This window comes from Bacillus sp. AY2-1, from assembly GCF_008368965.1.
Taxonomy (GTDB): Bacteria; Bacillota; Bacilli; order Bacillales; family Bacillaceae_G; genus Bacillus_A; species Bacillus_A thuringiensis_S.
On sequence record NZ_QPEL01000009.1, the window covers coordinates 1 to 57,671 of the forward strand.

A 57,671-nucleotide genomic window follows, 5' to 3' on the forward strand; every position below is an offset into this window, starting at 1 on the left:
CACTTATTATTATTCCATTATTAATAATATGTGCATTTGCTTTTCATTACTTTTTCCTAAAATCAGACAGTGTATTTTCTAGTACGGGAGATGCATTATCACAATTCAGTTTCTTTACATTCCTTTTACAACACGCATTTAAAGATGGAAATTTATTTTGGTCTTGGGATTATGGCTTAGGTGGAGATTTATTCGGAGAATTTAGTTATTACTATAGTACAGCACCATTTTTCTGGCTTACGCTTCTACTTCCTAAACTAAATTTTGACCAAATCTTTGAGATGAAACTATATATGAGCATTTTAAAAAGTACATTAGCTATGTTATTCATGTATGGTTCTTTACGTTATCACAATAAAACTATTTTTTCTTCTCTCATTTCTGCCATTATATATGGAGGATGTGTAACTTTCATTCGCCATTCTTTATTATGGGATTTCATGGCAGATGCTATAGTGTTTTTACCTTTAGTACTATGGGGATTAGATAAATATATTTTAGAGCGAAAAAAGGGATTATTCCTGTTTGCAACAGCACTTATGCTTGCATCAAATTTCTATTTCGCTTTCATTACTAGTATTTTTATCTATATTTATGCCTTTTTCCAATATTTCGCTACACAGCAGAACAAAACAATTAAAACATTTATAATTTATTATATTAGAATTGCTTTTCTATATGCTTTATCACTAGGTTTATCTGCTGTTTGCTTTATACCATCTGTAAATGGTGTATTTAGTTCCGATCGACTCGCTACAAAATTTACTATACCGTTATTTTTTGAAGATACGTTTTATAAAAACTTAATGGAAAGTATCTTTTTCATTAATAATACAGAGGATTATCAGCTTGCATTCCCTGTTTTCATCCTCTTCCTTATTACTAGCGCGCTTCTAATACGCAATAAACTTGTCACAAATAAATTACTCTTTACTGGGTTTATGTTAGTGCTATATATGCTTCCATATACGTATTCCATATTTAATGGCTTTTCTGCTATGCAATACAGATGGTTTTACTTATTTGCATTTGTGGTTGCGCAAACTGTCGCCTACATTTTAGATTGGATGCTGCTTCACAAAAAGAAGGTCAATTCTTTAATAGGTCCTTTGCTGGCAACAGCACTATTTATTTACGCATTCTATAGAAAAGTAAATATAAACGCACAGCCGCTACAAACGATTGATAAAATTTTAATTTGCACTACTGTATTATCCATTATTACAATATTACTATGGCGCTATTTATCAAAAGTAGCCCTACAATGTTTCATTGTATTAAATGTACTCGTCAATGTAATATTTATTAATTACTTCTATTCAGATTTTGCTCTTAGTAAACACTTTAATCAAGCAGGCGTGACAAAAGAATCATTACATGGACCAGGTCTTGATAATAAGGATGAAATTGAAGCAATTCGTTATATACAAAATCAAGATAAAGATTTTTATCGAATTATCAATCCAAACAATAATTATAAAAATACGCCTATGTTGCAAGGTTATCATGGTACAAGTACTTATCAAAGCTTAGTCAATTATCATATTCATGACTTTATGAAGAATAAGTACAATGTTTTCCAAGGATATGATAGCCCATCTATGTTCTTCCAGTTAGATAAACGATTATTCCTTGAGAACATGCTAGGGGTAAAATATTATGTACTAAGTGACGGTGCTAATAAAACCGAAATTCCTTATGGCTATAAGCATTTACAACAAGTAGGTCCTTACAACATTTATAAAAATGAATTTGCACTACCATTAGGCTATGTATACGAAGCTGGAATAAGTGATGAAGAATTTTCAAAACTTAATTTTGCCGAGAAAGATCAACTTTTATTAGATGCTGTAGTTGTAAATGATGTTGGAAGTCTTCCACTAAAACAATTTAATACAAAACAGCTAGATTCAAAACAAATTAAGATTAATCCAAATAAAATGAAGTGGGAAAATATAGAGAAAGAGAAAGATATACTCACTGTTCATGAAAATGGGCGTATAATAGTACCTATTGATAATAACGATATGTTAGGTGATCTTCTTGTTGAAATTAAAATTAGAAATATAAACAAGGAATCATTTGGGGTTACCGTGAATGACAAATCTATGATAAAAGGTAATGAAGATGGAGCTTATGCTTATCCTTTAGAAAGATTTGTTTACAACTTAGGAAAAGATGCGAAGCCAACCGAGCTAATCATTTCTATTCCTACTCCTGGTCAATATGAGTTGAAAGACTTACAAATCAACAGTACTAACTATCAGACTATCCCGAAAAAAGTAAATACTTTAAAAGAAAATAGTCTACAAAATATTTACTATGAAGGTAACTCCTTAAAAGGTGATATTAATTCTACTAAGGATGGATTGCTATATTTATCGGTACCGTATAGTAAAGGATGGTCAATAAAAGTTGACGGTAAAGAAACAGAATTTACGAAGGCTAATTCCGCCTTTATTGGCGTTCCTATTTCCAAAGGGCAACATATAGTTGAAATGAAATACGTCACACCTTATTTCAAAATGGGTCTCGTTATTTCTATCATTTCATTTATCATTTGCATCTCGCTTCTAGTTCTTGGAGATCCGAAAAGATATTCAAAATTAAAAAATCGTTTTAAAAAAAGTTATTAAAGTAAAGTGAAGTAAAAGTTGAAGATCATTGCTTCACTTTTACTTCATGCCCAGTTTAAAATTACACCTAAGGAGGTCCTAACATGACCCTTTCAATAGTAGTACCATGCTACAATGAAGAAAAGGTGCTTCGAGCCTTTTATTCAGAGACTTCTCTTGAAATTCATAAATTAACTACCGATTATGAATTTGTTTTTGTTAATGATGGTAGTAAAGATGATACATTAAATATTTTACGTGATTTAGCTAGTTCAGATTCATCAGTACACTATATATCGTTTAGTCGAAACTTCGGAAAAGAAGCTGCAATGTTAGCTGGCTTAAAATACGCTACAGGCGATGCAATCGTTATTATGGATGCTGACTTACAACACCCTCCTACGTTAATAAAAGAACTGTTAGAAGGATATAACGATGGCTACGACCAAGTCATTGCAAAAAGGACAAGAACTGGTGATTCACCCGTTCGCTCTTTCGTCTCTCGTCTTTACTATAAGGTGATGAATAAGTTTGTAGATATTGAATTAGTAGATGGTATTGGTGACTTTAGACTTTTAAGTCGAAGAGCAGTGGATTCATTAGTATCCTTAAGTGAGTACAACCGATTTTCAAAGGGCTTATTCTCTTGGATTGGTTATAACGAATTAATTATTGAATATGAAAATGTATTACGTTCTGATGGAGAAAGTAAATGGACCTTCTCGAAATTATTAAATTACGGAATTGATGGTGTAATTTCATTCAATAATAAACCGTTACGCCTATCTATATATCTTGGATTACTAACAACCATTTTTGGACTTTTATATGTAATCACTACGTTCGTTCAAATTATCCTTGGTGGTGTGGAAGTTCCTGGTTACTTTACTCTCATTTCCGCTATACTATTTATTGGCGGTATTCAACTCATATTCCTAGGTGTTATTGGTGAATATATCGGTCGTATTTATTATGAAACAAAACGTAGACCGCATTTTATTGTAGCTGAAAAGAAAGTTAGTGAAGTTAAACAAAAGGCATAACAAAAAAGTTACTTCTGTAGGTAGAAGTAACTTTTTTATATACTAACATTTACACACCCTTTTTTTGCATAGATATAATCATTTCTTTTAGCCCATTATAATACGAAGTTTTTGGTATATCCCCGATATACCTCTCATATTTCTCCCCGCTTAATACAACTGGTTTTTCCGTCAAATATAGCATTTCCATAAATTCTTTCATCTGCTTATCAAACAAACCAATAAACTGGATCATTCCTCTTTTTACAGTTATTACTCGTTTCGTATATCCCGTTAATTCCCGTATGTGTTGAATCATTTCCTCACCTGTAATAACACCATAACCTGGTATGTTCCAATTTTGTCCATAGGCCTCATCATGTAAAGCTAATTCAACCATTGCTTTTGCACCATCTGGTGTAAAAATATATTCACGGGCAATCTTTTTATCTCCAACAAAGCTAGACATTTTATTTGCAAGTATTCCCTTTAATGTATGATGAACAAGTGTGCTTTCTGCATTTGGACCATAAAAGTCTGGGAAATGAGCAATAAACATTCGTACATTAGCTTGTTTTGCCATCTCTTCAAGTTGTAAACGAATCTTCCCTTTCTTTGTGTGTGGTCTTTTTTTAGCCTCTTCTTTTACAAGCCCTTCCCCTTGCCTTCCATACGCATAAATATTATCAACTATCCCTAGTTTGATACCGTAATGTTTCGATACCTCTAATATGTTTATTAATAATTTCTCTTGCTGTTTCTCCCAATCTGAATACGGAATATTTACAACATGAAATATAATATCAACATCTTTAGCAGCATTCATTATATCCTCTTTTACAAATACATCGCCGGCTACAACTTCTACATGTTTGTTCCCAGAAAATAATGCACCTAATCTCTCCTTATTTCTTGCAAAAGCAACCACATGAATCCCTCGGCCACATAATTCGTTTACAATTGCATAACCCATTGAACCAGAAGCACCTAATACTAAAGCCTTTTTCATTATAAATCCCCTCCTAAATTAATTAACCACTGTTCAATTAATATTAAAAAGAAAATCACTTACATAAGAAGCGATTTTGAAATAAACTCTACATGTACCTTAGCCAAACCTTGTAGTTCTTCAAACGTTTGGCCACTTCTGCAATAATGTGCTACAAATCCATGTAATGATAAAAAAACAGACCATATTATCATCGCATTTAATTCCCCATCACATAAAAAAGAAATAACCTTCGCAAATTTTTCATAACTAACATTAGGACTATTTGCCAAACACTCTTTTAATTCGGCATCTTTAATTAAAAACATAATTTCATAATGACTCTGATTTCTTAGACCAAATTCAATAAAACCGAATAAAACTGCTCTTAGTTGCTCTTCTCTCGATAACTTTTGATTACAAATTTCATCTAACTTTTTGTTTAATAATTGAAAATCCTGTTCCACCATTGCGTAAAATAGCTCTGCTTTGTTTTTAAAATGATAATAAATCGAACCATGGCTATATCCAAGTTCTGTTGCAATTTTGCGCATTGAAGTATGTTGATATCCTTGTGCTATAAATAGCTCCCTAGCTACATTCATAATCATTTCTCTTGTTAGTTCTTGTTTAACTGCTTTCCTTGGCGACATATTTCATACCTCACACATATAATTAACCACTGTTCAATTATATTATATATTTTCAGAAAATTAATGCAACCCTTTTTTTGAAAAAATATACATTTTGAAATGATGGCATTATATGAAAGAATTTAGTATCATGATTCAAGGTACTATTTCAAGTTGGACGGAGGATACTATGAGCTTATTAACAGTTGAAAAATTAGGACATACATTTGGCGATCGTACATTATTTAAAGATGTATCTATGCGATTATTAGCAGGTGAGCACGTTGGATTAGTTGGTGCAAACGGTGTTGGTAAATCAACATTTATGAATATCATTACTGGTCAGCTTATTCATGACGAAGGTCGTGTAGAATGGACACCAGGCACACATTACGGTTACTTAGATCAGCATACGGTTTTAACGCCTGGACGTACAATTCGTGACGTACTAGCGGATGCATTTTTACCGTTATTCGAAAAGGAAACAGCTTTAAATGAAGTTACAGAAAAAATGGGAACTGCTACACCAGAAGAACTAGAAGAACTTCTTGAGCAAATGGCAGAAATACAAGATGCACTTGAAGCAGGTGGTTTCTATTTACTAGATATGAAAATTGAAGAGGCTGCACGTGGTCTTGGAATTGATGCTATTGGTTTAGATCGTGATGTTTCAGCACTAAGTGGTGGACAACGTACAAAAGTATTGCTTGCAAAGCTATTACTTGAACAACCAGAAGTGTTATTGCTTGATGAACCTACTAACTATTTAGACGTTGAACATATTCATTGGTTAACAACTTATTTAAAAGAATACCCACATGCATTCTTATTGATTTCTCATGATACGGAATTTATGAACAAATGTGTTGATGTTATTTTCCATCTAGAATTCACAAAAATGACACGCTATACAGCGACATATGAAAAATTCCTAGAACTAGCAGAAATCAATAAAAATCAACATATAAACGCTTATGAAAAGCAGCGCGAGTTTATCAAAAAGCAAGAAGACTTCATTGCAAAGAACAAGGCTCGTTATTCAACGACAGGTCGTGCAAAGAGTCGTCAAAAACAACTTGATCGCATGGAACTTATTGATCGTCCGGAAACAGCAATCAAACCTGAATTCTCATTTAAAGAAAGTCGTGCAAGTAGTCGCTTCGTCTTTGAAGGTGAAAATGTAGAAATCGGATATACACATCCGCTACTACCAAAGTTATCAATGACAATTGAGCGTGGTGAAAAAATTGCTATTGTTGGATGTAATGGTGTTGGTAAATCAACGCTACTAAAAACAATCTTAGGTAAAATTAAACCTTTAAACGGTAAAACAAGTCTTGGTGACTTCTTAGAGCCTGCATACTTTGAGCAAGAAGTTAAAGCTGATAATATAACACCAATTGATGATGTATGGAATACATTCCCTGGCCTAGACCAGCATCAAATTCGTGCGATGTTAGCAAAATGCGGATTAAAAAATGAACATATTTCTCGTCCATTAAGTCAATTAAGTGGTGGAGAACAAGCAAAGGTTCGTTTATGTAAGCTAATGGGTGAAGAAAGTAACTGGCTACTATTTGATGAGCCGACAAACCATCTTGATGTTACAGCAAAAGAAGAACTTAAGAAGGCTATGAAAGCATATAAAGGAACAATTCTCCTTGTATGTCACGAACCGGAATTCTATGAAGATTGGATCACAAAGGTTTGGGATGTAGAAAAATGGTCTCAAAATAGTAAGTAATCTTTAATAAAAAACTCCTTGTGTAGACAAGGAGTTTTTTATTAAGAATTTTTTATATTGTAGTATCCTATAAGGCGTAAGCGAAATTCTTTTAATTCCGGATAAACCTCTAAATTTGCTAACATACCTCTAATTACCGGAATTCTTGGATTAAGCAATCGCATTTCCGCCTCTAAAACATCTAATGTTACTAGCAGCTCATCGTCCTCTAATTGATCAGCTAGAGTACGCTTAAATCCAATAATTTCTTTTAAAAAATGCTCTTTAACCTGTTCCTTAATGAGCTCTGATTTACAAAGAAATTCTCCAAGCTTTTCTTCGTGTAAAATAGGTTCTTCCGAAGATTCTACCAAGCCATCTACTAAATTATCTACTCTTTTTAAAATAAAAGCAGAGACGTAAGATAAATCAATTTCTGTTGCTTGTAAAATAATTAATTCTAAATACCCACGGCATATGCCTTCCACCATAATTACTAAATCCAATAAATATGGCATAATCTTTTCACCATAAATGGACAATAAACTATTTCGATAAAATGCATGAGACTCTAACTTCATCCGCATCATAAATTCTTCCACTTCTTTATTAAACGGAATCGCATTTTCTCTCGCATGCATAATAATAAACTCTTTATGCTTTTGTATATCATTAAACTGACAATGTAATTGTTTTGCAAATTTTTCACGTGGTAACAAAGACTCTTGCTCAATATCCAGCATTTTCTTTTGAATTTTGTCATAATAATATCGAAGTGTCGCTAATAAAAGCTCATCTTTTGATTTAAAATATAAGTAAAAAGCTCCCTTAGATATACCACTAGCTGTCACAATTTCCTGCACTGATGTCGCATTTACACCCTTATTAGCAAATAACTTCATAGCCGATTCTATAATTAAACGCTCTTTTTCTTTCATATCTTCTCTCCTAAATTTAATCTCGCATCTTATTATGGATTTATTATACCATCTCTTTTTATTGACGATTGACCAACTGGTCAGTTATATTATGTATTAGACTGACCAGTTGGTCAATATAATACAAAGGGAGCGCAAACATGAACAAAATCATCAATTTCTCGTTAAAAAATAAGTTCGCAGTTTGGCTACTAACCATTATTGTTACTATTGCGGGAATTTACTCTGGCCTCAATATGAAGCTGGAAACAATTCCTGATATTACAACACCGATTGTGACAGTAACTACGGTCTATCCTGGTGCTACACCAGAAGAAGTAGCCGATAAAGTTTCAAAGCCGATGGAAGAACAACTACAAAATTTAAGTGGTGTTAACGTTGTTAGCTCATCATCTTTTCAAAACGCATCTTCTATTCAAGTAGAATACGATTTTGATAAAAATATGGAAAAAGCAGAAACAGAAATTAAAGAAGCTCTCACAAATGTAAAGCTCCCTGACGGTGTTAAAGACCCTAAGGTTTCACGAGTAAACTTCAATGCTTTTCCTGTTATTTCGTTAAGCGTAGCAAGCAAGAATGAATCTTTAGCTACCTTAACTGAAAATGTAGAGAAAAATATTGTACCGGGCTTAAAAGGACTTGATGGTGTTGCATCTGTTCAAATTGCAGGTCAACAAGTAGATGAAGTACAGCTCGTCTTCAAGAAAGATAAAATGAAAGAACTAGGACTAAGTGAAGATACTGTAAAAAATGTAATTAAAGGATCGGATGTATCTTTACCACTTGGCCTATACACGTTTAAAGACACGGAAAAATCAGTTGTTGTAGATGGCAATATTACAACGATTAAAGCATTAAAAGAACTCAAAATCCCAGCTATACCTTCATCACCTAACGGTCAAGGTAGTCAAAATGCTGGCGCTGGTGCACAAACGCCGCAAATGAATCCAGCTGCTATGAACGGAATTCCAACAGTTACATTAGACGAAATTGCTGAAATTAAAGAAGTTGGGAAAGCAGAATCCATTTCTCGAACAAATGGAAAAGAAGCAATTGGAATTCAAATTGTGAAGGCCTCTGATGCAAATACAGTTGATGTTGTAAATGCAGTAAAAGATAAAGTAAAAGATCTTGAGAAAAAATATAAAGATTTAGAGATCATTTCAACATTCGACCAAGGTGCACCTATTGAAAAGTCAGTTGAAACAATGCTAAGCAAAGCAATTTTCGGTGCTATCTTTGCGATTGTTATTATTATGCTGTTCCTACGAAATATTCGAACAACGTTAATCTCTGTCGTTTCAATACCACTTTCGTTATTAATTGCTGTTTTAGTCATAAAGCAAATGGATATTACGCTTAACATTATGACGCTTGGAGCAATGACAGTTGCTATAGGCCGTGTTGTTGATGACTCAATTGTTGTTATTGAAAATATTTACCGACGTATGTCGTTATCAGAAGAGAAATTGCGCGGAAGAGATTTAATTCGTGAAGCTACGAAAGAAATGTTTATTCCGATTATGTCTTCTACCATTGTGACAATCGCTGTATTCTTACCGCTAGGACTTGTAAAAGGTATGATTGGTGAAATGTTCTTACCATTCGCCTTAACTATTGTCTTCGCTTTATTAGCATCATTACTAGTAGCTGTTACAATCGTACCGATGTTAGCTCACTCTTTATTTAAGAAAGAGAGTATGAGAGAAAAAGAAGTACATCATGAAGAAAAACCAAGTAAATTAGCAAATGGGTATAAACGCATACTTGCATGGGCTTTAAATCACAAAATTATTACATCAAGTATCGCTGTCCTTCTATTAGTTGGTAGTCTCGCACTTGTGCCAGTTATCGGTGTAAGTTTCTTACCTTCTGAAGAAGAAAAAATGATTATCGCAACATACAAACCTGAACCAGGTCAAACATTGGAAGACGTTGAAAAAATTGCAACGAAAGCTGAAAAGCACTTCCAAGATAATAAAGACGTGAAAACAATTCAGTTCTCATTAGGTGGAGAGAACCCAATGAGCCCTGGTCAAACAAATCAAGCTATGTTCTTCGTTCAATATGATAACGACACGAAAAACTTTGAAAAAGAGAAAGAACAAGTCGTTAAAGATTTACAGAAGATGTCTGGCAAAGGCGAATGGAAAAACCAAGACTTCGGAGCAAGTGGCGGTAGTAACGAAATTAAACTATACGTTTACGGAGATAGCTCAGAAGACATTAAGCCTGTCGTAAAAGATATTCAAAATATCATGAAGAAAAATAAAGACTTAAAAGATATAGATTCTAGTATTGCAAAAACATATGCAGAGTACACTTTAGTCGCAGATCAAGAAAAGCTAAGTAAAATGGGCTTAACGGCTGCTCAAATTGGAATGGGACTTTCTAATCAACACGATCGCCCTGTTCTGACAACAATTAAAAAAGACGGTAAAGATATCAATGTATATGTAGAAGCTGAAAAACAAAATTATGAAACAATCGATGACTTAACAAATCGCAAAATTACAACACCACTTGGTAATGAAGTAGCTGTGAAAGATGTTATGACTGTAAAAGAAGGTGAAACATCGAATACAGTAACACACCGAGATGGACGTGTTTATGCAGAGGTTAGTGCCAAATTAATATCTGATGACGTTTCAAAAGCATCTACTGCAGTACAAAAAGAAGTAGATAAAATGGATCTTCCTTCTGGGGTAGATGTTTCTATGGGCGGTGTTACTAAAGATATTCAAGAATCATTCAAGCAACTTGGCCTAGCGATGTTAGCTGCGATTGCCATTGTATACTTCGTTCTTGTCGTTACATTTGGTGGTGCCCTTGCACCATTCGCAATTTTATTCTCGCTACCATTTACAATTATTGGGGCTCTTGTTGCCTTATTAATCTCTGGTGAAACATTAAGTGTATCTGCAATGATTGGTGCACTTATGTTAATCGGTATCGTTGTAACAAACGCAATCGTGCTTATCGACCGCGTTATTCATAAAGAAAATGAAGGACTATCAACACGTGAAGCTTTATTAGAAGCTGGTGCAACACGCGTTCGTCCAATTTTAATGACTGCAATTGCAACAATCGGTGCTCTTATCCCGCTTGCATTAGGATTTGAAGGTAGTGGCTTAATTTCTAAAGGACTTGGCGTAACGGTAATTGGTGGATTAACAAGTTCAACGTTATTAACACTTCTTATTGTTCCAATTGTTTATGAAGTATTAAGCAAATTTAAAAAGAAAAAAACAAAATAACAAAAAAATAACCTCGCTAACTGCGAGGTTATTTTTTATTTCCAAACAAGATTAGGAAATCGCCATAGCCTTCTTTCTCTAATTCCTCTTTTGGAATAAATCGAAGAGCTGCGGAATTAATACAGTAACGAAGGCCATTTGGTCCTGGACCGTCTGGAAATACGTGCCCAAGATGTGAATCTCCCTCTTTACTTCTCACTTCTGTACGTGTCATATTATGACTCACATCCATCTTTTCTTTCACACTTGCTGCCATCACTGGTTTTGTAAAACTAGGCCATCCACATCCACTATCAAATTTATCTAGAGAAGTAAACAACGGCTCACCTGAAACGATGTCTACATAAAGACCTTCCTCTTTATGGTTCCAATACTCATTTCGAAATGGTGGTTCTGTACCATTTTCCTGTGTTACATAAAACTGCATCTCATTGAGTTTTTCTTTTAAATGAACATTATCCTTTGGCCAATGTTGCTTAATAAAAATATCTCGTCCTGAGCCTTTACGATATAACTCATAGCGGAATGTGTTTTTCTTATGATATCCTTGGTGATATTCTTCAGCTGGATAAAATGTAGCTGCTGGTAGTATTTTTGTCGCAATTGGTTTCGAAAAGCGCCCACTCTGCTCAAGCTCTTCTTTTGAAGCTTCTGCTTTTTTATGTTGTTCTTCATTATGATAAAAAATCACCGTTTCATAAGACTGTCCGCGGTCATGGAATTGTCCCCCAATATCGGTCGGATCAATTTGTCTCCAATATATATTTAACAATTCCTCATACGGCATTTTATTTGCATCAAATGTAATTTGTACCGCTTCATAATGTCCTGTTGTTTCCGAGCACACTTCTTTATACGTTGGGTCCTCTTTATGACCGCCTGTATAACCTGAAACAACCTGTATAATTCCCTCCATCTCTTCAAATGGAGAAACCATACACCAAAAACACCCTCCAGCAAATGTAGCCAATTCTACCTTTTCATTTACAGCCATTACTTCACCCCTATTCTATATTCTCCTTACAGTATGTCATAAGAAACATAATGTTATAAAAGAAAAAGCATCGAACATCGATGCTTTTTCTCTACTTCACTTTATTTTGTTCCAACATCCTTCTCCATTTCATCACTTGTCACATCTAAGACATCTAATAAGAAAATGAAAATTGGAATACCGATAATCAGTCCCCATACACCTAAGAAGTGCTCTGAGAAAATTAATACCATAAAAGTATAGAAAATCGGTAAATTTGTTTTTTGCGACATAAACTTCGGATTTAATACGTAACTTTCAAGCGCATGAATAACTGTTACGATAACTAAAATATAAACAACGTACATAATACCGCCAATATTGTAAGCAATCATACAAAGTGGGAATAACGAAATGATAACCCCCGCTACTGGAATTAAGCCAAGCAAGAAAATCATTAACGCTAAACCTAATAATTGTGGGAATCCTAATATCCATAATGCGATAACTGAAAGAACACAGTTAACAACAGCAATTAAAAATTGTGCTTCGATTACCTTTCCAAATGAACGTGCAAATTTCTTTCCGAAGTACTCAATTTCAGTATAGAAAATTGCAAGCCTGCTTTCTTTAAACTTTGCAGTAAAACCAACAATACGAGATTTTTCTAGTAAGAAAAACAAACTCAAAATTAAAGAAAGTAAAACTTGAAGGCCAAATTTACCAACATTCGTAATCGATTTATACAAAATGTCTACGCCTTGTCCTACATATTTAGAAAGCTCCATATGATTGACAGCATTAACTGCATACTTAATTAGTTCACTATCTGGTGGGTTTCTTAAAAATACATTGAATTGGTAAATCAGTTGTGAAATTTGTATCGTCAATACTGGTAAATATTTAAATAGCGTAATAGCAATTCCACCAATTAACATTACATATAGAAATGCTATAATAATTTTTCGATTAATAGGCATGAAATGATCTAATTTGCGGGAAATAAACTTTTGGAATCGATCCATTAAATACGTGAGAATAAACGTAATTAATATTAAATTCAACATACTTTGCAGCCCGTATAACACGAGAGCAAGTATTACTAATACGAGTAACCTCTGAAATCCTTTGCTTTGAAACAGGTTTTTTATTTGCATAATCGACGAATACTCTCTCCTGTCCTATAAACTAAAACGTTAATAAGTAGATTTCTCTCTCTTTTCTACTTTTAATTATTCATTCATATTAAGATTTTTATAAACTCATTATATGCCTACCTTAACAGGTATATAAGTAGCTTACTTCTTATTTTACAATACAATGACCTAATTCAAAACGTATTCTACATAGTATTAATGAAGATTTAAGGAAACTTACATTTTTTTAAATAGGTCTTACCACTACTGTAACATAAAAAGCAAGCTATCAGTAGAAATCTGTCCTACAAATAGCTTGCTTTTCTTATTTTTTAAGTAAGTTTTACTATCCAATGAATGGCATGAACATCGGGATGACAACTACTGTTACAACCCCAACTACCGTTACAGCAATACTTGCCATCGCTGCCTCTACCTCACCCATTTCAATTCCTACTGCAACTCCTAATGCATGGCCCGCTGTTCCAAGTGCTAAACCTTTTGCAATCGGATGCTTAACTCTAAATGTTTTTAAGAATAATGCCCCTAATGCGTATACGATAACTGCGTTGAAAATAACTGCAAACGATGTAATTGCTGGAATACCACCAATACTTTCTGAGATTGGTAACGCAATTGCTGTTGTTGCTGCTTGTGGTAGCATTGAATTCATTACTGCTGTATCTAAACCGATTGCTTTTGCAACAATGAACACGACAATTACTGAGCAAATAGATCCCACCACGATAGCCGATAAAATTTGCCACCAATATTTTTTCAACTTATCCACTTGTTTGTATAGTGGGATAGCGAATGCAATTGTTGCTGGTTCTAAGAAGAAACTAATCATTTTTCCGCCAGTATTATATTCTTCAAAAGTAAAGTTACCTACCTTTAGAAAGACAATCCCTAATACCATCGCTACAAATAATGGTGTAAATAAGAAGAATCCTTTTGAATGCTTGAATAATAACGTTCCGATCCCGTATGCGATTAATGAAACGACGATTCCGAAATATGGAGTCATTGTGCTTGCCATATTCATTACCTCCTAACAATATATAAATGCAATGGTTACGCAACCTTTCCGTGCTTGCGTCCTTTATTTACTACTTTCAATTCTTTTGTATCTTCTGTTTCTTTTTCATCTTTTCCTAAAATAAATTGTGCAAATAATCCTGTTACAGCTAGTAAAATAACTGTTGCTACAACAATTACAGTTAAAATTTGTACAAAATATTGTCCCATTACACCAAGAGAATTAATAACTGAAATACCTGATGGGACGAAAAGGAATCCGATAATACCTGTTAAAGCTGTTCCAAGTGATTCAACTTGCTCCAATTTAATAACTTTTAAACATAATAGACTAAATAAAATAACTAACCCGATTACCGATGAAGGCATCGGAATTGGTAAATGTGTTGCAATAATATTAGAAATTAACATAATAGCTGAGAATATGAATGCTTGTGATAAGAAACTGTATACTTTTTTCGTACTCATTTTGGCCACCTCTTTCGATTTGGTACCTTTATTGTATAAGATGTAAGTAACGAGGTAAGCGTTTACATAACAGAACGTCAAATATACAGAATCAGTTACAAATATAAAAGGATGAAATACAAAAGCTGCTTCTTAAATACGAAGCAGCTTCTTGAGTTCTTTGGCATATGTACGGCTAACAGGTACTTTCGATCCTTCTTTCATGATTAAATTATAAGTAGAATTGAACCATGGCTGAATTTCAGTAATATGATTAATATTTGCAATAAAGCTACGATGGACGCGCATGAAGTTTGCTTGTGGTAACTTCTTCTCTAAAATTACAAGTGTATCATGTGTTACATATGTTTCCCTCATTGTTTTTACTGTTACTTTCCCATCTACAAGCCCTACATATATAATATCTTCAATATTCACAAGTACGATTGATTCTTCAATTGGTAATGCTAATTTATGCATCTCTGCTGTTACATCTGTCCCCTTTATTTCGTGCTTCGTTTCTATTTGCGCTTGTTTTTGTTTTTTATACTTCTTTAATGTTTGCACAATACGCTCTTCATCAAATGGTTTTAAAATGTAGTCTAACGCATCTACTTCAAATGCTCGCAACGCATATTGATCATAGGCAGTAGCAAATACAATTGCAGGTGGATTTTTCATCTTCTTTAATATATTCGCGATTTCAAATCCGTTATCATCGGATAATTGAATATCTAAAAATACAATATCTGGTCTACATTGCATTAGTTCTTCTAATGCGTCTTCCACACAATCAGCCTCACCAACTATCTCAACTTCTTTCGTTCTCTCTAATAAATACTTTAGTTCATCACGTGCTAACATTTCATCGTCAACTACTAATACTTTTAACACCTGGCTCTTCCTCCCCTACTTTTTTTGGAATAATAAAGGTAATCTCCGTCCCTTTATTTAATTCACTTTCGATATGAAGCATGGTTTCTTTCCCAAATAACCCAATAAGACGTTCATTAATATTATATAAAGCTGTTCCAGTCCCTTTCTTTGACGAAACTACCATCTTTCCTAATTGTTCTAAACGTTCTTCCTCAATTCCCTGTCCATTATCTTTTACTTCAAAGTGAACCATACCCTCTTTTTCAAAAACATGCACTTCCACTTCACACACTGGTTGCTTCTTCGGAAAAGCATGTCGCAATGCATTTTCAACCAATAGTTGAAGAACAAATGGTGGTACTAAAGTTGTCTTTAGCTCATCCTCAATATACATCTTTACCTCATACTTATTTGGGAACCTTGCTTGTTCTAGTGATAAGTATGCCTGTACATGGTTTAATTCTTGTTCCAGTGGAATCAATAACTGACGTGCTCCTTGCAAATTACAACGGAAATACACGCTAAGCTGTAATAATAACTTCCTTGCTTTTTCTACATCTGTTCGGCATAAAGCTGATACTGTATTAATCGCATTAAATAAAAAGTGCGGGTTAATTTGCGCTTGTAATGCTTTTATCTCCGCATCTTGAAGTAATTTACTTTGCAACTCAGCTTCTCCTAACTCTAACTGCGTGGAGAATATTTTTGCTAACCCTTCTGCTAATTCTTCTTCAACGCGACTTAACTGGTTAGAATTTTTGAAATACAGTTTTAATGTCCCTATCGTATTTCCATGTGAAGTTAGTGGAATAACAATAGCGGCTTGTAAGGGACAGCCTTCATGTTGGCAATTAATAACCTCACGTGATTTCGCCTTCATTATTTGCCCTGTATGTAAAACTTCTTTTGATAAACCAGTTATTAAACTATGTGAAGGAATATGGTGATCTGATGCTAATCCAACGTGCGCTAATATTTTCTCTGTATCTGTTAAAGATACCGCATCTGTTCCTGTAAAGCGGTGAATAATTTGTGCCACATGCTTACACGATTCTTCTGTTAAGCCTTGACGAAAATACGGTAACGTTTTATCAGCAATACGCAATACTTTATGAGTCTGAAGTGCTTTTGCATTCTCCTCCTGACGCAAAATAGCTTGTATCATAGAAAGTAAAATAAAACTTCCAAAACTATTTACAAGAATCATCGGTATCGCTATTGTTTTCACAACGCTAATTCCATCCTCTATAATTAATAAAATCATAAGCATTTCTAAAGATACGATAAAAACACTTAAAACTGCTGAAAACTTAGGAGTAATTGTACGGTTATATTTTTTGAAAATATATCCGATATAACCAGTTATAATCCCCGCTAAAATAGAAGAGATTGCGCAACTTAGCGCTGTCGTACCACCAAGCATATAACGATGAATACCAGCAATAAACCCTACTCCAATCCCTACGATAGGGCCACCAAGTAAGCCGCTAATACCAACACCCATAATACGCGTATTCGCAATTGTACTTGACGAAGAAACACCTTGTAACCAATTTTCATTCATAATTGTATTTCCCGCTATTTCAATCCCAGTGTAATTGCTTACAATTGTAAATACCGAAAAAATACAAATAAGCTTAAGCTTATCTACATAGCCATCCTGTTTATGAAGGAGGCGCCTGAAAGTTTTAATATGAGAGAGTAAAAATCCTAAAATAACTATAAGTCCGACTCGTTCAATCATCATGAGTACTAAATTTAGCATCTTTGATTCATTCCTTTTTATTTAGTTAGTTTTATTATGGGAAAATAATGAAGCCGACGTCAAGAAGAACGAAATGTTTTTTGAAATATTTCACACATAATAACTTCCTCTTTATTTGACAATCCAATAGAAGAGTGCTAAAAATAAAGTAATATAATACAGTCCTTTAACCCAACCCCGTGAGGTTGAGAAGGAAGTCGGAATACAATATACGTATGTTCTTTTTTGGGGATACGTATGCTTTTTTGGCCTTCTCATCATATCAGGTGAGAAGGCCTTTTGTTATTCTTCCATAGCGACTGTAGAAAATAAGGAGGAGTAATAATGAACGTCACTACTGATGTACAACAAACAACAGAGGAGACGAAAGCGAAAAGGTATAAAACATTATTTGGTTCTGCGCTAGGATATGCAGCAGAAGGTTTAGATATGTTGCTATTATCTTTCGTACTTGTCTATATTTTAAAAGAGTTTCACTTAAGTCCTGTTGAAGGTGGAAACTTAACATTAGCTACCACAATAGGGATGTTAATTGGTTCTTATTTATTTGGATTTATTGCTGATTTATTTGGCCGTATTCGTACAATGGCCTTCACAATCTTACTGTTTTCACTAGCAACCGCACTCATTTATTTCGCAACAGACTACTGGCAATTATTAATTCTTCGCTTTTTAGTTGGAATGGGAGTTGGTGGTGAATTCGGAATCGGAATGGCCATTGTAACAGAAACATGGTCTAAAGAAATGCGCGCTAAAGCGACATCTGTTGTTGCACTTGGATGGCAATTTGGTGTACTGATTGCTTCACTCCTTCCAGCATTTATTGTCCCACACTTTGGATGGAGAGCCGTTTTCTTATTTGGATTAATTCCAGCTTTACTAGCTGTCTATGTCCGTAAAAGTTTAAGTGAACCGAAAATATGGGAGCAAAAACAACGCTACAAAAAGGAACTATTGCAAAAAGAAGCTACAGGTAAATTAACAACTACTGAAGCAGAACAACTAAAACATATAAAAAAATTCCCACTTCGAAAATTATTTGCCAATAAAAAAGTAACAATCACAACAATCGGTCTTATTATTATGTCGTTTATCCAGAACTTCGGATATTACGGCATCTTCACATGGATGCCAACTATTTTAGCAAATAAATATAACTATACATTAGCAAAAGCGAGTGGCTGGATGTTCATTTCTACCATCGGTATGCTAATTGGAATTGCAATCTTTGGTATTCTGGCTGATAAAATTGGTCGTCGTAAAACTTTTGCAATTTATTATATTGGTGGTACAGTATACTGTCTCATTTACTTCTTCTTATTCACAGATTCAACATTATTATTATGGGGAAGTGCATTGCTTGGATTCTTTGCAAATGGAATGATGGGAGGGTTTGGGGCAATTTTAGCTGAAAACTACCCTGCTGAAGCTCGCTCTACCGCAGAAAACTTTATTTTCGGTACAGGACGTGGGTTAGCTGGATTTGGGCCTGTTATTATCGGCTTACTCGCTACAGGCGGCAACCTGCTTGGAGCATTGTCCTTGATTTTTATCATCTACCCAATCGGGTTAATTACAATGCTAATATGTGTACCAGAAACAAAGGGAAAAGTATTAGATTAAACGTAAAAGAGGAAGCATCTTATTTAAGATGCTTCCTCTTTTACATTTTTATTTATTTTGATTTACTAGCCTTCTGAAATAAGAATGCAGTTTTATCTTCTTCTTTTACAATACCTTGTTTTAATGCTAATTCTCCCGCAACTTTAGGCGCTAACCATAGCATTGGGAATAATAAAATTGATACCGGAACTGCCGTCACTACGATAAACGATTGTAGCGCATTAATACTTCCTTCACCCATATATAAAAGAATTGCTGCAACTGCTCCCATAATAAGCGACCAAAAAATTCGCAAACTAATTCTAGGATCTCCGTCTCCAGTCACTGCCATTGAAATGGAATACGCCATTGAATCTCCTGTTGTCACTACAAATAAAATTGTTAATAAAAGAAATGCTGGTCCAATAATATTAGAAAGTGGCAATTGCCCTGTAATTGCAATCATAGCTGCCGGCATACCAGATTCACTTAATGCGTCCGAGATAGAACCAGGATTCATTAACTCATAAAACACACCTGATCCACCTAATATAGTAAACCAAAACGTTGTAATAATAGGTGCGATAATTCCAATTGCAACGATGATTTCTCGAATCGTTCTCCCTCTTGAAATTCGACTCACTAAAATTGCCATCATTGGTCCGTATCCAATAAACCATCCCCAGAAAAAGATTGTCCAAGACCCTAACCAACTTGTATCACCACGGTATGTGCTCATCGGTATAAACTCACTTACATAAAATCCAAACGAAGAAACAAACGAATCAATAATAAATCCACCTGGCCCAAATAGTAATATGAATGCCATTAACAAAATTGCTAATCTAACATTTAAATTACTTATAATTTGAATCCCTTTATCAATACCTGTTACTGCCGATATGGTAGACACGGCCACTACACAAACAATAATTGCCAATTGAGTAGTAAACACATCAGAAATTCCAAATAATTCTTGTAACCCATAACTTGCTTGTAAACCTAAAAATCCAATGGGGCCAATTGTACCTGCAGCTACTGCAATAATTGCAGCTGCATCAATTATCGTTCCAAGCAGGCTCTTTCCTAATTTTTCCCCAAAAATAGGATATAAAAGCGTTCGAGGTTTTAGCGGCATACCTTTATGATAATGTCCATACATCATAACTACCGCACTAATTGTACCTAAAATCGTCCATGCTAAAAATCCCCAATGCATATAACTTTGTGCTAAAGCAGGCATGACTGCTTCTTTCGTTCCAGCAGATATACCATCATGTATTGGTGGCACCGTCATCAAATGGTACATTGGCTCTGCTGCTGCCCAAAAAACGCCACCTCCGGCAAGTAATGTAGACATAATAATAGCAAGCCATTTTGCCGTACTAATCTCAGGTTTTTCTAATCCCCCAAGTTTAACTCTCCCATATTTGGAGAACGCCATACACATCGCAACAATAAATGTACCTAATAATAAAACTTGCCAGAAGGCACCAAAATATTTAATTGAAAAAGCGAAACTGTTATTAATCGCACTCTCTACATAATCCTTGTTCAAAAAAACTGCAATTACAAATAATAAAAGTGAACCACCGCTAATAATAAATACAGGCCAATCAGTTTTTCGACTCTTCATCCTCATTTACACTTCCTCCTTCCTCAGCAATCTAAAAAAACAACTTTATTATGTTTTATTGTTTAAACCCAAAACACAATAATTATATATGCATAACATTTTATCGACTTCCCACATACTTATGTTGTCCCTAAAAATATGCCAAATCCCTTATTAAAAAGAAAAAATCTCTTTCTCTTACATAAAAAAGCAAAACAAAAGACCTTATATTTCTATAAGGTCTTCGAAACAGAAATTTGATTATAACATAAGGAACTCCTTGGTTCAAAAATCCTCTTCCAAAAATAACCGAGAGTAAAGGCTTCCATTTGCTACATAACAGTAATTAAAAAAATTATATTTTGCAGAAAAAACTGCACTAAATATTATTTATGAAAGAAATTTGGCTTCAAAATTTCATTCGGATACGGTTTGTGATAAATATGAGTGGTAGCTGGAGATAATGGTGGAATAAGCCACACCCAATTACCTGTTACAACACGACCACAAGCAGCTTCTTGCTTCTCAAATTGCTGAAATTGTTGTGCAGCAGTATGATGATCAACAATACTAACTCCTTGTTTTTTAAAAGAGTGTAGTACGGCAATATTCAACTCAATTAGCGCCTTATCCTTCCATAACGTACCGTTTCTCGATGTATCTAAATCCATCATCTCCGCAACAGCCGGAAGTAAATTATAACGATCATGATCCGCTAAGTTGCGCGCCCCAATTTCTGTTCCCATATACCATCCATTGAACGGAGCAGCTGTATAAGAAATACCGCCAATTTCTAAGCACATATCCGAGATCATTGGAACCCCATACCATTTTGCTCCAAGTGATGAAATAGGGTATTCTGGGTGTTCAATTGGCACTTCTTTTACTTCTTTCCTCGGAATTTCTTTATATGTAGGCGCCTTCCCGTTTATAGAAAACACAAGTGGCAATACATCGAAATTCGTACCTTCTCCTTGCCAGCCAAGCTCCTGACAAAAGTCCGTAAATGTAGCGGAATGAGAGTCACCGATCACTCCCATTTCTGTTTTATATCCTGCATATCGAATCAATTGGTGATTATAAATTCGTATATTATTTTCCTCACCTTGATATTGCTTAAAAATCGTAATGGTTGGTTTAACTTTCCCGTCGTTCGTTGCATATTTAATATGATGAATTAATGCATTATATACACCCTCTTCATCATTTACTTCGCGCGCATCTAATATGTGCATCTTACTCCAAAATAGTCTTCCAATACATCTATTACTGTTACGCCATGCCATTCGTGAACCATGAACAAGTTCTTCAAATGTATGCTCATATGTCCCTGTCTTCTCTACCTCAATTTGAATTTCTTTTATACGTTCTTCTATCAATTGTTCTTTATGAAGCTCTTTATAACAAATCGTAATAAAATTACTTGCTTCCTCTATTAATTGTTTCGTTTCACTCATAAACAATCTCCTTCTATTTCAACAAAACCCTGATACTTTACAGTATAAGCAAAAAGGATAGGAGTCACAAATGAAAGCGAGAGTGTTACTTTTATTGTAATATTTTTCAGAAAATTAACGAACTTACTATTGACTTCCATAGAAAATGAGTGTATTTTTGACTCAGGTAAAGTTTTTTTACCTAGACCAACTTTTGAATAGAAAGGAGGGAATGTTATGTCTTCATTTCAATTGCCAAAGCTTTCATATGACTATGATGAACTAGAGCCACATATCGATAGCAATACACTTTCCATTCATCATGGAAAGCACCATGCGACATACGTAAACAATTTAAATGCTACTTTAGAAAATTATACTGAATTACATAATAAATCTTTAGAAGAATTGCTATGTAATTTAGATGCTTTACCGAAGGAAATTGTTACAGCTGTACGAAATAACGGTGGTGGTCACTATTGTCATAGTCTTTTTTGGGAAGTGATGAGCCCACGAGGTGGCGGTGAGCCTAATGGAGACGTTGCAAAAGTAATTGATTATTATTTCAATACCTTTGACAACTTAAAAGATCAACTTTCCAAAGCAGCTATTAGTCGTTTTGGAAGTGGCTATGGATGGCTTGTTCTTGACGGTGAGGAACTCTCTGTTATGAGTACACCAAATCAAGATACGCCTTTGCAAGAAGGAAAAATCCCCTTACTCGTAATTGATGTATGGGAACATGCTTATTATTTAAAGTATCAAAATCGGCGCCCCGAGTTTGTTACCAACTGGTGGCATACAGTAAACTGGGACCAAGTAAACGAGAAGTATTTACAAGCAATTCAATCGCAAAAACATTAGTCGTACGTATAAGGTAAATTTGGTAATGTAAAATCAGTATTGTCGAAATCCTCCAGAATCCCCCGGATTGCCACCGGGGGATTTATGATTACTTCATTGTATTTATATAATGTTTTAAAACATTTTTTATTTCTATTTTCAGCTCTCGGAACAAAAATCCAAATTCACGAGCCTTTCCATTATGTAACGTACAGTTAGTTACCTCATTATAAGGAGCTATATTTTCCCCAGCTTCCTGGATAAGTGCTTTTATTCCCGTCTTCTCTTCTATGAAATGAATAATTTCTTCCGTAGAAACTACCCCGTTACTACAGGCGTTAATTGGTCCTTTCACATTTTCCATTCCGCACCAAGCTAGAAACTCTCCTGCCTCTTTTTCATGTATAAATGACAAATTTCCATCTACATGATCCACAACGATAGGGTTTTGGTTCACAACACATTCAACGTAAAATTGTAACCTTTTCGTATAATCATTTTCTCCAATAACAACTGGAAAACGCACTGCAACGACTGGGAATGTTGCATATTGAAATAAAACCGCTTCGGCTAATCGCTTTCCTTCACTATAATTAAAATCATTCCTATCTCCATATGTAATTACATATTCGTATGGATTAAAGTCCTCTTCTAACAAGCTTAATGCAGGTTCATAGACAGCCATTGAAGATGTCATAATATACTTCTTCGTTTTTCCTTTCAAAACTTCACATACCATTTTCGCTGCATTTGAACTATAGCATAAATTATCGTATACAATATCATAACTTTTTCCTTCTAGACGCTCTTCTAGTAGTTTTCCATCTTCTCTATCGACAATTATTCTTTTTACTGCGTTACCAAAAGAATCTTCAGTAACTCCCCTCGTGGCAATTGTTACATCGTGTCCAGCTTGCAAAAGGTACTCTACTAAATGTTTACCAAAAAATCTTGTTCCTCCTAGCACCAACACTTTTTTCAATTTCATCATCCCCATTTTTGCAATTTATAAAATATTACTTCTTTTATTATAAAAGGCTACTATAAAAAAAAGCATGAAATCAGTTTAACGATTCCATGCTTTTATGCAGATAATATATTAACGGACTCTATATTTAAAAATACAATAACAAAAGTACAAAATAGAAATTACTGATACATAAACCCATAGTTCATATACAAATCCCTCTCCCCACACTCCCATAAAATAAAATAGTGAAGGTAAAGTCAATGTTACCCATGATTGTACGAAGGCGATTCGTCCGAGATATTGATTAATATTCTTTTTTTGTGTATTTAGCACAAAGAATAAGTACCAAAGTAATGCCCACATAAACCATGTTAACGCATTAACAACATCATGAAATTGAACAAATGAAACAACCATATAGAATAAGGCTATAATTGCTACCCAAATACAAAACCATCCTAGACCACTACTATCCATTCCCTTTATAAAAGTAACACCTACATATAAATAGGTTAATCCAAATAAGAAAGTAGCCGCATATGAATACACTGTCCAATTGCTTTGGTCAGAAATCATGATCAAATAAAACGGAATAATAATTTGTAGTGCACCCACAAATAAATTAAAAACACCCGCACTTTTCATCTCTGCTTTCCCTAATATAACAAGACTATTTAAAAATAAAGCTGCCCCTGAAAGTAATAATCCTACATAACCCATATATACTCGTGTGAAAATCTTTACCTTTCACACTTTTAACCTCCCCACACTATAAAGTGATACTTATATTATTTTTCTTCCCATTTAAAACTACATACATAATTTTTCATCTGTATAAGTCAGACCTCCTACCTTAAAAAGGAGCGAACTTAAAACGCTTTCAATAATAAATAATCCTATCAAAACATGAACTAGGATTCCTTGATTATAAACGGACTCTAGCGATGATACAAGTGTTGGAATACATTTCAATAATACGCTTTCAATTTCCATAAAAAATGAATAAAATAATACATTCCTCTATCTCATTCTACTACCTTCTAGCATAAGATATTGTAAAATCCTATCATTTTAAGAAAGGTTTGATATTTATGCCTCTTCATTATCCAAATCATTCTGTTTTTCACTCTACAGGTGTATTAACAAGAGAACCTGCAACTATTTCAGCGGTCATAAACATTGTAAATTTAGATGCATATTACGCTCACTATGTAAATATAGAAGTGTGGGATTGGTCTAATTATTCTAATCCTGTAAAGTTACCTGTATTAATTGGTGAAAATGCAGAAGTAGAATTCCCATATGTTTTACAAGGCAATCATCTCGCAGTCTTTTATGCTAATTTAGATGAAACTATTGATTTGTATGAAATACGTATTTCTTATCCCGCTCACTCCAATATTATTGCAAATTGTTTCGGACGAAGTCTCCCACCATATACAAGTCAAGAGGGAAACACAGTATATCACAAACAACTTGTTCGAATTCATTAATTCCTCCTATTATGTAATAGGTGGTGGTCCGTAATACATTCTTTCTTATGAGAAAATTGTATTACGGACCTAAAACGCGATAGTAACCCTTAACAGTTTTTGATTGTTTCAAATCCTCAATTTTGTATAAGGAATAGGCTTGAATCAAAACCTTTAATTTCTTTTAATAAATTTACATATGCTCGCTGAAATTGCTCTTGTGTTGCTGGCTGATCATAAAATAAAACTTTAATCAGTTGGGGTTTTACAGGCAGTTGATCCCTCATCTATATCCTTTCCGATAATTTTCCTTATTTATAACAATACCTTTGTAGCACTTTTCAATCTTTATTCACTTACTACTAGGCTATATTAAATACACTTTCGTTCTAAGACGAGAAATAGAGCGCATACTTAATAATCAATACCTTTACTAATATTGAAAGTATCGATTCCTACACGTGTTGCCAGTCAAATATTCCTATAAAACAGGGAACGTTCTTTTCTAGGTTAGGTAATAAACTTAATAAAAAATGAATATAAAAAATGACCTCTTGCTTTTAAGCAAAGGTCATTTTTTTATTCATCATTAAACTTCTAAATAGCCATTTTTATTATTTGATTGCCATTTCCAAGAATCTGCACACATCTCTTCTAATCCGCGTGTTGCCTCCCAGCCTAATTCACGCTTTGCTTTCGATGCATCAGCAAAACATACTGCCACATCACCTGGGCGACGCTCTGTGATTTTATAAGGAACTTTCTTGCCCGAAACTTTTTCAAATGCTTCAACCATCTCTAGTACACTATAGCCCATGCCTGTGCCCAGGTTATAAGCATCTACTCCTGTTGTACTCATTACTTTCTCAAGCGCCTTTACGTGACCATTTGCTAAGTCCACAACATGGATGTAATCACGGACTCCTGTTCCATCTTTCGTTGGATAGTCATTTCCGAATACACTTAATTCTTTTAACTTACCTACTGCTACTTGCGTTACATATGGCATTAAGTTATTTGGGATTCCATTTGGATCTTCTCCGATACGCCCACTTTCGTGTGCACCAAATGGATTGAAATAGCGAAGTAATGCGATACCCCATTCTGCATCTGCAAATGCTACATCACGCATAATTTGCTCAATCATTAATTTCGTTTGACCATATGGATTTGTTGCACTTAATGGAAACTCCTCCGTAATCGGTGACGTTTCCGGGATACCATATACAGTTGCAGATGAACTAAAGATCATCTTCTTTACATTATGTTTCTGCATTACTTCACATAGCACTAACGTGCTTGTAATGTTGTTATGATAATATGTTAATGGAATCGCTACTGACTCCCCTACAGCTTTAAATCCTGCAAAGTGAATAACTGCTTCAATTACATTTTCTTCAAAAATTGCGTCAAGCGCTTCGCGATTTAAAACATCTTCTTTATAAAACTTAAATTGTTTTCCTGTTATTTCTTTCACTCGATTTATGGATTCTACCGAGCTATTCGAAAGATTATCCACTACTATAACTTCGTAACCGCTATTTAGTAATTCTACACATGTATGACTACCAATATATCCTGCTCCACCTGTTACAAGTATTGCCATAATTATAGTCCTCCATATTTCATTCATTATAAACTTCTCAAAGTATATCACATATTTCTTATCCTATGTTTAACATGCGAACACAGAAACTTACATTTTATCCCATAATAATTTTATAACATATACGATTCTAATCAGGTAATAAAAAAAACGCCACATAATAAAAATTATGTGGCGTTTTTTTATTAAATTACGTAACAATATACACTTAGAAAGTGCGCAAGACTACCTAATAATACAAAAACATGAAAAATTTCATGATGTCCCATATATTTAAACTCTAGCCATTTTGGCTTTGTGCCATAAATAAATCCACCAATTGTATAAAAAATGCCCCCAAGTACTAAGAAAACAATACCTCCTGTACTTAAATTCTCAGCTAACGGTGCAAAGAACAAAACAATTAACCAACCCATCGTAATATAAATTGCTGTCGATAACCATCTTGGACAATTAAACCAAAACATTTTAAACACAATACCACAAATCGCAGTTGCATAGACTAAACAAAATAATAGCAAACCACTTGCTGAATTTAATGTAATTAAGCAAAAGGGTGCATATGTACCTGCAATTAATATAAAAATCATAGAATGATCTAGCTTCCTAAAGAAGTAAATAACACGTTCATTGGCCACAACACTATGATACACAGCTGACGCCGCATAAAGGACCATCATTCCAATACCAAACAAAATAACAGCTGTAATTGCAGCAAATGATGGCATCTTAATAGAAACTTTCACAAGCATAGCTAATAAGGCAATAAATGATAAGATCGCTCCACCTAAGTGAGTAAATGCGTTAACTGGTTCCCTTACATAAGTATTCATAATAACACCCCTCATATAATTACATGTAGTTTTGATAACTACATGTAATTATATACACATTTCTTTTTAAGGTCAACATTTACAATTCATTTGTTTCGTAATACCATATTTAAAGATATATTAAACATTAAGTTCCACTAAGTTATAAAAGTGAGGGATTCTACGTGGAAAATATAAATGAATTACTTGAGACATTACATTTAGAAAAAAATATTAAACTTGAGGATATTCCAAATGTTGACTTATATGTAGACCAAGTTGTCCAACTATTTGAGAATACTTATGCAGATACAACGAGAACTGATGATGAAAAAGTATTAACAAAAACGATGATTAATAATTACGCAAAAGGGAAACTATTCATCCCTATCAAAAATAAAAAGTATTCAAAAGAGCATATGATTTTAATTAGCCTGATTTACCAATTAAAGGGAGCTCTCTCCATTAACGACATAAAAAGTTCATTAGAAAATATAAATGACTCCTTATTAAACGATGATTCATTTGAATTAAATGCGTTATATAAAAATTATCTTGCTCTTACTGCAAGCAATGTCGAAAACTTTAAACAAGACGTAAATAAACGTGTTACAGAAGTAAATAAGATTTCTTCCTTAGAAGGTACAAAGCTAGAAAAATTTCTACTATTAACATCCTTCGTGACTATGAGTAATATGTATAGACGTTTAGCAGAGCAACTAGTTGATGATTTGAAAAAATCATAAATAAAAAACTATCCACCTATTAAAGTGGATAGTTTTTTATTTACTTAATTGCCTCATGAACTTTTAATTGTTTCCCTTTAATCGTTGTAGTCTTCATGACTTTCAAGACAAGTGGTCCTTTTCCATTTAATATTTCAACGTAAGAAACGTTATCTTGTATCGTAATAATGCCTATATCTTCTGCTGTAACACCTTTAATTTTAGCAATTGTACCGACGAAATCTACCGCTCTAATTTTCTTTTTCTTCCCGCCATTAAAGTACAGCTTCATAATGCCTTTGTTTATGTCCGCATTTTTATCTTTCTTAATAATTGGTTTAGCATGTATCTTTTCTTCAAATGCAGCTTTCTCTTTCATAACTTCTTCTTTTGAAGGTCCAATTGCCTTTGGAATTTCAAAACCAATATAATCCTCAATCTCTTCTAAAAATCTATTTTCATATGGTGTTATAAATGTAATAGCTTTTCCACTATTTCCAGCTCGTCCCGTTCTTCCAGTACGATGTACATAGCTTTCTTTTTCAAGTGGAATATCATAATTAATAACATGTGTAATATTATCAATATCAATTCCTCTCGCAGCTACGTCTGTTGCTACTAAATAACGGAATTTTCCTTTTCTAAAATCATCCATGACTTCAAAACGATCTTCTTGTACCATACCACCATGTATTTTGTCACAAGGATAATTAGCTCGTTTTAGCTGTCTATATACATGATCTACATTTTCTTGTGTACGGCAGAAAATAATACAACTATCAGGATTCTCAATCATTGTTACATCTTTAAGTAGTGAAAACTTCTCGTCTTCTATCGCCTCAAAAAGAGTATGTTCAATTTTATCCGTTGTAATCCCAGCTGCTTTAATTTCAATATGAGTTGGTGAATTCATATATGTACGAGACAATTTTTCAACATCTTCTGGAAGTGTTGCTGAAAATAACATTGTCATTCTTTTTGTAGGTAATTCATCAATAATTGCCTCTACTTGATCGATAAAGCCCATATTTAGCATCTCATCTGCTTCATCAATAACTAAATACTTCAAACACTCTAAAGAAAGGGTACCCTTCTCAATATGATCCAATACACGACCAGGAGTCCCAACTACAATGTGTGTCTTTTGCTTTAATTCTAATTTTTGACGTGCAAATGGAGATTTCCCATAAACTGCCGCAGCCTTAATCCTTTTGAATCGACCTATATTTGTAATATCTTCTTTTACCTGCACCGCAAGCTCTCTCGTTGGTGTTAAAACTAATGCTTGTGGTTTATTCTCTTCCCACTCCACCATTTCACAAAGTGGAATACCAAATGAAGCTGTTTTTCCACTTCCAGTCTGAGACTTCACAACAAGATCCTTCTTTTGTAATGCGACTGGAATAACCTCACCTTGTACTTCTGTTGGATGATCATATCCTAATCCAGTAAGTGCCCTTACAATTTCCTTACTTAATTTATAATCAGAAAAACTTTTTTTACTCATATATTAACCTCATTTTATTATGTATTATTTTCTTTTTTATCTTTTGTATACGTTACTATTACCCTACTTATTATACTTGAAACCTTACATAAAAAGGTGGTTCATACCAGATTCCTCTTTTTATATAGAAATAAACCTTATCATTTCATATATTGTTCAACTAATTGATAACATCTTTTGCTCGTATTGTTAGCATTGACTCTTTCATGGTATCCTCCATCCCACTCCAAAAAAATAAAAAGAATACATACAACCTTATATAATTATCTCAATTTTTCAATCTTTACCATAAACGAACAATATAAATAAAAATACATTTTAAATTCGTTTTTAACGTTATTTTTCAGATGTAACATCTAGTTTTTCAAAAAATGTTAAGAAATCCTTTGACTTCTTAATAAAAATAATGTAAATTATCCTATGGACGAACATTTTTGATTAATAAAAATAAAATATTCGTATTTTAGGGGTGTAAATGATGGAAAACGTATTCGACTATGAAGATATTCAATTAATTCCTGCAAAATGTATTGTAAATAGCCGCTCTGAATGTGATACAACTGTCACTTTAGGAAAACATAAATTTAAATTACCTGTCGTGCCTGCAAATATGCAAACGATTATTGATGAAAGAATCGCAACTTATTTAGCTGAAAACAATTACTTCTATATCATGCATCGTTTCCAACCAGAGAAACGAATCTCATTCATTAGAGATATGCAATCACGTGGATTAATCGCTTCTATCAGCGTTGGTGTAAAAGAGGACGAATATGAATTCGTACAACAATTAGCTGCTGAGCAAATTACACCTGAATATATCACGATTGATATCGCACACGGTCATTCTAATGCTGTGATCAACATGATTCAACATATAAAAAAACATTTACCAGAGAGCTTCGTTATCGCTGGAAACGTTGGAACTCCAGAAGCGGTAAGAGAATTAGAAAATGCTGGTGCTGATGCAACAAAAGTTGGTATTGGACCTGGTAAAGTTTGTATTACTAAAATTAAAACAGGCTTCGGAACTGGTGGTTGGCAGCTAGCTGCACTTCGCTGGTGTGCAAAAGCTGCAAGTAAGCCAATTATCGCTGATGGTGGTATTCGTACACACGGCGACGTAGCTAAATCTATTCGATTTGGGGCAACTATGGTCATGATCGGTTCTCTATTCGCTGGTCACGAAGAGTCTCCAGGGGAAACAATCGAAAGAGATGGCAAACTTTATAAAGAATACTTCGGTTCTGCTTCTGAATTCCAAAAGGGTGAGAAGAAAAACGTTGAAGGTAAGAAAATGTTCGTTGAGCATAAAGGTTCTTTAGAAGATACGTTAATCGAAATGGAACAAGATCTTCAATCTTCTATCTCTTACGCTGGCGGAACAAAATTAGATGCTATTCGTACTGTAGATTATGTTGTCGTGAAAAACTCGATTTTCAACGGCGATAAAGTATATTAATTCTTAAATTTAAAAAGAAGGACAAGCATAAAAGTGCTTGTCCTTCTTTTTAATATATAAAAACATAAAATATTTTTATTTTACTGAATTTTCTAGTATCATGTTTTTAAATAGTCTTAATGAGGAGGAGATAGACTTGAAAAATGTAATGGAAAATCGCCTTAATCGCGCAGAGGTGCCTGCTGAACTAACATGGGATTTATCCGATTTGTATAATTCTGATGCCGAATGGCATACCGCATTAAACGTATTAGAAAATGATATACAGAAACTTGATACATTTAAAGGACGTTTACATACCAACTCCACAACTTTATTAAATTGCCTACTTTTAGAAGAAGAGCTTTTAATGAAGTTAACAAAACTGTATTCATATGCAAATTTAAAAGAATCTACTGATCGTACAAATCCAGTTATTCAAGCGAACTCTTCCAAAATTTCTGCTTTATGGACGAAAGTACATACTGCACTATCCTTTATCCATAATGAAATTCTCTCACTTGAAGAAGGAACAATTGAAAAATATTTAACTGACGAAACAAAACTTGAACCTTTCCGTAAGTCGTTACTAGAGATACTCAAAAAAAGGCAGCACACTCTCTCTCCTGAAACAGAAGAAGCACTTGCTGCACTTGGCGAAGTTCATAGTTCTCCATACAAAATTTACGGCATGACTAAATTGGCCGATATGGATTTCACTTCTATACAAGACGAACAAGGAAACGAACTCCCTGTTTCATTCTCATTATTTGAAAGCAAATATGAATTTTCTCCAAGCACATATATACGTCGAAAAGCATATTCATCATTTGTTTCCACACTAAAACAATATAAAAATACAATTGCCACAACATATGCTACTGAAGTTAAAAAACAAGTAACACTTTCTCGTTTACGTAAATATGAATCCGTTACCCATATGCTATTAGAACCACAAAGAGTTCCACTTGAAATGTATAACAACCAACTTGATATTATTTATAAAGAATTAGCACCTCATATGCGCCGTTTTGCAGATTTAAAAAAGAAAGTATTAGGACTCGATCAAATGCTTTTCTGCGACTTACATGCACCTTTAGATCCCGAATTTAATCCAGCTATTACTTATGAAGAAGCAGGCACGCTCATTCAAGATTCTTTAAAAGTATTAGGCGATGAATATAGTTCAATAATCCAAAAAGGATTCAAAGAAAGATGGGTAGATCTTGCAGATAACGTAGGCAAATCAACCGGGGCATTTTGCTCAAGTCCATACGGCTCTCATCCCTATATTTTAATTACATGGCAAAATACGATGCGTGGATGCTTCACATTAGCACATGAATTTGGACATGCTGGTCATTTCTATTTAGCAAATAAAAACCAACGTATCATGAACGTACGCCCATCTATGTACTTTGTTGAAGCACCATCAACTATGAATGAATTACTATTAGCTCAGCATTTACTAGCGACTACTGACGATAAGAGAATGCGCAGATGGGTCATTCTACAACTACTCGGCACATATTATCACAACTTTGTTACTCATTTACTTGAGGGTGAATATCAACGTAGGGTATATGCTCTAGCAGAAGAAGGACAGGCCCTTACAGCTACAACTTTAACTGAAATTAAAACAAATGTCCTTTCGACATTCTGGGGAGATTCTGTAGAAATCGATGAAGGTGCGGGCTTAACTTGGATGCGTCAGCCTCATTATTATATGGGTCTATATTCTTACACATATTCCGCAGGCCTCACTACAGCTACTGCAGTAGCTCAAATGATTAAAGAGGAAGGACAACCTGCTATTGATCGCTGGTTAGATGTGCTTCGCGCTGGTGGTACAATGAAACCACTTGAACTAATGAAACATGCCGGAGTAGATATGTCAAAATCAGATGCAATCCGTAAAGCTGTTTCTTACGTTGGTTCATTAATTGATGAATTAGAGCATTCTTATCAAGAATAAAAAATAAGCCCTCGCTTTATGAGGGCTTATTTCATATTTACTTCCCAAACCTTTTACGATATCCACATTTCCTACAAAGCTCTTCAACCGCAACTCTTTTTGAAAATCCATCGACAATGTTTGTTGCTCTTTCACCTTCTATAATGTTAGAAAATGAATCATTATTAATATTTCCAAGGTTAATAATCCCTTCACCATCTAAACAACAAGGAATAACCGTCCCATTCGCTAAAATCCCTGCCTGATTACGAAGTCCATGACAGAATCCTTTCCCATCATCCTCTTCTTCATGTAATGCTGGCCACTGGAATTCATAGTCTTGATTAATAAAGACACGTTCTGCAATTTTTATACCTTTTCCTGGTGTAAGCTTCTCTTCAATCTGATAAGATAGATCAAATTCATTTTCAATTATGGATAATAACTCTCTATTTTTCTGGATTTCAGCATTTGTTTTATTATCCTGAGTTAAATTCCATAACCTTAACGATACAATTAAATCTGATTGACTTGTCGCTTCCCTAATGAAGGAAAGTATACTCCTTACATAGCCCTCTTTATCTTGCGAACCTGGGTGTCCATCAAAACTATGCAGTGAAAAATTCATTTGTCTTAACGCGGGCTTATTTAACAGCCTATGCCTTCTCTTATTAATTAACGTTCCGTTCGTTGTAATATTAACTTTAAACCCTTTTTCATGACTTAAGTCTAATAGCTGATCTATTTTCGGATGGAGCAACGGCTCACCCTTCACGTGCAAATAAATGTAGTCTGTGTGAGGTTTAATTTGGTCTAATCTTTTAGCAAAATCCTCTACAGAAATGAATTGCTTCTGCCTTTCCGTCGGCGGACAAAAGCTACACGCAAGATTACACACACTCGTAATCTCCAAGTAAAACTTCTTAAACTTCTTCACCTTTAATTCCTCACTTCTCTAACTACTTATACTTTTTCCTCTTCATATTACAGCATATTTTTATAGAAATAGAAACATACTTATTTTAGGAAATGTACATACCATCTAATAATGTTTAAAAGACCATCGGTAATTTTTGTCCAATGGTCTTTCCCACTATTAATTATCTTTAACCTCTTTTACATACTCCCATGTTTCACCTTGATCTTTTGATTGATAAAGTATACTACTATTACCATTGTAGTCTCCATCTGCTCCTTGCCCTACTAGCATGTTAAAAACTCCATCCTTCTCATAAGGCAGATTAGGAAAATCAAACGGATTTATTACCTGTCCACTTTCTAGTTTCACTTCATAATTTGTATAGCTCAACTTTTTAAAAGTTATACCCCCATCATCTGTACGGTATAACCTCCCTTCATTTCCAGAGGGTCTGGCTGCCCTTAAAAATCCGAGCTTTTCATTAAAAAAGATGATTCCTGATGCACTACCTACCGCTTCATTGAACGGGTCTTCATTTATAACTCCCCATGTTTCCCCTCCATCAATTGTCTTGCTTAGTGAATAAAAGGTGCTCCCTAATGCTTTATCTGTGACATCTAGTTTATAACCAACTTCTTTTGAAAAGTAAAATTGCTCATTATTATTAGTTAAATTCTTCTTTTTCTTTTTAGAACTACTTTCCTTACTCCAATTTGGGTCACCTAGTAAATTATATCTAGCAGGTACTACCTCTTTCTCTTTTCCAGGGATAAATATAGATACCGTATATCCAATTATTTCGGACTTTGCTTCTTCAAGCTTCTCTAATTTCCCATCTTTATTAATATTAATAATTCCTTCTCTGTTGTAACCCCAGTTCCTTTTCCCATAATAGACCAGCCCATACTTATCTTCATTCCACTTACTTACAGTTTGTTTAACTGGAATGGCTTGAACTGTTTTAATTAAAGGTTTTACTAATTTATCTTCATTATAATCAGCGTTAACATACCCATTTAATCCTACAAAAATATCTTTTGATTTATTTTTATTATAAGATATTAAGTAGCTTTCCTCTTTTCCAGCAGCATTTTTCCCATAAAGAAAAGTATCAAATGATGTAATTGTTCCATCTGATTTAAATTCCAAAGTAAAATCATCCGACATATATAACTTCTTTGGCAAAGTATATTTCTTATTTATATCTTCAAAAATGCCCTCTACACCATACTTATATATATTATCACGCTCAAGTTTAACTGATCTTTCGTTTTTTACGCTTTCTATAAACCATGCTAGTTTACCGCCATAATTCGTTGCACTTTTATAAATTTTTATCCCATAAAAAGACGTTATAAGGATAAGTATTAGAACAGAAATGTATTTCCATCCCTTTACATTTAATAATTTGGATGATTCGCGTTCCCTATTTTTCACAATTTTAATTGTAGTAAATATAATGATAAGTATTAGAAATGCTATAGATAATAACCAAATATAAATATTATTATTCATTCTCCCATACATACATAATAAAGCTAACTCATAACAAAAAATCCAGTATACGATTATTACTAATGGATTTTTTAGTAATGATGCCAATATTTTTTTCATATCTTCCTTAAATATGTTAATCCCCCCTAAGTACATCTAATACTTCTTTTTTCCTATATTGAGTATACTTGATTTCACCAGGCACTTGCATACCCCCATATTTACTGTACATCTTCATTACATATCGGTTAAATCTAAAATAATAAAATGCGTATAAAAAAGCACTCTATCTTGTAAAGATAAGTGCTTTTTTCTTGATTATATTTTTTATTCAATATACAGCCAATAATACTTCATGTTGGTACACAAGGCATGATTAATTTCGGATCAATATTTATGATACAGTTCACCGTAACTAATCTAAATAAGTTTACTTTTTATTATCTTTATAATTAAATTTAACAAAAAAGGTAGTGCCTTCCGATCCTGTTTGAATTTCTATTTTTGCATTATGGCGGGCAGCAATGGCATAACATACACCTAACCCCAATCCAGTTCCATTATCTTTGGTCGTGTAAAATGGCGTACCCAGTTTCTCTAAGACTTCAGGCCTGATACCTTTTCCTTGATCGTGCACTGCAAGCACCACACAATTTTGACCTTCCTTGTAGGTGCTAATGGTTAGAACTTCCCCTGTATTCATCGCTTCTAAGCCATTACGATATAGATTCATTAATAATTGCCGTATCTCATTACGATTTAAAAGTAATTCCGGAATGTCATTTGTATCGACTTGAATATATTTATTTTGATTATACGTATCAATCTTTATTAAAGGGATAATATCGCGGATAATTGAATTTAAATCTAACATCTGCAAATCTAATTTCCTTGTATTACCCATTGAGAGAAATTCAGTAATAATAGAATTGGCACGGTTAAGTTCTTCAATCATTAAATGAAAGTACTTATTATGTTTCTCATAGGTATTCTCTTCTTTTAATAACTGCAAAAATCCTAGTACCGTTGTCATTGGATTTCTAATTTCATGGCTGATACCTGCTGCCATTTGCCCTATTAAATCAATGTTAGATAATCTTTTCAATTCCTGTTCATATTTCTTTTTTTCCGTTATGTTTTTAAAAATACAGCAAATACCATCATCATACGGGTATGCAATAACTTCGTGCCAATATTCATCTGCAGTAGAAAGAAATTCGAAATGAACTGTAGTTCGCTCTGACATCGCACGATGAAATTCCTTATACATAACTGTGTCGATGTCACTCGGGAAAACATCCCATATATTCTTTCCTAATACATCTTTTGCTGTTTTTCTTTGCGGAAAATATTGGTGCTTATTTACGTACGTAAATTCCCATTTATTATTTAAAGTAAAGAATCCATCCGTAATACATTCAATCACACTTGTAACTTTTTCATTAGCAGCAGCTAGCTCTCCCGTTCGCTCTTTCACTATGCTTTCTAGTTGATCCATATATAACAAATTTGAAAACGTAGGGGCTGTGGCATCAACGATAGATTTTGCTAGTTGAATTTGAGAATTATCGTAATTGTGAGCTTTTCCTTCTTTGCCAACGACGATTACCCCTAATACTTCTCCCACTGAAACCAATGGAATCATCAATAGATCCTTACTATCTATATTTTTTGTTTGAATAACCTCTTGGATCTTGGCTTCATAGCTTTTCTCTGTCCGATCCGCTTCTGTCCAATCACAGCCCTTACTTAATTTCGTTGTTTTAATCGTTGTTTTGTCTAGCGGATCTAGAAGATGGGCAGTCATATTTTTACTCTCTAAAATCTGTTCTAAGTAAAAAAAGCATTTATCAAAACTCTCCTGTATCGAAGAACACATTGATAAATCACGGGTAACATTTAGTAACAGCTGCTTCTCAGCAATAAGGTTTTCCTTTTGTGTTAAATTATTTGCGTTTTGAATTGCGACCGCGGCCATATTTACATAAGCTTCAACACTTTGAATTTCTGAATCTGTTAAGTTCATCGGAATCCCATAATCAAATAAAAAAACCAGACCAAATAACTCTTGCCTAAATGAGATAGGCAGAGCTAATAAGGACTTAATTTTAAACGCATCAACTGGTCTCGGATCTGGTCGATGATCCTTTGAGGTATCAGGAATATAGATGGTTTTTTTCGTTTCAATAACTTCTTTTGCCAGTAAGTCTATTTCAGGATCAATTACCTGAGTATCGAGCGTTACGCCATTTATGGTCTCTGGTTTTCCTGCAAACCCTCTAAATGTTCCATCTTCCTGTGGTAAATAAATTCCAACAGCATCGCACCTAACAATCTCCTCTGATATCGCCATTGTCACACGCTGCAATACTTCACGTAGTTCTAATTTCGTATTTATTATTTTTGTTATATTCGCGAGCCTAGAATATCTCGTCTGATCACTTACCATTCACATAGCCTCCAGTTATAGGCATAATAAAATAAATATGATAATATCAGTGTCTTACCTTTATTTTACATAGAATATCTTACTTATGATACGGTTCCCCACGATTAATCCGAAACGCTCTATACACTTGTTCAAGCAATACTAATCGCATTAATTGGTGTGGTAATGTCATCTTTGAAAAAGAAAGTGATTCGTTTGAACGCTTCATCACTTCTGAACTTAGTCCGAGTGATCCACCAATTACAAATGCGACTTTACTCTTTCCGTATGTAGCAAGGCGATCTAGACTTACCGCAAATTCTTCTGATGACTTTTGCTTTCCTTCTATAGCTAATGCAATCACATGCGTGTCATCAGAAATTTTATCCAGTATACGTATACCTTCTTTTTCCTTTACAATTAACATTTCTGCTTCACTTAAATTTTCTGGCGCCTTTTCATCGGGCAATTCAATTACTTCTACTTTTGCGTATGCTGATAATCGTTTTAAGTATTCTGCTATACCTTGTTTCAAATATTTTTCTTTTAATTTCCCAATTGAAATAATCGAGATATTCACACGTATCATCCACCTTACAAACATGTTATCCACAAAACTTATCCACATATCCACAAACACTACCCACATATTGTGTGAGAATCTGTGTTCGATACAACATATGTCGCCTCATTTTGACAAAATTCACATGTTTTTTTCTCTTTTTCTGAGTTATCCACATTGTTGATAACCGGCGCAACTTCACACTCATCCACAATAATATCTAACGCTAATTCAACATGTTCTAAACAACAAGGTAAATTCATTTTCTTCACCTCACTTTTCTACAATAGAAAACAGGAGGTAGGCCCTCCTGTTTTTAATACTTTTGAATGCCTAATTTCACTGTTGTTGTTACTCTTTTTGTACCACGATAAAACGTAAGAGTCATTTTATCATTAATTTCCTTATCATATAAGGCCGTGCGGAATCCAATAATATCGCGAATCGGTTTTCCATCTACTGCCACAATAACATCATGTTCTCTTAAACCAGCATCTGCGCCTGGCGAAGGATTTTTCACATCCAAAATACAAACTCCTTCTGTTACAGTACCTGGTAAATGTAATGTTTTTGACCAATAATAGTTTGGAATTTCATTTAATGACCTAAGTTCAATCCCAACATACGGCCTTCTTACTTTTCCATACTTCTCAAGTTCATTCATAATCGGAACAGCCCTAGTCACCGGAATAGCAAGTCCGATTCCTTCTACTTCTTTTGCAGCAATTTTCATTGAATTAATACCAATTAATTGTCCTGCTGCATTTACAAGCGCACCGCCACTATTCCCCGGATTAATCGCCGCATCCGTTTGTAACACTTCTACTTGCCAATCATAGTGTCCATCTTGATCTAAATCTACAGGGACAATACGTTCATTAGCTGAAATAATACCTTGTGTAACAGTTCCAGAGAATTGCAGTCCGAGTGGATTTCCAATCGCAATGACTGGCTCTCCTCTGCGAACAGTATTAGAATCGCCGATTTCAATTATTTTTTTCACATGCTTTGCATCTATTTCTAATACAGCTAAATCTGTGACTACATCGGTTCCTAATACTTTTCCAGGAACCTTCTTACCGTCACTTAAACTTACTTCAATACGATTCGCTCCAGCTACAACATGATTATTCGTTACAATATAAGCTTGACCATTTGTCTTTTTATAAATTACTCCTGATCCTGTACCAGCCTCTGAATCTGCCTCTGAAAAGTTATCTCGTTGAATGTTAATAACGCCCACAACAGCTTCAGATGCACGGTCAACAGCATCTACAAAGCTAATCTGTTTAATTCCTTGAGCTTCGGCCATATTACTTCCGCTTGCTTCAGCTTGCGGAAGCGTATCAGCAGAATTTGAAAATAAAGGAGCTCCAAACGCAAATAAAGAAGCTCCTACAATTGTTCCCGCTATACTAGAAAGAACTATACCTTTATGCTTCTTTTTCCCTGCACGTTTCATACGATAATTTTCTTCATCAATAAAGGACATATTTGTTCACCCATCTTCCTGAAAACAACTATATTCACCTTTATTGTTTACTAAAATGAAGAATTATACGTATTGAATTTTTGTAGGCATTTTTGGATCTGTATCGTGAATTTCAAAGGATTCACCCACTCCAAATCCTTTTTCCTCTAGTACTTGTGATACTGACATACGAGCTAGTTCTTTCATGTTATTATCTAAGCTTAAATGGGCTAAATAAATATGCTTTGTCTCATCTGTAATTACATCTGCCATTGCTAATGCAGCATCTTCATTACAAACATGCCCAACGTCGCTTAAAATACGTCGTTTAATGCTCCATGGGTAACGTCCCATACGAAGCATTTCCACATCATGATTACTTTCAAATACGAAAGCATTAGCTCCCTTAATAACGCCCTTCATACGGTCACTTACGTATCCCGTATCTGTAATAAGTGCTAATTTCCTATTATTGTTATGGAAAGCATAAAACATCGGTTCTGCCGCATCATGAGAAACTCCAAATGATTCGACTTCAATATCACCAAATGTTTTCACATCCCCAACTGAGAAAATGAATTTTTGCTCAGTTGGGATATTTCCTATTAAATGTTCCATTGCATTCCATGTTTTCTCATTCGCATAAACGGGTAAATCATATTTACGCGCCAATACACCTAACCCTTTAATATGATCACTATGCTCATGTGTTACAAGAATACCTGATACATCATTTATATTCAGTTCTGCTTGTTTAAATAAAGCCTCTGTCGCTTTACCACTTAAACCTGCATCGACTAGTAATTTTTTTTCATCGGTTCCTACGTATAGCATATTTCCTGTACTTCCACTTGCAAGTACGCTAAAATGCAACCCCATTCTTTCTCACTCCAGTATGTTCATCAACCACTTGATTTTCCTTTTCCCCTAATTCCATAACTTGTCCTTCAATTGCATTCACAAAGAAGTCCTGTTTCTGCTCCGTTTTTAAATTCCACGTTGGAGCAAGTACTTGGTTATTAGAAGTAGATGCGGTAAGAGTGGCATAGCCAATTTGTGCTTCTTTAACATGCGTATTTCCATGAATTTTATTTTTTAAATACAAATTTTCTAAAGCTGTTTGAGCCGTAATAATTTCTTGCTCTTTCGTTTTTTCACCTTCGCCCATTTCTTTTAAATCAGTTAGCATTGTCTGCGTATATGAAACAAGTTCATTTTTTTCATTTAATTCCACAACAATCATCGCCTGATTATTATAGAAAATAGGCTTATCTTTATATTTTTGGAAGAAATAAATTTTAGAGTCTTTCACCGCTCCAAATTCATACTTTTGTCCATCCAATACATAGTTCTTCAAAAATTCATTATACTTATCTTTTGATAATGATTTCGTATTTAAAAAAGGCTCTTTTAGCTTACTTTCTATCTTGTACATATTTTGTATCTGCGCCGTTTGATTTTTCAAAGACTGTATATCATCTTCTTTAAAGGCTTTATTTTCCGCTCTAATAAACGACTCTTTTTTCGGTTCCTTAGGGATATTCCCTATAGTAATTTTGTTTGCCTTTAATTCTTGATCTATCTTTGTTTCTGCAATAAGCTCCAATTGATTACTATCTTGCTTTTGAATGAATTGAAAAATGAGAAAGAGGTCCAAAACAAAAAAGGTCACAATAAATATGGTTTTAATCCGATCCCAATCCATTTAGTCCTCCCTCACTCCACTCATAGATTTTCTGTTTACCTGTTTCACCTTCAACAAGCTTTACATACCAAATTGGTTGTAGTCGAACTACTTGTCCATCTAGTGATAACTTGTATCCAATACCAATATCCTTAATTACTTGTTTCTTTATCTCTGGATTATTTTCTAGAGATGCTATTACAACATGCCCTGACGGAAGAGTAACCTTCTGTTCTATGCCTTTAGTATTTAAAGACAGCAACGGTCTTTCATATTCCATTACTTCTTCTGATCCCCATTTTTGTCTCAATTCAGCTAATCCATCTGTATTGAATACGGAATATCCATCTTCATGTAAGCGAAACACTGTCTCTCCTTTATTCATATAGTCCAAACGATATGAATCCAAACTTCCACTGTGACCACTTACGAATTCAAAGCTTTTTTGTAACAGCATTAAATTATCTATCGTTTTCTCAGTTAAGACAGAAGAGTTTTTATACTTTAGCATGTGACGATCGTCTTCAATTTCCATAGATCTAATACCATCTGTAAATGTTTCTTTCGATATCTCAGTAATTGGACTTAAATAACGAGGATCACTAAACAGAGCATTCTTAAACGTATCCACTGCTAAATTAGATGAGATATATGTTATATTGTTTAACTCTGTCGTTCCATCTGGTAAAAATAACTTTTTCATATCATTGATTTGATAATCAAAATAAGGCTTTGCTGATACTATAAATTGATTTTGGGCATTTACAATATCTTTTAAATACACGCCACTTAATTTTGCCTCATATATTTTAAAGTTATCACCATCAGAAACAAAGTTAATTTTAATTTCTTGATCCTTACTTCTAGAAGGATCAAGAAGAATACGATTAAAATGTTTAGGCTTATCTGTACCTTTCTCTTTCATGTTAAACATGGATTTAACTGCATCAAATGGGATATCGGTAGGGAAAACAAGTTCAATTTTCCCTTCACCATGCACATAGGACAGGAAATCACCCTTAGTGATTGATATCTCTCTAAACTCATGTAGTTCCCCTACTTCCAGAGGCTTATAGATTGATTCTATATCTGCCTCTCTTCTGCTCCCATAATGATTTTTATCTTTATGCACGATGATAGAAGTAGGACGGACAACATCGGCAATTTTAGTTTGATTCGTTCCTTCATTGCCCTGTACAAATTTCGCGTTTTGCATGGATGTAGAATCTGGCACATACGTCCATAGGTTAAAAGTAAGAAATAGGCTAATTACGACTAGGTTAATTAAAACTATTGTTTTAAAGTTTTCCATACTCATTCCCAATCGTCCTCTTCATCTGCTGCCATTGGTAACGTGAAATAAATAGTTGTCCCTTTTCCTTCTTCACTCTTCGCCCAAATAGAGCCACCATGTGCCTCAATCATTTCTTTTGCAATTGCTAATCCAAGTCCCGTACCACCCATTTGTCTTGAACGAGCTTTATCTACGCGATAAAAACGTTCAAAGATTTTATCAACGTTTTCTTTTGGAATACCCATTCCTTGGTCACTTACGCTAATTTCTAATAAATCACCGCGATCACGTAAGCGATATGTTACTGTTCCACCTTCTGGTGAATACTTTAATGCGTTAGAAATAATGTTATACAGCACTTGAGTAATTTTGTCAGTATCCATATCAATAAACCTAGATTTTTTAGAGAAAGATCGTTTGAAACTTACATTTTGCTCTTTAGACATTTCAAAGCGATCAATAACATTATTAAAGAAATCAGTAAAGTCGACCCATTCTTTCATTAAACGGTGCTCTGTACTATCAAGTTTAGATAGCTGTAACAACGCATTTACAAGTCTAATCATTCTTTCTGTTTCTTCTTGTGTAACCGTTAAAAATTGTGGTGCAATATTCGGATCCTGCCACGCTCCATCTGTAAGTGCCTCTAAATAACTGCGCATCGTCGTTAATGGCGTCCTTAATTCATGAGAGACATTCGCCACAAACTCACGGCGTTCCCCTTCTATACGCTCCTGCTCTGTTACATCATATAGTACAGCAATTAAGCCATTGGCCTTCCCTGTTTCTTTTTGAATAACAGAGAAACTAGCACGTAAAATATATGGTTCGTTTCTCGTACTAAAATCTAATAACACAGAATCTGGCTCTTCATATAAATGATCGAGCGTAAATTCTTCCTGTATCCCTAATACCTCTAAAACAGATTGATCGAGCGCTGTTTCACGAGAAACATTTAACATCTTTTCCGCAGGGTCATTTAGTAAAATAATATCCCCTTTTCGGTCAGTAGCAATTACTCCATCTGTCATATGTGATAAAACTGATGATAATTTACGCCTTTCACTTTCTGTAGAAGAACGAGCTTGTTGTAATTTTTTTGATAAATTATTGAAGGATAATGCCAGTTGTCCAATTTCATCATGGCTATGCACTTTTACTTTTCTCGAATAATTTCCTTTTGCCATTTCAATTGCTTGTCTCCGCATATCTGAAATTGGTCTTGTAATTGTTTGAGCCAATAAAATCCCAAGTACGGCCGTTACTAATAAGGCAATTACTGTTCCCGTAGCAAAAATTTGATTTATATCCTTCATTTGTTTATATACATCTTCCATAGATGCAACGATGTATATAACACCAAGCGCATCCTTGCCATTATCATCTAGAATCGGAGTAAGCATAACTTGAACACGATGGCCTGTACTACCATCCTTCTCAATTTTCACTTCTGGCTTTTTTTGTACTAACACTCGCTGAACAGCTATATCAGTTGATGTTCTATTCACCTTATTCTGCTTTGATTCATCTGAAATAGCCAATAACTTTCTATGCGAATCAAATACACTTACCTCTTGTATAACTTTCTTTTGATCAGAGGCAAATTTTCGAATAGAAGTTTTAATGGTTTCATCTGTTGACTCTGTTTCTGCTTTTGTATAACTTTTTTTAAACTCTTGTTTCAAGTTATATGATAATAAGTTTGTTTGCTGCGTTAAAGAATCCCTAAAACCTTGTACTAGGCTCTTCTCTAATTCCCTTACGAAATAAACCCCAATAACTTGCATCGCTATTAATATTAATAGCATATATATAAGCACAAATTTTAAATGAATAGATTGAAAAAAACCAACTTTCTTCATATACTATTCCTGCTCTGGGTCACGCAAGTAATACCCTACTCCACGTCTAGTTACAATTAAAGTAGGATGGCTTGGATTATCTTCAATTTTTTCACGCAAACGACGTACTGTTACGTCTACTGTGCGCACATCTCCAAAATAGTCATAACCCCAAACTGTTTGTAATAAATGTTCGCGTGTCATAACTTGTCCTAAATGTTTCGCTAAATAATGTAGCAACTCAAATTCACGATGTGTAAGCTCGATATTTTCCTCGCGCTTCGTTACACTATATGCATTTGGATTAATAACAATTGGTCCAATAACCATTTCTGTATTTTCTTCTTTTTCTGCAGAACCACCTTGTTGATGACGGCGTAAATTCGCCTTCACACGAGCAAGTAATTCCCTCGTACTAAATGGCTTCGTTACATAATCATCTGCTCCAAGCTCAAGCCCTAATACTTTATCAATCTCAGAGTCCTTTGCTGTAAGCATAATAATCGGCATTTCTGAACTTTTACGTATTTCACGGCAAACCTCTAATCCATCTTTACCCGGTAGCATAATATCTAATAAAACCATATCTGGTTGTTCTTCATTAGCTTTTTCAATCGCTTCATCACCATCATGCGCCATTACTATTTCAAAACCTTCTTTTTCTAGATTAAACTTCAAAATATCTGCAATCGGCTTTTCATCATCAACTACTAAAATTTTCTTTCCCATCATCGTCTATTTCCTCCTTATAAAAATATGGTCAATAATCCCTAAACATATCGATGTTTACATAGTATGTCCTATATGACCGCATCCTTTGTTTAAGTATTTTCTCCTCTATTCTCATAGACTCATGTATGATCCACTTTTACACGGCATCCTATACGATCTATAGAAAAACCTCTAGCTTCAACTGCTAGAGGCTCCTCGTTCTATTTTAAAATAACTACTCAGTTTTGTAAAATTACATAAATAAAAAGGATATTAAGTGGGCCCACTTAATATCCTGAGAGTGGCTCGGGACGGAATCGAACCGCCGACACGAGGATTTTCAGTCCTCTGCTCTACCGACTGAGCTACCGAGCCAAAACTATATATAAAACCACTAATGGTGGTATAAACAAAAGTGGCGGTCCCGACCGGGGTCGAACCGGCGATCTCCTGCGTGACAGGCAGGCATGTTAACCACTACACCACGGGACCAAAAATAAGCATAAAAAAACATGACCCGTACGGGATTCGAACCCCTCCGTGAAAGGCAGGCATGTTAACCACTACACCACGGGACCAAAAATAAGCAAAAAAAAACATGACCCGTACGGGATTCGAACCCGTGTTACCGCCGTGAAAGGGCGGTGTCTTAACCACTTGACCAACGGGCCACGAAAAATAAAATGGTGAGCCATGAAGGATTCGAACCTTCGACCCTCTGATTAAAAGTCAGATGCTCTACCAACTGAGCTAATGGCTCATACTCACCAACGTCATATTTTCGTGACGACAAGATGTATCATAACATGTATTCTGTATTCTTCGCAATACTTTTTTTCATTTTTTTATAAAAGATAAGAAAAAACTCATGCGGACATGAGTTTTTTCTAAAAATATCAATTAAGCTTCGTATACATTACGAACAATATTCGTTTGGTTACGATCTGGTCCAACTGAGAACATAGATAATTGAATTCCTGTTAACTCAGAAACACGTTCTACGTATTTTCTTGCATTTTCAGGAAGCTCGTCTAATGATTTTACACCAGTAATATCTTCTGTCCAACCTGGAAGCTCTTCATATACAGGCTCACATTTCGCTAAAATGTTTAAGTTTGCTGGAACTTCATCGATAACTTCGCCATTGTATTTGTAAGCAACACAAATTTTAAGAGTTGGAATATCTGTTAGAACGTCGATAGAATTTAATGATAGATCCGTTAAACCACTAACACGACGCGCATGTCTTACAACAACGCTATCGAACCAACCTACGCGGCGCGGACGACCAGTTGTTGTTCCGTACTCACGACCAACTTCACGAATTTGATGACCAATTTCATCATTAAGTTCAGTAGGGAATGGACCGTCACCAACACGGCTTGTATATGCTTTACATACACCTACAACGCGAGTAACTTTCGCAGGGCCAACTCCAGTTCCAACTGTTACACCACCCGCAATCGGGTTAGAAGATGTAACGAACGGGTACGTACCGTGGTCAATATCAAGCATAACACCTTGTGCACCTTCAAATAATACACGGTGATTGTTATCTAGTGCATCATTTAATACAACAGATGTGTCGCATACATATTGTGCGATTTGTTGTCCATATTCGAAGTACTCTTCAAAGATTTCCTCTACGCTGAAACCTTCTGTATCGTACATTTTTTCAAACAAACGATTTTTCTCTACTAAATTGCGCTCAAGCTTCTCTTTAAATGCTTCACGGTCTAAAAGATCAGCCATACGGATACCAATACGAGCAGCTTTATCCATATATGCAGGACCGATACCTTTTTTCGTTGTACCGATTTTGTTATCACCTTTACTAGCCTCTTCTAACTCATCTTGTTTTAAGTGATAAGGTAAAATAACGTGTGCACGGTTACTTACACGTAAATTATCAGTACTTACACCACGGTCGTGTAAGTATTTTAACTCTTCAAGTAATGCTTTCGGATCTACTACTAAGCCATTTCCGATTACACAAATTTTCTCTTTATAGAAAATACCAGATGGAATTAAGTGTAACTTATATTTAACTCCGCCGAAAACAATTGTATGTCCCGCGTTATTTCCACCTTGATATCTTGCAACTACTTCCGCATGCTCAGAAAGAAAATCAGTGATTTTACCTTTTCCTTCGTCGCCCCATTGTGTTCCTACAACTACTACTGAAGACATTATTAAAGCACCTCCGCAATTTTCAAACGATCTATTCAAACAATATAATTGTACCAAAACCGAAAAAGAAGTCAACCAAAAAGCGAACATTTTTTTATTAAAAATCATTTTCGTTCGTAAGAATTATATTTTCACCTTATGAAAGCCTTATCTTTATCCCATAAAAAAAGAAACACATCTTATTATAAGAAATGTGTTTCTTTTTTATACTGCCTTTATGCCCCATCCTCAAAGCGTCGTTCTAAATTAACGAATTTATTAAATTCTTTAACAAACGCAAGCTCTACTGAACCTACCGGACCATTACGTTGTTTTGCAATGATAATTTCAATCGTATTTTTATTTTCCGTTTCACGGTCATAGTAATCTTCACGATATAGGAAAGCTACAATATCAGCATCCTGCTCAATACTACCAGATTCACGAATATCAGACATCATCGGGCGTTTATCCTGACGAGATTCTACACCACGAGATAACTGTGATAAGGCAATAACAGGCACTTGCAATTCACGCGCAATCCCTTTTAAAGTACGAGAAATCTCAGATACCTCCTGCTGACGGTTCTCACCTGATTTCCCACTTCCTTGAATAAGCTGTAAGTAGTCAATTAAAACCATACCAAGACCTTGTTCTTGCTTTAGTCTACGACATTTCGCTCGAATCTCATTTACCTTAATTCCTGGTGTATCATCAATATATATACCGGCATTTGAAAGACTACCCATCGCCATTGTTAATTTCGCCCAATCATCAGAAGTTAATGACCCGGTACGAAGTCTTTGCGCATCGATATTTCCTTCTGCACAAAGCATACGCATAACAAGCTGATCGGAGCCCATCTCCAAACTAAAAATCGCTACATTTTCATCCGTTTTCGTCGCTACGTTTTGTGCAATATTTAATGAAAATGCAGTTTTCCCTACTGACGGACGTGCTGCTACGATGATTAAATCATTTCGCTGGAAACCTGCCGTCATCTTATCTAATTCAGTAAATCCAGTTGGTATCCCAGTAACTTCACCTTTTTGATTATGCAAAAGTTCAATTTTATCATAAGCATCTACAAGAACATCTTTAATATTTTGAAATGCTTTTGCATTCGTTTGATGGGATACTTCTAATATTTTTTTCTCGGCCTCATTTAAAAGGCCGTCTACGTCATCTTCTCTCTCGTATCCATCCGACACAATATGAGTCGCTGTTCGAATTAAACGACGTAAAAGTGCCTTTTCAGCGATGATACGTGCATAATATTCAACGTTAGCAGCTGTTGGAACAACTTCTGCTAACTCTGCTAGATAAGACACTCCACCAACTTCTTCTAGTAATCCTTGATCAGCCATCGCTGATGTCATTATTACTAAATCGATCGGTTCTCCTTTGTCAGATAACCCAAGCATTACCTCAAAAATCTTTTGATGTTTCGTTCGATAGAATGAGTCAGGTACCAATAACTCTGATGCTGATGTTAACGCATCTTGATCAATTAATATGGCCCCTAAAACCGCCTGCTCGGCTTCTATATTATGCGGAGGGGTACGATCAGCAAGTACATCACTCATACGCAATCCTCCTTGCTTAATTTATTTTTATTGTTCACTAACATGAACTTTTACTGTCGCTGTTACTTGCGGATGCAATTTCACTGTTACATTTGTGTAGCCTAATGCACGGATTGCATCATCCATTTCAAATTTACGTTTATCAAGTTTAATTTTATGTGATTTTTGCATCGCATCTACGATTTGTTTGCTCGTAATAGAACCGAATAAACGGCCACCTTCTCCAGATTTCGCTTTTACTTCTACAGTTAATTTCTCTAATGTTTCTTTCAGCTCTTTTGCATTCTCAACTTCTGCCGCTGCATCTTTTTCTTCTTTACGCTTTTGAGCTTCTAAAGTTTTCATACTGCTATTTGTTGCTTCAGCAGCCAATCCCTGTTTTAGTAAGAAGTTATTTGCATAGCCATCTGGTACGTTTTTTACTTCTCCTTTTTTACCTTTACCTTTTACGTCTTTTAGAAAAATTACTTTCATGATTGTGTGCCTCCCTGTAAATAGTCATCAATAACAAATCGAAGCTTCTCCTCGGCTTCATCTACTGTAACATTTTTCATTTGTGTGGCTGCATTCGTCAAATGCCCGCCACCACCTAAGTTTTCCATAATTAGCTGCACATTCACTTCACCTAAAGACCTGCTGCTAATTCCAATGAGATTCTCGCCACGTTTCGCAACAACAAATGATGCAATAATTCCTGTCATTGTTAATAACGTGTCAGCTGATTGCGCAATAAGCACTTGATCGTAGTAATCATCACTATCAACTTTAGCAATCGCAATTCCATTTTTATAAATGTACGCATTTTTTATAGCTTTTGCAACCCGTAAATACTGATCCATATCTTCCTTTAAAAGTTCTTGTACAAGTACAGTATCTGCACCATGTGAGCGTAAATAGGAAGCAGCATCAAACGTACGAGCCCCCGTCCGGAATGTGAAACTTTTCGTGTCGACAATAATCCCCGCTAACAATGCCGTTGCTTCTAACATTGTCATCTTTAAATTTTTCGGTTGATACTCAAGCAATTCTGTAACCAGTTCTGCCGTTGAAGAAGCATATGGTTCCATATAAACTAGCAATGGATCTTCAATAAAATCTTCTCCACGGCGATGATGATCGATAACTACTACATTTTCAATTTTATGTAACAATTTTTGTTCCATCACCATAGAAGGTTTATGTGTATCAACAACAACAAGTAATGACTCATCATTCGCAAATTCCATCGCTTGCTCTGGAGTAATAAAGTGAGACCATAATTCCTCATTTTGTTTCACTTTGTCCATCAAGCGTTTAATTCCCTTATCAGAATCATTTTCATCTAATACAATATATCCTTTACGCTCGTTTAATTGAGCCACTTTTAAAATACCAATCGCAGCACCAATTGCGTCCATATCAGGAGCCCTATGCCCCATGATAATGACATTACTACTTTCTAATACTAAATCCTTTAACGCATGCGAAATGACCCTAGCACGTACACGGGTACGCTTTTCAACCGGATTTGTCTTGCCTCCATAGAACTTAACTTTACCTGTCGCTTGTTTAATAGCTACTTGATCTCCCCCGCGTCCAAGCGCAAGGTCTAAACCAGATTGAGCCATTGCCCCAAGCTCTGACAAAGGTAAATCACCTGATCCGACACCTACACTTAATGTAAGTGGTATATTCCTTTTAGATGTTTCTTCACGCACCTGATCTAAAATACTAAATTTCCCTTTCTCCATTTGCGTCAGAATACTTTCATTTAGCACAACGAAGAATCTTTCTGAAGATGCACGTTTTAAATACGCACCATACTTAAGTGCCCATTCATTTAGTCGCGATGTCACAAGACTTGTTATATTCGTACGTAATTGATCATCTAATCCTTGTGTAACTTCATCATAATTATCCAAATAAATTACAGCTAAAACAGTACGTTGATCCTCATACATCTTTTCGATTTCTGTTTGTTCCGTTACATCAAAGAAATAAATTAACTTTTCTTCTTTCCTTACAAAAACGCGAAACTTTCGATTATTTAAAGAGACTATATCATCAGAAGTTTCTCCTTTAATGAAAAGAAGTAATGTTTCTGATACATCGTAAAGGTGCCATCCAGCCAATGCATGCTGTCCCAGACATGAAGATAAATAAGGATTTGCCCAATCAATCCCATAATCCTTATTGTATAACAAAATACCAATCGGCATTTGGTTAAATGCTTCATTACTTACTTTCTTTACTCTTGTAATCATATCTGTAGTATGCTTTTCGAAATTCCTTTGAAAATTAAGTTCAAATCGTATAACGATAAAAAATACGATACAAAAAATGACAAAAGCAGCTATTCCCATAATTAAATGAAAATAACAGAGAATTGAAATGAGCACAAACACAAAAAATGCCAATACATAAACAGGATATAAAAACCACTGTTTCTTATCAAATTCAGGCATGTATACAACTCCTATAAAGTAAAACTAACTCACCTTCCAGTTAGTTAAACAGATTAAAATAGTATAAGGAATATTGTTTTATCCCCCTATTTTAGAACGCAATGAAATCCCTAAGTCAATTATACCTAAGATTGTCACAAGAGGAAACAGCATCGGAATAAACATGCATGCAATAAAACTAATAATAGGAATCCCTTTAGTAAAACCTTTTCTATACGCTAAAAAGGCAATAAATGTCAGACCTTGCAGTACAAGCAATAGTGTAAATATGACATTTAGGTTAGAAAATACCATATGTAAATATGATGTTGGTTCTACTTTTATAAAAGTTGCTAACAAAATAAATATAACGTAATACCAAACAATACTCTTTGGTAATTGTATATCTTTAAATTTAGGCCAAGGTATAATGTCATGTTTTAACTTTTTCAAAACACTACCTGATATTATCACTGTAATCCAAGAAAAACATACTGAAACTAGAACAAGTATACTTGGAAATAACGATTGTAATATATCATTCATTTGTGTAAGTAACTCTTTTTGTTCCTTACTAATCGGCATACCTGTAGCACTTACTATCTTTTCACTTTGCACCATACTTTCACTAAACATACTTTGCATTTGCTTCATTATATCTATGTTGAAAAACTTTATACTCGCAACATAAATAAGTACAAAACCAATTAAGTATGCAAGCGTCCCCGCTATTAAGATTTCTACTGACTTTTTTCTTGTTTTATACATATATCCTAAAACAATCCCTATCAATCCAAACATAATTGTCTTCACTAAATTCATGGGTTGACTCACAATAATAGTAACAAAAAGTGATGCTACAAAAATCATGAGCACATTAGATAGTTTATGTCTTATCGTTAATAGTATAAATGGTAACGGCAACGCAAAAGTTACAACAGTACCCAAAATCGGAACATACATAGATATAAGCAATAAAATTGCATATATAGCTAATAACGCTGCACCTTCTGTAATAAACTTTGTTTGTTTCACATTTTAACCTCTCTTTCAAAAAAGAAAAGCATAGCAAAATGCACAGTAGAGTCGGACTCTACTGTGCATTTCATACGCTATTATTCACCAACATATGGTAAAAGTGCCATTTGACGAGCACGTTTAATTGCAACTGTAAGTTTGCGTTGGTATTTTGCGCTTGTCCCTGTTACACGACGAGGTAAAATTTTACCACGCTCAGAAACGAAACGTTTTAATAAATCAACATCTTTATAGTCAATGCGAGTGATGCCGTTAGCTGTGAAGAAACACACCTTACGACGTTTCGCACGTCCACCTTTGCGTCCTGCCATGTCTATTTCCCTCCATTCTTTGTTAAAACTAACAAATTTACTGTATTAGAACGGTAAATCGTCGTCGGAAATGTCGATCGGTTGACCTACATTTGAAAATGGATCGTCATTCTTCGTAAATCCAGAGTTCCCTTGATTACCTTGGTTACCTGAATTACTAGATTGACCAAATGGGTTAGAGCTTTGGTTACCGAAACCAGCTCCTGATGGTTGCTGATTGAATGAACCACGTTGCTCCCCACCGCCATTACGCGGCTCTAAAAATTGTACGCTTTCCGCAAGAACTTCTGTTACATACACACGTTTACCGTCTTGTCCATCGTAATTACGAGTTTGAAGACGTCCATCTACGCCTGCTAAGCTTCCTTTTTTCAAATAATTTGCTACGTTTTCTGCTTGTTTACGCCATATTACACAATTAATAAAGTCAGCTTCACGCTCACCTTGTTGATTCGCAAATGCGCGATTCACAGCTAACGTAAAAGTAGCTACTGCAACACCATTGGGCGTGTAACGTAAGTCAGGGTCCTTAGTTAAACGACCAACGAGGATAACACGATTCATCAATCGAACCACTCTCCCTTATATATCAATTATTTTTCTTCTTCTTTAACAACGATATGACGAAGGATATCTTCGTTGATCTTAGCTAAACGGTCGAATTCGTTAATCGCTTCTGCGTTAGAGTTCACGTTTAAGATCATGTAGAAACCTTCACGTAAGTCGTTGATTTCGTAAGCTAAACGACGCTTACCCCACTCTTTCGTGTTAATGATTTCTGCACCATTGTTTGTTAAAACACCTGCAAAACGTTCAACTAAAGCTTTTTGAGCTTCTTCTTCAACGCCAGGACGAATGATGTACATAATTTCGTACTTTCTCATTACACTTTCACCTCCTTTTGGTCTAAACGGCCCATAATGGGCAAGGAGCAATTAATTTATAGTAATTACTCACGAGTTTAGATTATATCATAGTAAGTTATATGAATCAACTCACCAATACATAAAAAACTTGGCAAACATATAATATATTTGCCAAGCTCATATCTTTATTTTTCCTAGGAAATATTAAATTAAACGTTAAAACGGAAGTGCATAACATCTCCATCTTTTACGATATACTCTTTTCCTTCTAAACGTACTTTTCCAGCTTCTTTTGCAGCTGTCATAGAACCGTTTGTCATTAAGTCATCGTAAGAAACTGTTTCTGCACGAATAAATCCACGCTCAAAGTCTGTATGAATAACACCAGCACATTGTGGTGCCTTCATACCTTGTTTAAATGTCCAAGCACGTACTTCTTGAACGCCAGCTGTAAAGTAAGTAGCAAGTCCTAATAGGTCATATGCTGCACGAATTAATTGATCTAAACCAGACTCTTCAATACCTAGTTCTTCAAGGAATACTTTTTTCTCTTCCTCGTCTAATTCAGCGATTTCTGATTCGATTTTTGCACATACAACGATTACTTGAGAATTTTCATTTTCTGCAAATTCTTTTACCATTTGTACGTATTTATTTTCCGAAGGATCGATAATATCGTCTTCACTTACGTTCGCTACGTATAACATTTCTTTTGTTGTAAGTAAATGAAGGCCTTTAACAATCTTCATCTGCTCTTCTGTAAATTCAACAGTACGAGCCGGTTTCCCCTCTTCAAAAGCCTCTTTTAAACGAACTAAAATTTCATGCTCATATACAGCTTCTTTATCTTTTTGTCTTGCTAATTTCGCAACACGCTCGATACGCTTATCAACAGACTCTAAGTCCGCTAAAATTAGCTCTAAGTTGATTGTTTCGATATCATCAATTGGATCTACTTTCCCTGAAACGTGCGTAATATTTTCGTCTTCAAAACAACGAACAACTTGGCAAATTGCATCTACTTGACGAATGTGAGATAAGAATTTATTTCCTAAACCTTCACCTTTACTAGCACCTTTTACGATACCTGCAATATCAGTAAACTCAAATACAGTCGGAACAGTCTTTTTCGGTTCTACTAATTCCGTTAATTTATTTAAACGCTCATCTGGTACTTCTACAATCCCTACGTTTGGATCAATTGTACAGAATGGATAGTTCGCAGATTCTGCTCCTGCTTGTGTAATTGCATTAAATAAAGTGGACTTCCCTACGTTAGGTAATCCAACAATCCCAGCCGTTAATCCCATATTTTTCACTCCTATGTCTCAATCTTTCATCATTATAGATAGTAACGAAAAAAATGACAAGTTTCCGCCAAACGAAAAAAAGTAACAGTTACCTACTGTAACTGTTACTCTCTCTCTATTCTTCGTGCTTCACAAGTATTTTTTTCACCTTACGATCAAACTCTCTTCGAGTAATCATTACTGAATGGTCACATCCCTCGCACTTAATGCGGATATCCATTCCCATACGAATAATTTTCCAACGATTCTCGCCACATGGATGTGCTTTCTTCATTTCCACAACATCGTACAAGTTATATTCCTTTTGCTCCACTCTTCAAACTCCTCCTCTCCATACTAAATTGCTTTTCCACTAACCAATTCTTCACGATTATATAAAACCATACGTGGATATGGAATTTCAATTCCATGTAAATCAAGACGATTTTTAATCTCTTTACGAAGTGCCCTTGCAATAACTGCATGTTGCATCGGCTCTACTTCAGCAATAACGCGTAATATAACTTCTGATGCAGCTAACGTTTGCACACCTAATAATTGAGGTGTTGTTACCATTTTTTCGTACTTTGAAGGTAACTCTACTAATAAATCTTCAATAACCTGCTCTGCTTTCGCAATATCAGCCTCATATGAAATAGATACATCAACAAATGCTACACTATTACTAACTGAGTAGTTAGTAACTTGAATAATACTTCCGTTTGGTAAAGTATGAATTTCACCTGTCCAACTCTTTACTTTCGTTGTACGAAGTCCAATTTCTAAAACGACTCCTTCAAATTGACCGATTTTAACATAATCGCCAACTGAAAACTGATCTTCTAGCAAAATAAATAAACCTGTAATAACGTCCTTCACTAAACTTTGAGCACCAAATCCGACTGCTAAACCAATTACCCCGGCACCCGCTAATAAACCTGATGCATTAATATCAAACACACCTAAAATCGCAATCAGCATAATAAACATAACAACGTACGCTACAATATTTTCAAGTAATTTCGCTACTGTAACTGTACGACGTTCTGAAATTTGAATTGGAGAACGACTCCCCATACGAAACGCATTTCGTACAACCGCTCTTGCAATTCGCACAACAACTGCACCGATTATTAAAATAATACATATTTTTAATGTCGCAACTCCAATATGAGCCCAACGATCAGCATCTAATAAATACTGTTTCGTAGAATTAAACCACTTCGTTAATAAATCCATGTACCTCTACCTCTCTAGCTAAAATTTCTTTTTAGTTATCCTTATTATTGTATCAGAAGTCCTCTAATTGCTGAAAAAATTTTATGATTTTAATCCTATTTTACCCCCGCCATTCAGGTATAAAATGGAACGAATATATATATACTAGTACTATTATTTCCGTTTTCATTCACATTTTGCAAAAATTACGCACTTATAGATTTCCATTTTTCTCACCATATAACATATATTGAAAATTTATTAAAAGGATGGGTGCTTCATGAATATTGGAAGTTTTCGCTTACCATTTTTTGAGAAAGAAACTCAAAACGTTATGCACCAGGATCTAGAAGCCTCTGAGATAATCAGTAATTTCTTACTTACCCACATTCCTATTAAAACTAATATACCACTCATTCTCGTTTGTATCGGAACAGATCGTTCTACAGGTGACGCACTCGGCCCGTTAGTTGGTACAAAACTTGAACAAATAGACATCAAAAACCTCCAAGTATTCGGTACACTAGATGAGCCAGTACATGCGCTAAATTTAGAAGAAAAAATTCAAAATATACAGAAAGAATATCCTGCTGCATTTATAATTGCTGTTGATGCATGTTTAGGAAAGTCTCAAAATATCGGGTCAATCACTACTGGAAAGGGCCCTAGTAAGCCTGGAGCTGCTATGAATAAGAAATTACCTGCAGTTGGTGATCTGCATATACACGGTATCGTCAATCTAAATGGGTTTATGGAGTTTTTCGTTCTTCAAAATACAAGATTAAGTTTAGTTATGAAAATGGCCGATGTAATCGCACAAAGTATAAAAGAGACGGATCAAAAATTATCCGCACTAAAAAAAGCAAACCATCTATAAATAATAAGATGGTTTGCTCTTTATTTTTTTTGTGATAATAGTTCTAAAATACGATTCAAATCTTCTTTATTAAAAAATTCAATTTCGATTTTACCTT

50 protein-coding genes and 4 tRNA genes (1 of these 54 running past the window's edge) are annotated in these 57,671 nt (G+C 34.7%); 11 read left to right on the plus strand and 43 right to left on the minus strand.

Annotated features, from left to right (window positions below; all coding sequences use genetic code 11):
- A partial coding sequence (locus DN403_RS00985) for a YfhO family protein (RefSeq protein WP_255451745.1) occupies positions 1-2,636 on the plus strand: 2,636 nt, incomplete at its 5' end.
- An 83-nt stretch (positions 2,637-2,719) separates the two neighbouring features.
- Positions 2,720-3,658: a glycosyltransferase family 2 protein gene (locus DN403_RS00990; protein ID WP_000175828.1), complete on the plus strand. Its 939-nt coding sequence runs from the start codon at positions 2,720-2,722 to the stop codon at positions 3,656-3,658.
- 49 nt (positions 3,659-3,707) lie between these two features.
- Here the strand turns inward: DN403_RS00990 and DN403_RS00995 are convergent, their stop codons facing one another.
- Complete coding sequence (locus DN403_RS00995; protein ID WP_000709952.1) at positions 3,708-4,646, minus strand: NAD-dependent epimerase/dehydratase family protein; 939 nt, start codon at positions 4,644-4,646, stop codon at positions 3,708-3,710.
- A 59-nt stretch (positions 4,647-4,705) separates the two neighbouring features.
- A complete protein-coding gene (locus DN403_RS01000) occupies positions 4,706-5,278 on the minus strand; it encodes a TetR/AcrR family transcriptional regulator (RefSeq protein ID WP_000074952.1) in 573 nt (190 codons plus the stop codon).
- 169 nt (positions 5,279-5,447) lie between these two features.
- Here DN403_RS01000 and DN403_RS01005 point away from each other — a divergent pair, with 169 nt between their 5' ends.
- Positions 5,448-7,001, plus strand: a complete 1,554-nt coding sequence (locus DN403_RS01005) for an ABC-F family ATP-binding cassette domain-containing protein (RefSeq protein ID WP_002083531.1) — start codon at positions 5,448-5,450, stop codon at positions 6,999-7,001.
- 41 nt (positions 7,002-7,042) lie between these two features.
- On the opposite strand, the gene DN403_RS01010 is transcribed toward DN403_RS01005, so the two are convergent.
- Positions 7,043-7,918, minus strand: a complete 876-nt coding sequence (locus DN403_RS01010) for a TetR/AcrR family transcriptional regulator (protein WP_149185272.1) — start codon at positions 7,916-7,918, stop codon at positions 7,043-7,045.
- Positions 7,919-8,058: 140 nt separating this feature from the next.
- Between DN403_RS01010 and DN403_RS01015 the strand changes: the two genes are divergently transcribed.
- The gene (locus DN403_RS01015; protein ID WP_149185273.1) at positions 8,059-11,175 is read left to right on the plus strand and encodes an efflux RND transporter permease subunit; all 3,117 of its coding nucleotides are present in this window, start codon (positions 8,059-8,061) and stop codon (positions 11,173-11,175) included.
- A gap of 28 nt (positions 11,176-11,203) precedes the next feature.
- On the opposite strand, the gene msrB is transcribed toward DN403_RS01015, so the two are convergent.
- From msrB to lytS, 6 genes are all read right to left on the minus strand, one after another.
- Complete coding sequence (gene msrB, locus DN403_RS01020; RefSeq protein WP_074791017.1) at positions 11,204-12,169, minus strand: peptide-methionine (R)-S-oxide reductase MsrB; 966 nt, start codon at positions 12,167-12,169, stop codon at positions 11,204-11,206.
- Positions 12,170-12,270: 101 nt separating this feature from the next.
- Positions 12,271-13,305: an AI-2E family transporter gene (locus DN403_RS01025; protein WP_001166011.1), complete on the minus strand. Its 1,035-nt coding sequence runs from the start codon at positions 13,303-13,305 to the stop codon at positions 12,271-12,273.
- A 325-nt stretch (positions 13,306-13,630) separates the two neighbouring features.
- Entirely contained in the window at positions 13,631-14,323 is a 693-nt protein-coding gene (gene lrgB, locus DN403_RS01030) for an antiholin-like protein LrgB (protein WP_000168869.1), read from the minus strand.
- Between the two features lie 35 nt (positions 14,324-14,358).
- Complete coding sequence (lrgA, locus tag DN403_RS01035; RefSeq protein ID WP_000104901.1) at positions 14,359-14,790, minus strand: antiholin-like murein hydrolase modulator LrgA; 432 nt, start codon at positions 14,788-14,790, stop codon at positions 14,359-14,361.
- A 132-nt stretch (positions 14,791-14,922) separates the two neighbouring features.
- Entirely contained in the window at positions 14,923-15,663 is a 741-nt protein-coding gene (locus tag DN403_RS01040; protein WP_000921847.1) for a LytR/AlgR family response regulator transcription factor, read from the minus strand.
- The gene (gene lytS, locus DN403_RS01045) at positions 15,641-17,410 is read right to left on the minus strand and encodes a two-component system sensor histidine kinase LytS (RefSeq protein WP_000933559.1); all 1,770 of its coding nucleotides are present in this window, start codon (positions 17,408-17,410) and stop codon (positions 15,641-15,643) included. Before lytS ends, DN403_RS01040 begins: the two co-directional genes overlap by 23 nt.
- A gap of 324 nt (positions 17,411-17,734) precedes the next feature.
- On the opposite strand from lytS, the gene DN403_RS01050 reads away from it, so the two are divergent.
- Positions 17,735-19,033, plus strand: a complete 1,299-nt coding sequence (locus DN403_RS01050) for an MFS transporter (RefSeq protein ID WP_001103414.1) — start codon at positions 17,735-17,737, stop codon at positions 19,031-19,033.
- 52 nt (positions 19,034-19,085) lie between these two features.
- Here DN403_RS01050 and DN403_RS01055 read toward each other — a convergent pair whose 3' ends face one another.
- Together DN403_RS01055 and DN403_RS01060 are read right to left on the minus strand one after the other, a co-directional pair.
- On the minus strand, positions 19,086-20,654 hold the full coding sequence (locus tag DN403_RS01055) for a BCCT family transporter (RefSeq protein ID WP_001242448.1): 1,569 nt from the start codon (positions 20,652-20,654) through the stop codon (positions 19,086-19,088).
- Positions 20,655-21,013: 359 nt separating this feature from the next.
- Entirely contained in the window at positions 21,014-22,084 is a 1,071-nt protein-coding gene (locus DN403_RS01060) for a nitric oxide synthase oxygenase (RefSeq protein ID WP_000005086.1), read from the minus strand.
- 216 nt (positions 22,085-22,300) lie between these two features.
- On the opposite strand from DN403_RS01060, the gene sodA reads away from it, so the two are divergent.
- Entirely contained in the window at positions 22,301-22,927 is a 627-nt protein-coding gene (sodA, locus tag DN403_RS01070) for a superoxide dismutase [Mn] (RefSeq protein WP_000094037.1), read from the plus strand.
- Positions 22,928-23,015: 88 nt separating this feature from the next.
- Here the strand turns inward: sodA and DN403_RS01075 are convergent, their stop codons facing one another.
- Positions 23,016-23,903: an NAD-dependent epimerase/dehydratase family protein gene (locus tag DN403_RS01075; RefSeq protein ID WP_003280977.1), complete on the minus strand. Its 888-nt coding sequence runs from the start codon at positions 23,901-23,903 to the stop codon at positions 23,016-23,018.
- Positions 23,904-24,005: 102 nt separating this feature from the next.
- Complete coding sequence (locus DN403_RS01080; protein ID WP_000542567.1) at positions 24,006-24,596, minus strand: AmiS/UreI family transporter; 591 nt, start codon at positions 24,594-24,596, stop codon at positions 24,006-24,008.
- Positions 24,597-24,967: 371 nt separating this feature from the next.
- Between DN403_RS01080 and DN403_RS01090 the strand changes: the two genes are divergently transcribed.
- Positions 24,968-25,369 (plus strand): hypothetical protein, encoded by a 402-nt coding sequence (locus DN403_RS01090; RefSeq protein ID WP_001128270.1) that lies wholly within the window; start codon positions 24,968-24,970, stop codon positions 25,367-25,369.
- Positions 25,370-25,937: 568 nt separating this feature from the next.
- On the opposite strand, the gene galE is transcribed toward DN403_RS01090, so the two are convergent.
- Both galE and trhA read right to left on the minus strand, forming a co-directional pair.
- Positions 25,938-26,954 (minus strand): UDP-glucose 4-epimerase GalE, encoded by a 1,017-nt coding sequence (gene galE / locus DN403_RS01095; RefSeq protein ID WP_000996551.1) that lies wholly within the window; start codon positions 26,952-26,954, stop codon positions 25,938-25,940.
- A gap of 185 nt (positions 26,955-27,139) precedes the next feature.
- A complete protein-coding gene (gene trhA / locus DN403_RS01100) occupies positions 27,140-27,787 on the minus strand; it encodes a PAQR family membrane homeostasis protein TrhA (protein ID WP_001099726.1) in 648 nt (215 codons plus the stop codon).
- 164 nt (positions 27,788-27,951) lie between these two features.
- Between trhA and DN403_RS01105 the strand changes: the two genes are divergently transcribed.
- Complete coding sequence (locus tag DN403_RS01105) at positions 27,952-28,512, plus strand: DUF1836 domain-containing protein (protein ID WP_000427875.1); 561 nt, start codon at positions 27,952-27,954, stop codon at positions 28,510-28,512.
- 40 nt (positions 28,513-28,552) lie between these two features.
- On the opposite strand, the gene DN403_RS01110 is transcribed toward DN403_RS01105, so the two are convergent.
- Positions 28,553-29,998: a DEAD/DEAH box helicase gene (locus DN403_RS01110; RefSeq protein ID WP_000039346.1), complete on the minus strand. Its 1,446-nt coding sequence runs from the start codon at positions 29,996-29,998 to the stop codon at positions 28,553-28,555.
- A 478-nt stretch (positions 29,999-30,476) separates the two neighbouring features.
- On the opposite strand from DN403_RS01110, the gene guaC reads away from it, so the two are divergent.
- Together guaC and pepF are read left to right on the plus strand one after the other, a co-directional pair.
- Positions 30,477-31,460 (plus strand): GMP reductase, encoded by a 984-nt coding sequence (guaC, locus tag DN403_RS01115; protein ID WP_000432438.1) that lies wholly within the window; start codon positions 30,477-30,479, stop codon positions 31,458-31,460.
- Between the two features lie 136 nt (positions 31,461-31,596).
- Positions 31,597-33,414 carry an oligoendopeptidase F gene (gene pepF / locus DN403_RS01120; RefSeq protein ID WP_074790822.1) on the plus strand — a complete coding sequence of 606 codons (1,818 nt, stop codon included), beginning with the start codon at positions 31,597-31,599 and terminating at the stop codon, positions 33,412-33,414.
- 37 nt (positions 33,415-33,451) lie between these two features.
- On the opposite strand, the gene DN403_RS01125 is transcribed toward pepF, so the two are convergent.
- From DN403_RS01125 to DN403_RS01250, 26 genes are all read right to left on the minus strand, one after another.
- Positions 33,452-34,330 (minus strand): radical SAM/SPASM domain-containing protein, encoded by an 879-nt coding sequence (locus DN403_RS01125; protein WP_000713633.1) that lies wholly within the window; start codon positions 34,328-34,330, stop codon positions 33,452-33,454.
- Between the two features lie 159 nt (positions 34,331-34,489).
- Positions 34,490-35,962: a WD40/YVTN/BNR-like repeat-containing protein gene (locus DN403_RS01130; protein WP_000280572.1), complete on the minus strand. Its 1,473-nt coding sequence runs from the start codon at positions 35,960-35,962 to the stop codon at positions 34,490-34,492.
- A gap of 274 nt (positions 35,963-36,236) precedes the next feature.
- Positions 36,237-38,255: a GAF domain-containing sensor histidine kinase gene (locus DN403_RS01135; protein WP_074790820.1), complete on the minus strand. Its 2,019-nt coding sequence runs from the start codon at positions 38,253-38,255 to the stop codon at positions 36,237-36,239.
- Between the two features lie 79 nt (positions 38,256-38,334).
- Positions 38,335-38,814, minus strand: coding sequence for a 23S rRNA (pseudouridine(1915)-N(3))-methyltransferase RlmH (rlmH, locus tag DN403_RS01140; protein WP_001027003.1), 480 nt, complete (start codon positions 38,812-38,814; stop codon positions 38,335-38,337).
- Positions 38,815-38,873: 59 nt separating this feature from the next.
- Positions 38,874-39,059: a CxxH/CxxC protein gene (locus tag DN403_RS01145; RefSeq protein WP_001052827.1), complete on the minus strand. Its 186-nt coding sequence runs from the start codon at positions 39,057-39,059 to the stop codon at positions 38,874-38,876.
- A 53-nt stretch (positions 39,060-39,112) separates the two neighbouring features.
- Positions 39,113-40,288, minus strand: coding sequence for a S1C family serine protease (locus tag DN403_RS01150; protein ID WP_074790818.1), 1,176 nt, complete (start codon positions 40,286-40,288; stop codon positions 39,113-39,115).
- Between the two features lie 63 nt (positions 40,289-40,351).
- Positions 40,352-41,146 (minus strand): MBL fold metallo-hydrolase, encoded by a 795-nt coding sequence (locus tag DN403_RS01155; RefSeq protein WP_000522837.1) that lies wholly within the window; start codon positions 41,144-41,146, stop codon positions 40,352-40,354.
- Positions 41,130-41,972, minus strand: coding sequence for a two-component system regulatory protein YycI (locus DN403_RS01160; protein ID WP_016078234.1), 843 nt, complete (start codon positions 41,970-41,972; stop codon positions 41,130-41,132). The genes DN403_RS01155 and DN403_RS01160 overlap by 17 nt, the downstream gene beginning before the upstream one ends.
- Positions 41,953-43,269: a YycH family regulatory protein gene (locus DN403_RS01165; RefSeq protein ID WP_000061567.1), complete on the minus strand. Its 1,317-nt coding sequence runs from the start codon at positions 43,267-43,269 to the stop codon at positions 41,953-41,955. Before DN403_RS01165 ends, DN403_RS01160 begins: the two co-directional genes overlap by 20 nt.
- Positions 43,266-45,107: a cell wall metabolism sensor histidine kinase WalK gene (gene walK, locus DN403_RS01170; RefSeq protein ID WP_000755366.1), complete on the minus strand. Its 1,842-nt coding sequence runs from the start codon at positions 45,105-45,107 to the stop codon at positions 43,266-43,268. Before walK ends, DN403_RS01165 begins: the two co-directional genes overlap by 4 nt.
- Before the next feature lie 3 nt (positions 45,108-45,110).
- Positions 45,111-45,818 (minus strand): cell wall metabolism DNA-binding response regulator WalR, encoded by a 708-nt coding sequence (walR, locus tag DN403_RS01175; protein ID WP_000971869.1) that lies wholly within the window; start codon positions 45,816-45,818, stop codon positions 45,111-45,113.
- A 281-nt stretch (positions 45,819-46,099) separates the two neighbouring features.
- Positions 46,100-46,172, minus strand: a tRNA-Phe gene (locus DN403_RS01180).
- A gap of 41 nt (positions 46,173-46,213) precedes the next feature.
- Positions 46,214-46,289, minus strand: a tRNA-Asp gene (locus DN403_RS01185).
- A gap of 107 nt (positions 46,290-46,396) precedes the next feature.
- Positions 46,397-46,468: transfer RNA gene (locus tag DN403_RS01190), tRNA-Glu, on the minus strand.
- Between the two features lie 13 nt (positions 46,469-46,481).
- Positions 46,482-46,557 (minus strand) — tRNA-Lys (locus DN403_RS01195).
- A 140-nt stretch (positions 46,558-46,697) separates the two neighbouring features.
- Positions 46,698-47,987 carry an adenylosuccinate synthase gene (locus DN403_RS01200; RefSeq protein ID WP_000100230.1) on the minus strand — a complete coding sequence of 430 codons (1,290 nt, stop codon included), beginning with the start codon at positions 47,985-47,987 and terminating at the stop codon, positions 46,698-46,700.
- A 215-nt stretch (positions 47,988-48,202) separates the two neighbouring features.
- Positions 48,203-49,552 (minus strand): replicative DNA helicase, encoded by a 1,350-nt coding sequence (gene dnaB, locus DN403_RS01205; RefSeq protein WP_001286147.1) that lies wholly within the window; start codon positions 49,550-49,552, stop codon positions 48,203-48,205.
- Between the two features lie 27 nt (positions 49,553-49,579).
- Complete coding sequence (rplI, locus tag DN403_RS01210; protein WP_000864237.1) at positions 49,580-50,026, minus strand: 50S ribosomal protein L9; 447 nt, start codon at positions 50,024-50,026, stop codon at positions 49,580-49,582.
- Complete coding sequence (locus tag DN403_RS01215) at positions 50,023-51,996, minus strand: DHH family phosphoesterase (protein WP_001113785.1); 1,974 nt, start codon at positions 51,994-51,996, stop codon at positions 50,023-50,025. Before DN403_RS01215 ends, rplI begins: the two co-directional genes overlap by 4 nt.
- 78 nt (positions 51,997-52,074) lie before the next feature.
- Positions 52,075-53,010: a YybS family protein gene (locus DN403_RS01220; RefSeq protein ID WP_000814842.1), complete on the minus strand. Its 936-nt coding sequence runs from the start codon at positions 53,008-53,010 to the stop codon at positions 52,075-52,077.
- Positions 53,011-53,090: 80 nt separating this feature from the next.
- Complete coding sequence (rpsR, locus tag DN403_RS01225; protein WP_000918873.1) at positions 53,091-53,324, minus strand: 30S ribosomal protein S18; 234 nt, start codon at positions 53,322-53,324, stop codon at positions 53,091-53,093.
- Between the two features lie 45 nt (positions 53,325-53,369).
- Positions 53,370-53,891 (minus strand): single-stranded DNA-binding protein, encoded by a 522-nt coding sequence (gene ssb, locus DN403_RS01230; RefSeq protein WP_000981963.1) that lies wholly within the window; start codon positions 53,889-53,891, stop codon positions 53,370-53,372.
- A 26-nt stretch (positions 53,892-53,917) separates the two neighbouring features.
- The gene (gene rpsF / locus DN403_RS01235; protein WP_001233781.1) at positions 53,918-54,208 is read right to left on the minus strand and encodes a 30S ribosomal protein S6; all 291 of its coding nucleotides are present in this window, start codon (positions 54,206-54,208) and stop codon (positions 53,918-53,920) included.
- Between the two features lie 191 nt (positions 54,209-54,399).
- Positions 54,400-55,500 carry a redox-regulated ATPase YchF gene (gene ychF, locus DN403_RS01240; protein WP_000524658.1) on the minus strand — a complete coding sequence of 367 codons (1,101 nt, stop codon included), beginning with the start codon at positions 55,498-55,500 and terminating at the stop codon, positions 54,400-54,402.
- Between the two features lie 115 nt (positions 55,501-55,615).
- Positions 55,616-55,813, minus strand: coding sequence for a DUF951 domain-containing protein (locus tag DN403_RS01245; protein ID WP_000435486.1), 198 nt, complete (start codon positions 55,811-55,813; stop codon positions 55,616-55,618).
- Between the two features lie 23 nt (positions 55,814-55,836).
- On the minus strand, positions 55,837-56,718 hold the full coding sequence (locus DN403_RS01250; RefSeq protein WP_000365111.1) for a mechanosensitive ion channel family protein: 882 nt from the start codon (positions 56,716-56,718) through the stop codon (positions 55,837-55,839).
- A 259-nt stretch (positions 56,719-56,977) separates the two neighbouring features.
- Here DN403_RS01250 and yyaC point away from each other — a divergent pair, with 259 nt between their 5' ends.
- On the plus strand, positions 56,978-57,574 hold the full coding sequence (gene yyaC, locus DN403_RS01255; protein ID WP_001020711.1) for a spore protease YyaC: 597 nt from the start codon (positions 56,978-56,980) through the stop codon (positions 57,572-57,574).
- Positions 57,575-57,594: 20 nt separating this feature from the next.
- Here the strand turns inward: yyaC and spo0J are convergent, their stop codons facing one another.
- On the minus strand, positions 57,595-57,671 hold the 3' portion of the coding sequence (gene spo0J, locus DN403_RS01260) for a stage 0 sporulation protein Spo0J (RefSeq protein ID WP_001051833.1). Its footprint extends 775 nt past the window's final position; 77 of the gene's 852 nt are visible here — the last part of the coding sequence; its start codon lies beyond the right edge, outside the window — the gene reads right to left on this strand; it ends in the stop codon at positions 57,595-57,597.

Excerpts from the sequence above, each read along its gene's own strand:
- DN403_RS00990 (WP_000175828.1), top strand. The coding sequence starts at position 2,720 with ATGACCCTTTCAATAGTAGTACCATGCTACAATGAAGAAAAGGTGCTT.
- DN403_RS00995 (WP_000709952.1), bottom strand. The coding sequence starts at position 4,646 with ATGAAAAAGGCTTTAGTATTAGGTGCTTCTGGTTCAATGGGTTATGCA.
- DN403_RS01000 (WP_000074952.1), bottom strand. The coding sequence starts at position 5,278 with ATGTCGCCAAGGAAAGCAGTTAAACAAGAACTAACAAGAGAAATGATT.
- DN403_RS01005 (WP_002083531.1), top strand. The coding sequence starts at position 5,448 with ATGAGCTTATTAACAGTTGAAAAATTAGGACATACATTTGGCGATCGT.
- DN403_RS01010 (WP_149185272.1), bottom strand. The coding sequence starts at position 7,918 with ATGAAAGAAAAAGAGCGTTTAATTATAGAATCGGCTATGAAGTTATTT.
- DN403_RS01015 (WP_149185273.1), top strand. The coding sequence starts at position 8,059 with ATGAACAAAATCATCAATTTCTCGTTAAAAAATAAGTTCGCAGTTTGG.
- msrB (WP_074791017.1), bottom strand. The coding sequence starts at position 12,169 with ATGGCTGTAAATGAAAAGGTAGAATTGGCTACATTTGCTGGAGGGTGT.
- DN403_RS01025 (WP_001166011.1), bottom strand. The coding sequence starts at position 13,305 with ATGCAAATAAAAAACCTGTTTCAAAGCAAAGGATTTCAGAGGTTACTC.
- lrgB (WP_000168869.1), bottom strand. The coding sequence starts at position 14,323 with ATGGCAAGCACAATGACTCCATATTTCGGAATCGTCGTTTCATTAATC.
- lrgA (WP_000104901.1), bottom strand. The coding sequence starts at position 14,790 with ATGAGTACGAAAAAAGTATACAGTTTCTTATCACAAGCATTCATATTC.
- lytS (WP_000933559.1), bottom strand. The coding sequence starts at position 17,410 with ATGCTAAATTTAGTACTCATGATGATTGAACGAGTCGGACTTATAGTT.
- DN403_RS01050 (WP_001103414.1), top strand. The coding sequence starts at position 17,735 with ATGAACGTCACTACTGATGTACAACAAACAACAGAGGAGACGAAAGCG.
- DN403_RS01055 (WP_001242448.1), bottom strand. The coding sequence starts at position 20,654 with ATGAGGATGAAGAGTCGAAAAACTGATTGGCCTGTATTTATTATTAGC.
- DN403_RS01060 (WP_000005086.1), bottom strand. The coding sequence starts at position 22,084 with ATGAGTGAAACGAAACAATTAATAGAGGAAGCAAGTAATTTTATTACG.
- sodA (WP_000094037.1), top strand. The coding sequence starts at position 22,301 with ATGTCTTCATTTCAATTGCCAAAGCTTTCATATGACTATGATGAACTA.
- DN403_RS01075 (WP_003280977.1), bottom strand. The coding sequence starts at position 23,903 with ATGGGGATGATGAAATTGAAAAAAGTGTTGGTGCTAGGAGGAACAAGA.
- DN403_RS01080 (WP_000542567.1), bottom strand. The coding sequence starts at position 24,596 with ATGGGTTATGTAGGATTATTACTTTCAGGGGCAGCTTTATTTTTAAAT.
- DN403_RS01090 (WP_001128270.1), top strand. The coding sequence starts at position 24,968 with ATGCCTCTTCATTATCCAAATCATTCTGTTTTTCACTCTACAGGTGTA.
- galE (WP_000996551.1), bottom strand. The coding sequence starts at position 26,954 with ATGGCAATACTTGTAACAGGTGGAGCAGGATATATTGGTAGTCATACA.
- trhA (WP_001099726.1), bottom strand. The coding sequence starts at position 27,787 with ATGAATACTTATGTAAGGGAACCAGTTAACGCATTTACTCACTTAGGT.
- DN403_RS01110 (WP_000039346.1), bottom strand. The coding sequence starts at position 29,998 with ATGAGTAAAAAAAGTTTTTCTGATTATAAATTAAGTAAGGAAATTGTA.
- guaC (WP_000432438.1), top strand. The coding sequence starts at position 30,477 with ATGGAAAACGTATTCGACTATGAAGATATTCAATTAATTCCTGCAAAA.
- DN403_RS01130 (WP_000280572.1), bottom strand. The coding sequence starts at position 35,962 with ATGTACTTAGGGGGGATTAACATATTTAAGGAAGATATGAAAAAAATA.
- DN403_RS01135 (WP_074790820.1), bottom strand. The coding sequence starts at position 38,255 with ATGGTAAGTGATCAGACGAGATATTCTAGGCTCGCGAATATAACAAAA.
- DN403_RS01145 (WP_001052827.1), bottom strand. The coding sequence starts at position 39,059 with ATGAATTTACCTTGTTGTTTAGAACATGTTGAATTAGCGTTAGATATT.
- DN403_RS01150 (WP_074790818.1), bottom strand. The coding sequence starts at position 40,288 with ATGTCCTTTATTGATGAAGAAAATTATCGTATGAAACGTGCAGGGAAA.
- DN403_RS01155 (WP_000522837.1), bottom strand. The coding sequence starts at position 41,146 with ATGGGGTTGCATTTTAGCGTACTTGCAAGTGGAAGTACAGGAAATATG.
- DN403_RS01160 (WP_016078234.1), bottom strand. The coding sequence starts at position 41,972 with ATGGATTGGGATCGGATTAAAACCATATTTATTGTGACCTTTTTTGTT.
- DN403_RS01165 (WP_000061567.1), bottom strand. The coding sequence starts at position 43,269 with ATGAGTATGGAAAACTTTAAAACAATAGTTTTAATTAACCTAGTCGTA.
- walK (WP_000755366.1), bottom strand. The coding sequence starts at position 45,107 with ATGAAGAAAGTTGGTTTTTTTCAATCTATTCATTTAAAATTTGTGCTT.
- walR (WP_000971869.1), bottom strand. The coding sequence starts at position 45,818 with ATGATGGGAAAGAAAATTTTAGTAGTTGATGATGAAAAGCCGATTGCA.
- DN403_RS01200 (WP_000100230.1), bottom strand. The coding sequence starts at position 47,987 with ATGTCTTCAGTAGTAGTTGTAGGAACACAATGGGGCGACGAAGGAAAA.
- dnaB (WP_001286147.1), bottom strand. The coding sequence starts at position 49,552 with ATGAGTGATGTACTTGCTGATCGTACCCCTCCGCATAATATAGAAGCC.
- rplI (WP_000864237.1), bottom strand. The coding sequence starts at position 50,026 with ATGAAAGTAATTTTTCTAAAAGACGTAAAAGGTAAAGGTAAAAAAGGA.
- DN403_RS01215 (WP_001113785.1), bottom strand. The coding sequence starts at position 51,996 with ATGCCTGAATTTGATAAGAAACAGTGGTTTTTATATCCTGTTTATGTA.
- rpsR (WP_000918873.1), bottom strand. The coding sequence starts at position 53,324 with ATGGCAGGACGCAAAGGTGGACGTGCGAAACGTCGTAAGGTGTGTTTC.
- rpsF (WP_001233781.1), bottom strand. The coding sequence starts at position 54,208 with ATGAGAAAGTACGAAATTATGTACATCATTCGTCCTGGCGTTGAAGAA.
- ychF (WP_000524658.1), bottom strand. The coding sequence starts at position 55,500 with ATGGGATTAACGGCTGGGATTGTTGGATTACCTAACGTAGGGAAGTCC.
- DN403_RS01250 (WP_000365111.1), bottom strand. The coding sequence starts at position 56,718 with ATGGATTTATTAACGAAGTGGTTTAATTCTACGAAACAGTATTTATTA.
- yyaC (WP_001020711.1), top strand. The coding sequence starts at position 56,978 with ATGAATATTGGAAGTTTTCGCTTACCATTTTTTGAGAAAGAAACTCAA.